Raw genomic sequence first — 55,774 nt, 5'->3', positions numbered from 1 at the left:
TGGGGGGGCCGTCGCCTCGCGTGGTATGCGGTGGTGTGTTTTTGGGGTGTGCTGGCCAATCTGGTCATCGTGGGCAGTTTTTCCTGGTGGCACAGGTCCCTCTGACAGACGCCTGGAACGTGGGACCGCAGCGCACCCCATGCCAATTGCTGAGAAGGTGGGTGGGAAAATGCCGACCATTCGTGTTGCGTCTCGGCGCAGCCAGCTCGCGATGACCCAGACCCGGTGGGTCATGGAACAGCTGCGGGCAGCACACCCGGACATCAACTTTGAGATTGTGCCCGTGGTCACCAAGGGGGATCGGGTGCAGGAAGTCAGCCTTTCGCAAATCGGCGGCAAGGGCCTGTTTGTGTCCGAAATTGAGCAGACCCTGTTGGATGGGCGCGCGGATTTTGCGGTGCACAGCCTGAAGGACGTACCGGCCGAATTGGCTTCCGGTCTGACACTGGCGGCCATGCCTCGGCGCGAAGATCCGTCCGATGCCTGGATATCGCGCACGGGCGTAGACCTCCATGAGCTGCCCACAGGCTCACGCGTCGGCACCTCCAGCCTGCGGCGTGCGGCGCAACTGAAGGAACTGCGGCCCGATTTGTCGATTGAACCCTTGCGTGGCAATATCGATACCCGTCTGCGCCGGTTGCGCGACGGAGATGTGGACGCCATCGTGCTGGCGGCGGCCGGGCTGGCGCGCATGGGGTGGGAGGCGGAGATCACGCTCCGCTTGCCGCCCGACACCTTTATCCCGGCAGTGGGACAAGGGGTGTTGGCTGTGGAGTGCCGTGAAGATGACAGCCGACTCCTGGAACTTCTGCGGTCCATTGCGGATGCGCAGACGGAAGCCGCCGCCACCGCCGAGCGCGCTTTCTTGGCCCGACTGGGCGGAAGTTGCCAGGTTCCCATCGGCGCCTTTGCCTGTCCCAACGGCGACGGGCGGTGGCGGATGGTGGCGATGGTGGCCGGAGCCAGCGGCACTCCCATTATGCGAGGGACCGCCATGGACGCCAATCCCCACAATCTGGGTATCCGGTTGGCGGAGGAGTTGCTGGCGCGCGGTGCTGGCCCTTGGCTCGAAAGCGGGGCAGCCGTGCATGGCTGAGCGCCTCCACCCGCCCGCGTCGCTAGATCCCCAGCCGCTCACCGGCGTCTTGGTTCTGGTTACCCGCCCGCAGAACCAATCCCAGCCCGTCATGGAGATGTTGCGGCGGCTGGGTGCGCGCGCTTGCTCCCAGCCGCTCCTCGACATCGAACCGGCGGCTATCGCCGATGTGCAGGCCATCGGGGCGGCTGTGGACACGTTTGACGCGGTGGTCTTCACCTCGCAGAACGCTGTCGCGGCCGTCAAGGCGGCCATCGCACCAGGCGGGGTGGAGCCTGCAAGATGGCCCACCGTTTACGCGGTCGGGAGCGCGACGGCGCGCGCGGCTGGCCAGTTGGCGGCGCGCGTGGAGGTGCCAAGTGGAGTGCGAAGCGCCCGTGAACTGTTTTCCCAACTGGCCCGCCGCTTGTCGCCCGGCAGTCGAGTATGGTTTCCGCACGGCAGTCTCACTCCCGCGGACGTGTGCGATCCGCTGGTGCGGGCGGGCCATACGGTGGTGGACACGGTGTGTTATCGGACCAAGACGATCCGAGTGCCGCCGGATGCATGGCGCGTTTTCACGGATTGGCACGCCTGTCTTGCCGTGTTTTTATACAGCCCCTCCGCGGCGCGCGCCTTTCTGGAGCAGGCTCCTCCCCGGTTGCTGGGGCAATGTCCGCAGTTGGTCGCCGTGGGGGAGACGACAGCCCGTGCGTGCGCGGAGTGGGGTCGGCCGGTCGATGCGGTGGCACCACACCCGTCGGATGCGGGCATGGTGGAAGCGTTGGTGCAGCTTCGAGCTAAAAGGAATGGGTAGGAGGCCCGCATCCGAATCCAGTGCCGCGGCTGTGGGTATCATCGGAAATTCGTGAGGAGGGAATCGACAATGGAGAGATTTAGGCGTCACCGCCGCCTGCGGACGAGTGCGACCATGCGCCGGTTGGTGCGGGAATACGAATGGTCGCCAGCGGACTTCATCTACCCTGTCTTTGTCCAGGAAGGGCTGTCGGGCCGTCATCCCATACCGGCCATGCCCGGTGTGGACCACCTGGGCCTGGAAGAGTTGCGCCGTGAGGCTCTGGAACTCTCGGAACTGGGCATCCCGGGCCTCATCCTCTTCGGCATCCCGCTCGAAAAGGATGAACAAAGCTCAAGTGCCTACGCGGAGCGCGGGATTGTCCAGGAAGCCGTCCGGGCGGTGAAAGCTGAGAACCCGGACCTGCTGGTGATGACGGACGTCTGCCTCTGCCAGTACAATCCAGCCGGGCACTGCGGAATCGTGCGGGACGGTGAGATTGTCAACGACGAGAGCCTGCACTACATCGCTCGCACGGCCGTGTCCCATGCCGAGGCGGGCGCGGATGTGGTCGCGCCGTCCGACATGATGGACGGACGTGTGGGGGCCATCCGGCGGGCGCTGGATGACGCGGGGCTGACCCAGGTGGCCATCCTGTCCTACGCAGTCAAGTATGCCTCCGCTTTCTACGGCCCCTTTCGCGAGGCGGCCCACTCGGCACCAGCCTTTGGGGACCGGCGCACCTACCAAATGGACGCGGCCAATGCCCGGGAAGCGCTGCGCGAGGCAGCCGCGGACATTGACGAAGGGGCAGACATGCTGATGGTGAAGCCGGCGCTGTCGTATCTCGATGTCGTGACCAGGCTGCGGCAGCGGTTTGATCATCCGGTCGCGACCTACAACGTCAGCGGCGAATACAGCATGGTCAAGGCTGCCGCGCACAACGGCTGGATTGACGAGCGCGCTGTGGTGTCCGAGATGTTGACCTCGTTCAAGCGGGCGGGCGCCGATTTCGTTTTGACCTACCATGCCAAGGATGCTGCCCGCTGGTGGCGGGAGGAGCGTGGCTGAGCGCTCGGGAAGGGGGAGAATAACGTGGCAGGAGTAAAATCGCAAGCCGCTTTTGCCGAGGCCAAGCGATGGATGCCTGGCGGAGTCAACAGTCCCGTGCGTGCGTTCGCTGCTGTCGGCGGAGAGCCGTTTTTCGCAGAGCGCGGCGAGGGCGCGTATCTGTACGACATCGACGGACACCGCTACATCGATTACATTCTGTCCTGGGGGCCGCTGATTCTTGGCCACACGCACCCGGAGGTGGTACAGGCGGTGGTGGATGCGGCGGCCAAGGGGACCAGCTTTGGCATCCCCACCGAGATGGAAACGGAAATGGCCCGGACCGTCCACGAATTGGTGCCGGCCATTGAGGTCGTCCGCATGGTCAACAGCGGCACGGAGGCCACCATGAGCGCCTTGCGCTTGGCGCGCGCCTATACAGGGCGCACCTGTATCGTCAAGTTTGAAGGGTGCTATCACGGGCACGCCGACAGCCTGCTTGTCAAGGCCGGATCGGGCGTGGCGACCTTGGGCTTGCCGGACAGTCCTGGTGTCCCCAGGGCGACCGCGGAGGCCACACTCACCCTGCCGTACAACGACCTGGATGCGGCTCGGGATCTGTTCGCCCGCGAGGGCGAGCGGATTGCGGCAGTCATCGTGGAGGGCGTGGCCGGAAATATGGGCGGGGTTCCGCCCAAGCCGGGCTACCTGGAGGGGCTGCAGAACCTGGTGCACGAGTATGGCGGTCTGTTTATTCTGGATGAGGTCATGACCGGGTTTCGGGTGGCATTGGGCGGCGCCGCCGCCCGCTTTGACCTGCACCCTGACCTCATCACGCTGGGCAAGGTGATAGGCGGGGGGCTGCCGGTCGGCGCCTACGGCGGCAAGCGGGAGATCATGGAGCTTGTGGCTCCGAGCGGTCCGGTGTATCAAGCGGGGACCCTGTCCGGCAATCCACTGGCGATGGCGGCTGGATTGACCACCTTGCGCTGGCTGCGGCGCGCGGCTGCCGAGGGACTGTACCAACGATTGGAGGACTACGGCCGGCAACTGGTCGACTCGTTCGTCGCGGCGGGCCGGGAGCACGGCATTCCGGTGTGGGGGAATGCTATCGGGGCGATGTTCGGGCTGTTCTTCCACTCCGGCCCTGTCACCGATTTCCAATCTGCGAAAGCATCCGACGATGGGCAATACGCCCGTTTCTTTCACGCTCTGTTGCGGGCGGGCGTGTTGCTGCCGCCCTCGCAACTGGAATCGGGGTTTTTGTCGGCTGTGCATGGGGAATCGGAGCTGTCCGCCACCCAAGAGGCCATCCACCAGGCCATGCGCGCTCTCTGACCGGGCGCCGTCGCGTTGTCGGCTTGCCTGCGGTTCAAGGCCAGCGCCTTGACCGTGGGCTTTTTTGCGCTCTGCGCGGGGCGAAGCCGAGCCTGTCTGCTGCACATAATGGTCTGGGCCCGGGCATACGGTGGTAGAGAACGTATGCCAGTCGCAAGGAGGGAACCGGACCGTGAACGAATCGGACCGTACTCCGGGGGTTCACCTTGACATCCAGCAAGAGGTGTTTCTCGACGTGGTCCGCGACGGGGATGTGATTGAGGATGCGACCGTCGCCACTGAGGTCACGTCGTTTGAACGCATCGGGGACGCGTACGTGTTGGAAGGGGCCATTGTGTTCGCCGGTTACATTCAGCGCGGCGAGGCGGACGAAGGTCTACCAGAACAGGAGATGGACGATATCCTCGGGTTCGGGATTGCGGACGGCAGCGTGGAACACGTGCACCATCGGATGCCGTTCACTTTCCGGGTGCCGGTGAGTGGGCAGCCGCGCAGCGTGATGAACGTGACCAGCCGCATTGCCAGATGGAAATTGGAGGTCGTGGGCACCGGCTGGGTACGTGTGGTGGCCGATTTGGCGATCTTCGGGTTGAACGCTGAGGAAGGCTACCACTTTCAGTGCGGGGCACAGGAAGAAGGAGACGCGTGGTTCGGCCAGGCGCCACACTTGGATGCTGGGGCGGATGCGGACTGGGTGGATTCTCCTCAGACTCGTGTGGCGAATGAGCCCAGTGAGGTCCCGGACAGCGCTTCGGCGAACGAGACTCAGAACCAGTCGGCCGAGGAAGAATTTGAGTTGGTCCGCGGGCCAGGCCAATCTGACGACGCGGCGGATGCCATCAGCTGGGCCCGCGGCGGCGCGGACGCACAGGCGCCACAGCCAGAGGGCCAAGGGGAGCCTAAATCCCTTTCCGGAGAGTTGAAGCACTATGACCGAGCCCTTGCGGGCAAGGACGGGGAGTCACAGCCACAGGTCCATGCCGAGGCGGAGCCCGGGCAGGAAGGTGTGCGCGAAGCGGCGTCCGAGCCCTGGGACGCACGGACACAGCGGGAGGAGGAAGGGGATGCGGCTTCGGGCTTGGAGCCGCCGCCGGCGCGGGAATCAGCCAGGGAAGATGGCACGGCGATTGCAGAGTATGAGTTTGAACACCAGCTTTCGGCTGATGAGATGAAGCGCCCCCCGGCCGCTGTGGCAGAGTCGGGATTGCTCGACACGGTGCGGGATTTCACAGACGAAGGCTTGACAGCACCCATAGGTTTGGGACCGCAGATTCGATACGGGAGCCGGCCGGACGACAACAGCCCGCGTGGCGCCGGGGACGGCCGCGCAGCCGCTGCGGCGGACTCGGTTTCCAAAGAGTCGGTCCCAAGCGACGGGGCGGTCACGGAGAGCGATGCCGCCTGGGACGAGGCCCAAGACAAATCCGGGGTCAGCCACATGTGGTCGTTTGTCGACTTCAGTGCACCCGAGCGGACGTACACCATGCGATTTGCGATTGTACTTGAAGAAGAATCCGTGGATGACCTGGCTGAACGGCTGGGTTGCAGCAGGCAGGAGTTGCTGCGAATCAATCGCCTGTCGTCCGGAACCACTCTGTACGCTGGCCAGACACTCCTCATTCCCAGCCGTTGAGGGTGGGCGAGAGACGGGATGCCAATGACACGCACACTGGATCCAGAGTCCGCGGCATGGTGTCTGCGCAGTTTCGCCCTCCCCAAGGCGCGGCTGGCGGCGAATACGGTCGAAGCGAACGGACCTTGCCCGGTGGTTGCAGCCGATGGGCGATACCAGTTGTGGATGGCGGCCAAGGAGGTGGCCGGACTGCGCATGGCAGTGGCCGACTACGCTGCCCGGCATGGGTTCCGCGGCGTCCCGCGCCCCTTGTGCAACCTGTACGATGAACGCCTCGTCCCGGTGGACGAGCGGACGGTGGCCTATATCACGCGGGACTGGGACGCTCCGACTCTCGAAGTCACGCCCAGCGATGTTCGCGATGCCGCCCAAAACCTGGCCCACCTGCATGCGGCCCTGTCCGGCCTGGGCGAGGCGCTGGGACATCCCGCCGTACTGCAGCAGCGCTACGGCACCTGGGCGGCTCGGTTCCGCCGCGGGGTGGACGCGTTGGCGCGTGTCCGCGTGCAGCTGTTGGCCAGCGACACCGTGACCCACAAGCGGTTGCGCTCCGATTGGCTGGCGCGCTGGACGGACCTGGCTGAACGGGCCGTCGAGCGGCTGCCGCGGATGGGGTATGGCGACGTGGCCGAACGGGCCAGGAGGGAGCGGAGCGTGGCCTGGAACGGCTATCGCTTGGCCACCCTGGGGAGGCTTGCCGACGGGCGGATCGTCACGCGCATCGTGGCCAATCCGGTTGCGGACGACGCGCTGTACGACCTGGCGTGTCTGTGCCGGGACATCGCCGAATCCGGACACGCCGATGGCGTCGAAGACGCCTTGGCTGGCTACCATGCCATACGCCCCCTGTCCCCGGAACAGGCGGGGCTGGTACGGGCGTTTGCCGCCTACCCGCACCGGGGGGTTGCGACCGCTTTAGAGTGGCTGGCCGAACCGGGACGCGCGGACGATGAAGCTCTCTCCTGGCGGCGGACGGCTGAGGCCCACCACAATTGCGCCGTGCGCCTGTTGGCGGAGACCAGGTGATGGCTCATGGCGATGGAGGTGAATTGAGTGCCTGCTTGGGTGGATCAGGGGCCGTTGGTGTTGAAGGCTTTTGGGGCGCCGGAGGACCTGTTGACCGAGTACGCCTGGCGCGGGCCGCTGCGGTTACGAGCGGCCCGCGGGGGCGTAAAAATTCGCACAGATTCAGGCTCTTTTTGGCTGCGCCGGGCGCGCGTCGGGCGCGAGCAGCTGCAGGCTGCCCATCTGTGCGCGGAAGCCGTGCACGCCCATGGGTGGCGTCCCGTTCCGCGCTTTGTCCGTACGCTGTACGGCGATCCGTACGTCGTCGATGCTTCGGGACTGTACTATGTGACACCCTGGTTTCCCGGAAGCGTCTGTCGCTTCCGGGAGCGGCGCCAGATGCAGCAGGCGGTGGAAACGCTGGCCGCTTGGCAACGGGCGGCCCTGGGCAGTCTGCCGGTTGCGGATGTGCCGCCAGGCTCCACCCCGAGCGCGTGGACGGATTGCCTCCGGCAGGGGATGGACGAGGTGCGGCGAATGGAGGCGGCCGCAAACGGAGCGGGTGTGTCCCCTTTTCAGCGTCTGGTTGCCAGTGTGGCCGATCAACTGAAGCGGCGGTTGGACGAGGCGGCCGCGCAGTTGCAGCGGATCGAGTTTAGTCGTCTCGAGGAGACTGCCAAAGCGGCCGGTCACGTGTGCCATGGGCGTTTTCACGGGGATGCGTTGTGGAACGACGGCACAGTGGCCGTTGTTGACTACGAACAGGTGCACCCGGGGTTGCCGGAAACCGACCTTGCCAGTTGGATGCAACGCTACCTGCCGCAGCACGATTGGGACGTGGAATGGACCTGCCAATTGGTCGACCAGTACCTGAACGCGCGCAATGTGGCAAATGGCGAGCGGTCGGATGCTGTGCGCGTACTGGCGGCGCTGCTCACGATTCCCATGCCGAGCTTGCAGCTGGTCCGCTGGTACGTCCATGGGGCCCTGCATTGGGACGAAGACGACTATGTGGACGCGCTGGAGGCCGGCCTGGAACGGGAAGAGGGGCGCATCCGCGCCATCCGGGAACTCCTTCGACGGCATGCTCTGGCTTCGACCTCCAGGGGAAAGCGGGAAGAAATCGCGACGGCCGCCGCCGCGCCCATGTCTCCCTCACCGGACCCGGGGGAGACGGTGCACGCCGTCGCGTCGGTTGTCGTCCCGACGGATGAAGGGGTGGTGCCGCCTGCCGAGATGGCTGAAAGTGGCGCGGGCCTTGTCTCCACCGCGGAGTCGGAGCCGGAAGCCACCTTGCAGATTCGCCTCAGCCCGACTCAGCGTGAGCGGCTCCAACAGATCCAGCAGGAGCGTCGGCGGATGCGTGAACATCCCGACCGGGACCGGGGCATCCGCTTGTGGGGGGACGCGCGGTCTCTGGAAGAGTCGACCAAGCCCAACTGATGTGGGCGATGGGGGACGAGTATGCGCGCACCTACGCGGGTGCGCGTTTATTGTGGATGCGTTAAGGCGGCGAGCTGATGAACATGGCGGCGAAAACGATGAACAGCAACAGGAGGACAAACAAGTCCAACGCACTCGGCCAGAGAATGGCGCGCAGGAACAAGAGAAAGATGGCGATGGCCAGAAGCAGTTTGACGAATCGAGCCAGGGCGTAGAAGAAACCCATGCGGCGCCTCCTCCCGGTGCGGCTTTCCGCCGCATGACTGTCTTTATGTATATGCCGGGAGGGGGTAAAAAGGACCTGTCCAGCCGCGCGGTGGTCAGGCGAACGCAGCTTTGATAAGATAATCAAAGTACACTTGGCCGTCTGTCCATATCCTAAGGGAGCGCGGCCGCACATCAACGGAGTGGGGGATGTCCGCTTGCCGCAGTTTTGGAATGGCAATGGTGTATGGCGCGGTTGGCACCTGAAAACGCTGGCCGTCACCGTTCTGGGTCTTCTGGTTCTGCAACTGATTGCCAAATACGCTGTCCATTATCCATTGCTGTACACCGTAGCGTTGGCCGAAATCATCGCTTGCTATTTCGTCGTCCCGCGAGTCAAAAACCGTCCCGTGGCCAATGCCCTTGCCGCCGTCATCGCCCTATTCATCATCAACCTGGTGCTGCAGTTCGAATTGGAATGGTCTGTCCTCGCTCAGGTCGGTTGGCGCGCGACCGCGCTGGAGGACGGATTCGCCTTGTTGATTGGCTTGGTCTGGTCCGTTCTCTATTATCGGCTGAACGCCTGGTCGGAGAAAAAACGGGCGGAGGCTGAGGAACAGCGCCGGCGTGAAGCGCCTCCGGCCGAGAAGGAGCCCGCACCGCCGCAGCGCGGCCATTCGCCTTACACCCGGCGGCGCCAGATGGAGAAGCGGAAGCGAAAACAGCGCCGTCAATAACCTTGACACGGAGAATAAAGGGGTATACAATATAAGGCAAATCTGACCTTGTCGAGCTGTGACGGGAAGGAGTAGGCGTGCCTCCTTCGTGCAGAGAGGACGGCCGCAGGCTGGAAGCCGTCTCGAAGTGCATGCTGAATGTCGTCCCTGAGCTGTCTTCAGACCGGCTGCACCCCGGTATCGGTGTGTGAGGGCTCGTATCCTCTCTGTTCTCTGTCCATGGCAGTTGGGCTGGGTAGAGAGAGGTGCGGGAAATCAGGTGGTACCGCGAAAGCAACCTTTCGTCCTGATGGGCGAAAGGTTTTTCTATTGTATTGTCGATAGGGGAGGGTTGCGCGCCAACGCAGCCGTTCCCGGTCAGGAGGAGAATCATGGCAGAGTCAACACGTGAACCTTTGTCAAAGGTGTACAAGCCGACCGATGTCGAGCTGGACATGTATCGGTTTTGGGAGGAACGCGGGTATTTTCAGCCTGCCGGCGGAACCCCGCGCGGTGCCTTCTCCATCGTCATGCCGCCTCCCAATGTGACGGGGCAGTTGCACCTGGGGCATGCCTGGGACCTCACGCTGCAGGATGTCATCATCCGCTTCCGGCGGATGCAGGGACATGACACTGTGTGGGTGCCGGGTACGGATCATGCCGGCATTGCGACTCAGGCCCGTGTGGAAAAGGCGCTGCAGGAGGAAGAGGGAGTCTCCCGGTACGATTTGGGGAGAGGCGAATTTGTCCAGCGCGTGTGGGCGTGGAAGGAACAGTACGGCAACCGCATCACCAAGCAGGTGCGGCGGCTGGGCGCCTCCTGCGACTGGTCCCGCGAGCGCTTCACCATGGACGAGGGCCTGTCGGCGGCTGTGCGGGAGGTGTTTGTGCGGCTGTATGAGCGGGGGCTGATCTATCGCGGGCAGCGCATCATCAACTGGTGTCCGCGCTGTGCCACCGCCTTGTCCGACATCGAGGTGGAGCACACCGAGGTGCCGGGGCACCTGTATTACGTGCGTTATCCGCTCGCCGACGGGGACGGCGGGATCACCATCGCGACCACGCGACCCGAGACCATGTTTGCCGATGTGGCGGTCGCCGTGCATCCCGACGATGATCGGTACGCGGCCATGGTGGGCAAGCGGCTGACGCTGCCGTTGGTGGGCCGCGAGATCCCGGTGCTGGCCGACGCCTACGTGGACCCCGAGTACGGGACTGGATGCCTGAAGATCACGCCCGCGCACGATCCGAACGACTTTGAAGTCGGCCAGCGCCACGGCTTGGAGGTGCTGCAGTGCATCGGCGCAGACGGCCGCCTGACCGAGCTTGCGGGCCCGTATCAGGGAATGGACAGGGATGAGGCGCGGCGTCGGGTGGTGGAGGACCTCCGGCAGCAGGGGTACCTGGTGCGGGTGGAAGAGATCACGCACGCTGTCGGCCATTGCAGCCGCTGTGACACGGTCGTTGAGCCTCTGCTCTCGATGCAATGGTTTGTCCGCATGCAGCCGCTCGCAGCCCCGGTGCTGCAGGCAGTGGCCGACGGCCGCCTGCAGTTTGTCCCAGAGCGGTTTGAGAAGGTGTTTGTGCACTGGTTGGAGAACGTGCGCGACTGGTGCATATCCCGGCAGCTCTGGTGGGGGCACCGCATCCCCGCTTGGTACTGCGACAATTGCGGGCAGCTCAGCGTGGCCCGGGAAACGGTGCAGGCGTGCCCACACTGCGGTTCACAGCAGGTCCATCAGGAGGAGGACGTCCTCGACACGTGGTTTTCTTCGGCGCTATGGCCGTTCGCGACCCTGGGCTGGCCCGCCGATACGGACGACCTGCGGCGCTATTATCCGAACAGCGTGCTTGTGACCGGTTATGACATCCTGTTTTTCTGGGTGGCGCGCATGGCCTTCATGGGTGTTGAGTTTACCGGGGAAGTTCCGTTCCACAAGGTGGTTTTGCACGGGCTCATCCGTGATTCGCAAGGCCGTAAGATGTCGAAAAGCCTGGGCAATGGGGTGGACCCGTTGGAGGTCATTGATCAGTACGGGGCCGATGCGCTGCGCTTCACATTGACGACCGGATCGTCGCCTGGAAATGATCAGAGATTCTACGACGAACGGGTTCAAGGCAGCCGCAACTTCATCAATAAGGTGTGGAACGCGGCCCGGTTTGTCTGCATGAACCTGCCCCCGGCGGAGCGCCTGCCCGAGTGGGATCCGGCCTCGCTGACCATTGCGGATCGGTGGATTTTGACGCGCTTAGGTGAAGTGGTGAGCGAAGTGACCGACCACCTGGAGCGCTACGATTTAGGTGAGGCGGGCCGCGTTCTGTACGATTTCACATGGGATGAGTTTTGCGATTGGTACATCGAGTTCACGAAACTCTCCCTGTACGGCCAGGACGAAGCGGCCAAGGCGCAGACGCGGGCGGTGTTGGTGACCGTATTGGACACGCTGCTGAGGCTGCTGCACCCGTTTATCCCCTTCGTGACCGAGCGCATTTGGAAAACCCTGCCGGTGGAGGGGGAGGCCTTGATTCGCGCGCAGTGGCCGGAGGCGACGGCATATGTCCGCGATGAGGAAGCGGTGCGTCAGATTCGGGTGGTCATGGAAGCCATTCGGGCCGTGCGCAACATTCGGGCGGATTTGAACGTGTCTCCCGGAAAATCGGTGGCGATGTCCATCCGTTGCCAGGATGCGGGGGCGGAAGCCTTGTTCCAAAGCGTGGAGCCGTATCTTGTTCGTTTTGGCAACCTGAATCGGGTGGAGATTGGCGTGGGCATCGAGTTGCCCGGTCAGGCCATGACAGCGGTCGTCAACGGGGCAGAGATCGCCCTGCCCTTGGCCGACTTGGTGGACTTGGCGGTAGAACGGGAGCGGATGCAGCGCGAGCGCGAGCGCCTGGTGGCCGAGGTGGAGAGGGTTGAGCGGAAGCTGGCCAATGCGCAGTTTGTCGCCAAGGCTCCGCGCCACGTGGTGGAGGCGGAGCGTGAAAAGGGCGCGGAGTACCGAGCCAAGTTGGCGGCAGTGGAAGAGCGGCTCCGACGCCTGGCCAGTTCATGATGGCAAGTGTCTCCCGGACAGCGAGGCGAATACATTATGGCGGAGACCATGACAGATGCGCTGGCGTGGCTGAGGACACTGTCCCGCTTCGGCATGCGGCCGGGGCTCGAGCGGATGCGGCGGGCCCTGGCCGCCCTCGGCCATCCAGAACAGGGCTTGAACTTCATTCACGTCGCCGGGACCAACGGCAAAGGGTCGGTGTGTGCGATGGTCTCGTCGATTCTGTCGCAGAGAATCCGAATCGGGACGTTCACGTCGCCGGCCTTCGACGGGTTTCGCGGTCGCTTTCAGGTCAACCTGCGGCCCATCAATTTGTCTGTCTTTGCCGACCTGGCGGCCCAAGTGCGGCGTGTGGCCGAGCGGGACCTGTCCGACGACCCGCCGACTGAGTTTGAGGTTCTGACGCTGATGGCGTTGTTGTATTTTCAAATGGAGCAGGTGCAAGCCGTGGTCTGGGAAACGGGCCTGGGCGGGCGCTTGGATTCGACCAACGTGGTGCAGCCGCAGGTAACCGTCATCACCAACGTGGGCCACGACCACCAGGATGTGTTGGGCCCCACCCTCGGGGCCATCGCGGCGGAGAAGGCGGGCATCATCAAGCCCGGTGTGCCGTTGCTGACCGGTGTCGGCGATGAGGCCTGGCCTGTGGTGGCGCGCGTGGCGCACCGGGAGGCTGCCCCCTGTTTGCGCTCTGGCATTCACTTTCAGGCGGTGCAAGAGAAGGTTTGCTCGACTGGACAACGTATCCATTACCGCGGAGTGGCACGGGATGTCGACGGTCTGCAGCTTCCTCTGTTTGGCAAGCACCAGGTGGCGAACGCCAGTCTCGCTTTGGCGACTGTGGAGGTATGTGAACAGCAGCGAGTTTGCCCGCGGTTGAGCGACGAAGAGTGGCGAAGCGGCCTTGCGGAGACTTCCTGGCCGGGACGGTTTGAGGTACACTGGCATGGTGGGGTGCCCATTGTGCTGGATGGGGCTCATAACCCAGAGGCGGCGGCCTCGCTGTCCGCGGCGCTGACCGAGTTTGCCAAGGCCATCGATGTGCCGGCCCGGGAATGGTTGATGGTCATCGGGATGTTGCGCGATAAAGACGCGGCCATGATGATGGGGACGATGCTCCCTCACGCTGGGCAGGTCATCGTTTGCCAGCCGCAAACCGCTCGCGCCCTGGAAGCCGAGGAATTGGAGCGGCGGGTACGGGCGATACGGCCAGATATTCGCGTGTGGGTGGAGAGGTCGGTTGCCCAAGCTATCGTAACTGCGTGCAAGAGCGCGCGTCCAATTTGTTGCTGGGGCTCGTTGTATACGGTGGATGAGGCGAGGAAGGCTATCCAGCAGATGCTAGATTGATTTTTTGGATATGAGGACGGTGGGGCCTGTGAACGAAAGGGAGCATGTACACTTTGTCGGCATTGGCGGGTACGGCATGAGCGCGATCGCCGGCGTGATGCTGGACCTCGGCTACCGTGTGTCCGGGTCCGATGTGGCCAGCCAGGAACTCACACAGCGCTTGGCGCAGCGAGGAGCCACGGTGTATCACGGTCATCGTGCCAGCCAAGTCGAGGGTGCGGACATTGTCGTCTACAGCACCGCGCTGTCTGCGGATAACGTCGAGATTCAGGCCGCCCAAGAGCGCAACATCCCCGTCATTCATCGTTCGCAAATGTTGGCCCGTTTGATGCAGGATCGCATTGGCGTGGCCGTAACCGGCGCGCACGGAAAAACGACGACCTCCTCAATGATCGCGTACGTGATGGAAAGGTGCGGGCTGGATCCCACCTTTGTCATCGGTGGGGTCGTGCGGAATATGGGGGGAAACGCCAAAGCGGGCCATGGCCGGTTTGTCGTCGCAGAGGCAGACGAAAGTGACGGCTCCTTTTTGCATTACCGTCCACATATAGCCGTCATTACCAATATTGAGGCCGACCACTTGGAGCATTACGACGGCCAATTTGACAATCTGCTGCGGGCTTACCAGCAGTTCATCACCCAGGTCGATCCGGACGGCCTATGCGTGATCTCCGCCCATGACGTTCACCTTGCCCGTCTGCGCCGCAAGGCGCGTTGCCGCGTGGAGTCGGTTGCTGTGGAACAACAGGGGGAGCCTCTGCCCGAGGCGGATTATGTGGCGAGGGACATCGAGCTGTTGGATAGAGGCAGCCGTTGCCAGGTGTACTGCCGCCAGCAGCACTTAGGCTCTTTGGAGTTGTCGCTGCCCGGTTTGCACAATGTCATGAATGCGTTGGCCGCCATTGCCGTCGCGCGTGCGGCCGGTTTGTCGTTTCCCGACGTGGCCGCCGCGTTGGCGGAGTTTGACGGAGCGAAACGGCGCTTTCAGGTGATAGCGGAGGCCGGAGGCGTCTTGGTGGTGGACGATTATGCCCATCACCCGACCGAGATCGCGGCGACCATCGCCGCTGCCCAATCAACAGGCCGGCGGATTGTCGCTGTGTTTCAACCGCAGCGTTACACACGCACTTATTTTCTGTTCGATGCCTTTGCCCGGGCGTTTCGCGGCGCGGATGAGGTCGTGATTTGCGAAATCTATTCCCCGGCTGGGGAGCAGAAGATTGAAGGTGTCACGGCCGAGCGGTTGGCCGATGCGATACGCGCCCAAAGCAATCCACATGTGCGCTTTCTCAAGACCAAGGACGAAGTGTTGGACTATTTAAGGGAGAGTGTCCGCCCGGGGGACCTGGTGTTGACGATGGGAGCCGGCGACATTTGGCAGGTAGCCTGTCGGCTCGGCGAAGAGCTGACCAACCGCGAAGCTAACGCGATTGTGTGAACAGCAAGCATGGGATTCATCGGATGCGGCACACCTGCAGTAAGGGAGGTTCTGCGCCCACACTGGCGCTGAACCTCCCTTGGTGTTTCGTTTAGCTTCGTTCCCGATTTGGTTTACAGCCGCCAATTTGGTTCCGTCTTTCGCCGCTTGGCTCGCGCGCGGGTAAACCAATAATAGGCGAGCGCCAGGAGAGCCAAGACAAGCGCAGCCTTCAACAGCAGACCTACGAACACCAGCGCGACGCACAAAACTATCATCAGTATGCTCATCCATACCAGAGCACGCAGGAAATTCAATGTTCTCCCTCCCAATCGTGAAGCCGCAGACGCGGCTCGTCTCCAGGAGCCTTAGCGCCAGTATACCACATCGATCAAAACAAGAGGACAAATTGCCAATATTAGTTGGAATCCTCCAATTGAAAGCAGGCGATTCGGCTTCGGCCGGCGAAACTGTAGTTACCATGATTGGCAGGAGGGGCAACATGCTCGACGCGATTCGATGCCGACACCTGGCTATTGCCGGGGCAACTGGGGTGACGGCTGGGCTGGTGAATTGGACCCTCTGTACCAACGCCTGGTCGCAATCGCTGGTCTGGTGCACCTTCTGGGTCGTGTTGTGGATGGCCACAGTCTGGGACCTGTGTTGCATGCGCATTCCGAACTGGCTCACCTTACCTGGCGCGCTGGTGTTGGTTGTGCTGGGTCTTGCCTTGGCCGGGCAGGGGCCGGTTAGACCTTTGCTGGGTCTGGCCGTGTGTGCAGGAGGGCTCTCGGTGCTGGCGTGGCTGACCGGAGGGGTGGGGTGGGGGGATGTGAAGCTATCCCTTTCCATCGGTGCTGTGTTCGGACCCGTGTTGGGCATGATCGCGCTGACGCTGGCGTTTTCCACTGCGGCACTGTGCGGGGGGCTGTTATGGGGATTGGGGCGCCTGCGGGCTGGACAACCGTTTCCTTTTGCCCCCTTTCTGTTGGCTGGGTGCGGGTTGTGCTTCGGGGTGGTGCCGCACCTCGTGTCGTCGTATGTTCCGTTGGCGGGACTGGGAGGGGCGTCATGGGCTTAAAGGCGTGGATTGAATACGCGCTGGCACGGGGCGCCTCCGACCTCCACGTGGGTTCCGGTGTTCCTCCCGCTCTCCGCGTCTCGGGGCGACTCGAATTGATTCCCTCTACGCTGGCGCCTGCAAAGGCCACCCTCGACATGGTGGAGGAGCTTGTGCCAAGCGTGGACAGACGGGCGTGGGCAAGGGGCGACGAGCTGGACTTTTCCTTTAGTCTGGGTGATCTCGTGCGCATCCGCGGGCACTTGTACCGCACCTATCAAGGCTGGAGTCTGGCTTTGCGTCTGCTGCCGGCTCGTGTTCCCAGTTTGGCCGACCTGCATTTGCCGGCCTGGTTCGAGGTGCTGGCCAACCAGCCGGGGCTGGTGGTGGTGACAGGGCCCACGGGAAGCGGCAAGTCCAGCACACTGGCGGCCTTGGTCCACTGTGTGAACCAAGCGTGCCCGTGGCACATTGTAACGATTGAGGACCCGATTGAGTTTGTGCATGACCCCGTGCGGGCACGCATTGATCAACGCGAGGTGGGCACGCACACGCGTGATTTCGCCTCCGGACTGCGGACCGCTCTGCGGCAAGACCCCGATGTGATATTGATTGGCGAACTGCGCGACGCCTCCACCATGGAAATTGCGTTGACTGCCGCGGAAACGGGTCACTTGGTGTTGACGACGATGCATACCGGGGATGCGGTCCAGACGGTTGAACGCATTTTGGGCAGTTTGGACCAGGGACGGGATGTGGTGCGTTGGCAATTGGCTTCGGTCCTGCGGGCGGTTGTCGCGCAGCGGCTGTTGCCGGCGAGAGCGGGTGGATTGATTCCTGTCCTGGAGGTGCTCGTCAACACGCCGGCGGTGACCAATCTCATCCGGACGGGACAGACCCATCAGCTGCGGTCGGTCATGCAGACGGGCCGGGCGCACGGCATGCAGACGTTCGCTGCACACGTCCAGCAGCTGTTGGACAAGCGCCTGATTGAATCAAGTCCGTGTTTGTGAGTGCATAGGATCAAAAGAGAGCCGCAAGATGCCCGTTCTTGGAGCCGTGTCGGAAAGCGGCCGTATGCAGCGGCAGGGAAAGGGTTTCGTCGAACCGGCTCGAAACGGAAAGGGCTGGATTGCATTCATTCTGGACAGCCGCTATACTAGCCACAGTCTCGGCGTTAAATCCGGCAACCTTTCCTGTGCAAGCTTGAGGAGAGGTGATGGAGTGCGTATCCCGAAGTCAAAGGTTCTGTACGTTTCGGCCGCGGTGTTAGCCCTGTTTGGCGGATCGGCCATGACAGCCGACGCGGCTTACAAAACGGTAACCGTTCAGGACAACGGAGAACGCAGGGTGGTACACGGATTTGGATTTGGCACAGTGAGGTCGTTTTTGAGGCGCCAAGGGGTTACATTTACCCCGGATGACAAGGTCGTTCCAGAGCCGGATAGGCCGGTGACCGATGGCATGGAGGTTACGGTGCGGCGGGCCAAGCTTGTCCATCTTGTGGACGGTGGAGTGCCCCGCGACATGCAGACCACGGCGCTGACCGTAGGTCAGTTGCTGCGGCAGAGCGACATTGAGATGGGCAAGCAAGACATCGTCAGCAAGCCGTTGCATGAACCTCTGAATGAAGGGGAATGGGTGCGGATTTATCGCGTCGAGACTCGTACGTCGACCTCTCGAGCATCGATACCGTTTCAGACCGAGCGTCGGATGACAGATCAACTGTACGAGGGCCAGCAGCGAGTGCTGACGCACGGTGTGAAAGGGTTGCAGGAGGTCTTGACAACCCACAAGTTTGTCGACGGGCGTAAGGTCAGCACCAAAGTCACCAAGAAGGTGTTGCGCAGACCAATTCATGAAATCGTCCTGGTCGGCACCCGGGAGCGCCCAATGGTATCCCGGTCCGCTTCCCTGGCGTCTCGCGGAGGGGGAGGGACGCTGCAGTTTGCGCGAAAATTGGTGATGACCGCGACCGCGTATGTGGGTGGAGGCCGGACCGCCGACGGCTCTCTGGCAGAGCCCGGAGTGGCTTCGGTAGATCCGGCGGTTATTCCACTTGGAAGTCGTCTGTATGTGCCCGGTGTCGGCAAGCTGGTGGCGGCCGACACGGGGGGAGCGATACATGGGAACCGGATTGACATCTGTGTATCCACCGAAAGCGAGGCTCTATCTTTCGGGGTTCGACCGGTCACGGTGTATGTGCTGCACTAGCGGAAGGTTCCCCACGGCCGGTTGACGGGCATGGTAGCTTTAGGGCGGCCGTTTGACATCACATGCAGATGGGAGTCGGCGGGATGGCGACCCGCTGGCTCCCTTTCTCTGTCTGCGGCTCTTCGCGTCATACAGCGGCGATGGTTCTCATAGGATGTCCTCAAATGAGCTTGGACAGGACCCCCTGACGGCTCGCCACGAAGGGAGAACCGTGCGACATGGCAATCCATCGCGCCTATTTCGCAGCAGACGGTCAGCGTGATCACGGTCGTTCTCAACCGGTCGTGGTTCGCGTCGGTGACAAACAGTGGGTGATAGGAGACCAGGTGCAGCCGAGGCAAGGTCCCCATGGTCCGCCGCAGAAAGGTGAGGGGCCGGGTTGGGACGCGGCTGCGCGGCAGTCATCCGCACAGGTGGTGGACAACCCTCTTCCGCCTCCAGCCAAGGGAGAGCCGCGCAAAGGGCAGGCGTGGTTCAGATGGTTGGAGTCGTTTTTGGGTCAGTTGGCCGACACAGGACTCGCGAATCCCGCGCGTTCCGGTCTGGCCAGGAGGAACCGGCGCCGCGCCAGGATGGCTGATAGTTTTCGAGGAGGTCTGGTGTTTGGTCTCGCTCTCGGCTGCCTGAGCTTGATTCTCTTCCACCAAATGCGGCCCAACCTGCCTCTGCCCCAGGACGACTCGGTGCAGCCTGCGCCCATCCGCGCCACGGCGGTGAAAATGACCGGGATCCCCTTGCAGGTTCCGGCCGTGCATCTGTCCGTCTTGGAGATCGGAGAATACCGCAGCTACGACGCAGCCGCTGCAGCAAAGGTCAAGTATGGCAAGCGGGGGGATGGGGCCGCCGTTATCGGGACTTCCCCGTATCGTCTTGTGGTGGACGCGGCGGTTCGCAGCAGCAGTCTGCGCGCTCGTGAAGCGCGTTTGCAGCAACAAGGGATCCCCTCGTCGGCGCACACTCTGATTGTGCCAGCGTGTTTGGTGCGAACGGCGAGTACGGCGACGACGGCGGATGTTCACGCGCTTTCGACTTGGCTGGGAGCCGCTGTGAGCGCGGGCAACGCGTTGGTCGCTGTGCTGTCCGACGGCGCGCCGGAGCGGGACGCGTTGGCCGCCTATCGTGTCTCTGTCGATTGCTTGCCCAAGTCGGACGTGTTGGCGGAGAGCGGGCATGCCGATATCCTGACTGAGGCGGAGAAGGCCTTGCGCCAGGCATTCAACGCCATGAAACAAGGCAATGTTCAGGCCGCGATGAGCGACCTTCTCAACTTTTACAGCAGGGTGATTCAGTTGTCGGCGTTCAAGGTGAAGGATTGAAACCTTGTCCTTTGTTTGTTCACGTGTTTCCATCTGTTTTGGGAAGGGATTTGCTGCTTCCTGTCGAAATACGTAGACGGCTGTCCGACAGAACTTCACGAGGAAGGAAGGGTTTCGTTGCGCGGATCGTTGGGCATCGTCGTCTACGTGCTGCTGGGGGCTATTCTTGGTACGGTGGCGGGGCAACTGCTCGCGCACCAGGTGCCCTGGCTGGGAAGGCAGACGGTGGTGCGGATGAATCCGAGCGGGAATTTGTCGTTTCTGAGCTTCTCGCTGGATCTGACGTTCCGTGTCAACTGGCTTACCTTGGTTGGCGTGGTGGCTGCGTTCATGTTTGGACGGCGGCGGAAGTAGGATTCGCCGGCCGATTCACGTCAATTTGTTGAACACTCGCCACATCTACGGACAGTTGGATAGATTTATAATGGAATCGGTTTGGCTACGCTCTCTGTTTCCCCTATTTTATTTTCTGCGTACCGTTTGACCGCCTGCGGCCTGGGATGGGCGCAGGGGACGCACGCAGGATAGGGGGAGGGCGCATGACCAAAAAGGCGCATTCACTCTTGGAGGACACAGATACGCCGCGCGAGCGTTTGCTTCGCTGTGGCGCGCAGGCCCTGCGCAACGACGAACTGTTGGCTATCATTCTGCAAACGGGATCCAGGTCCGTCCCGGTGCAGGAATTGGCGAGACGCGTCATTCAGTCCGTCGGGGGCTTGTACGGTTTACTGGATTGTGAGGTGCAGGAGCTTGTCTCGGTACCGGGTATAGGGACGGCCAAGGCCCTGCAAATCGCAGCTGCGGTCGAGATGGGGCGTCGCATTGTGCGCCGGCCCAGCGCGGACCGGTTGCGCATCCGCAGTGCGGAGGACGCGGCCGAGTATGTTATGGACCGGATGAGGTACCTTAAAAAGGAACACTTCATCACTTTGCACTTGGATACCAAACACTGTGTCATTGCAGAAGAATTGATCTCCATGGGGAGCCTGGATGCTTCTATTGTTCACCCCAGGGAAATCTTCAAATCTGCAGTCAAGCGTAGTGCGTCTGCGATTCTATGTATCCACAACCATCCCAGCGGCGATCCGCAGCCCAGTCCGGAAGACATCGCGGTCACCAGGCGGCTGTGTGAGGCAGGCAGATTGTTAGGCATCGACGTTCTGGACCACATTGTCGTCGGAGATGGCCGGTTTGTCAGTCTGCGCGCGCAAGGATACTGCGGGTGAACGATGGATGAGGGGAATAACAGCCTGTGCGAGAGGAGTTTGGAATCTAGATGTTTGCTGGACGGGACATGGGCGTTGATTTAGGCACCGCGAACACACTGGTATATGTGAAGGGGAAAGGCATCGTCGTACGCGAGCCGTCGGTGGTCGCCATCCGCACGGATACAGGGGCCATTGAGGCTGTGGGTGAGCAAGCCAAGCAGATGATTGGTCGGACGCCCGGCAACATCATCGCCGTGCGGCCAATGAAGGATGGGGTCATCGCCGACTTTCAAACCACAGCGACGATGCTCAGGCACTTCATTCGCCAGGCAATGCGGAACAAGTCCTCATGGTCCGGCAAACCGCGGGTGATGATCAGCGTGCCCTCTGGCATCACGGCGGTGGAAAAACGTGCTGTGGAAGAGGCTGCCATGGAGGCGGGGGCGAAGGACGCTCAGACCATCGAAGAACCCATGGCTGCAGCCATTGGCGCCGGTCTCCCGGTTGGAGAGCCGACGGGGAGTATGGTAGTGGACATCGGCGGCGGCACCACCGAAGTGGCCATTATTTCGTTGGGCGGCATCGTCACCAGCCGTTCGATTCGCGTTGCTGGCGACGAGATGGACGAAGCCATCATGCAATACATCAAGAAAGAATACAACATGATGATTGGGGAGCGCACGGCCGAGGAACTGAAATTGACCATCGGAACCGCGCTGGATATGGGTGAACAGGAGACCCTGGAGATCCGCGGCCGGGACTTGGTGACGGGGCTGCCAAAGACGTTTTCCCTCTCCTCTTCGGAGATCAGCCAGGCCCTGGCGGATACGGTCGGATCGATTGTGGACGCTGTGAAGGTGACGTTGGAAAAGTCTCCGCCGGAGCTGGCTGCGGACATCATGGACCGCGGCATCGTGCTGACCGGCGGTGGAGCGCTGCTGCGCAATCTCGACAAGCTGCTCTCTGATGAGACGGGGATGCCCGTGATCGTGGCGGAAAATCCGTTGGACTGTGTGGCCGTGGGCACGGGGAAGGCCCTGGACAACTACGATGTCTATCGCCGTCGCAACCACCCGGGTCGGCGCGTGTCGAGCCGGGCTTGAGGAAGACGACGCGACGGCTTCCAGATAAGACGCACAATGGGGAGAGGTCCCAGCGCCCGCTTCGTGGATTCGCGCAAGCGGGCGATACCCTGATCAGAAAGTGGGATGCGGGTGTCCCGTCTATTGACTAACCGTAGGCTGTTTATTCTGCTCGCGGGGTTGATCTTGGTCATTGCCATTGCAGGCCTCACGTTGCGAGAGCGTAACCGTGCGGCGTCGTGGCCTGAACGCGTCGTGATGGACGTTCAGAACACGGTGGCTGGGTGGGTGTATCGGCCGGTGAGCAATGCTACCGCTTTTCTGTCTGGTATCCACGCACTGCACCAAATGTATGTAGAAAACGCACAGCTGCAGAATGAACTCAAGGATTACGACGCACTCAAGGCAAAACTGGCCGATGCCGAGGCGGAGAACGAGCGTCTGTGGGAGATGTTGGGTTTTAAGCGTTCCCCTGCGAATCGGTATCACCTGCTGCCGGCTTACGTAATCGGGCGCGACCCTTCGCAATGGAACGCGGTTATCACGATTAACGTGGGCAGCGTGGACGGTGTGAAGGACAACATGCCGGTTGTGGGACCGGATGGGAGCTTGGTTGGGCGTGTCGACACAACCGCGCGCACGAGTTCCAAGGTTATCTTGATTACCGATGCGGAGGTCGGGGGCGGTGTCTCCGCCGAGGTACAAAACGGCACCAAGAAGCCTCCCTTTGGGGTGGTGACAGGTTCTACGGGAAAGACAGGCACGCTGCAGCTCAACTTTCTGTCGCCACTCGCCGATGTGAAGCCGGGGGATACCGTGGTAACCTCCGGGTTGAGCACGATGTATCCACCGGATATCGTGATCGGCCGGGTGCAGTCCGTGAGCGGTGGCGGGCAAGGGCTCACCCAGTCTGCTACTGTCAAGCCCAGCGCAGACCTGCAGTACTTGCGCGACGTGTTCGTGGTTGAATCGGGGGGCCACGCATGAGAAACGGGATCGCCTTTGTCCTGCTGTGGGCGGCCCTTACCCTGCAAGCGACGGTGTTTCAAATCCCGCCCATTGATGTTGTGCAACCGGACCTTGTGATTGTGGTCATGGTGGTTGTCGCCCTCACCCAAGGGCCCAAAGCTGCATTGATTTTAGGGATTTTGGTTGGCCTGTGCCAGGATGTCGTGTACGGGGCGTTCATCGGTCTCAACGCGTTCACCTATGCTGTCATCGGATACTTTGCTGGCACGGTGTTTGCCCAGTTTCTTCACCGCAACGTGGCCATCACGTTTCTCGTGACGATTTTCTTTGCGTTTATCAATGTTTGGATTACGTACGGCATGGAACGGCTGTTTGATGTGACAGGGTACACTGCCCAGGCTGTGCTGCGTCATTCCCTGGCGCAGATGATAATTGACGGGATTACCTTACTCATCCTCTATCCCTTCTTGGTCCGCTTGCTTGTCCCTCGCAAACGGAAACGGTACCCAGAACCTGAGGCAGACGGAGTGTCCTAAGGCATGAGCAGGATTTTGGAACACAATCGCGAATTGACAAGCCGTGTTGGTGCGCAGGGGCAGGGGGGAGTTTCATGGCGACAAACATAACGGAACAGACCAGGATGGGACCCAAGCCGCCGGTTGCCGTCAAGGGCGTGCGCGATGGACTTTTGTTCCTATTGAATGACCGATGCCCATTCGACGAATTGCTGCACCACTTGCACGATCTGCTCACAGGGGTGGGGTCCAGTCTGTTTGATGGACCTGAGGTTTCTGTCTTTGTCGATTATGGTGAACGGGAGTTGACGCGCCCGGAGAGCCAGGCGCTGCTGACGGAGTTTTTGCAAAAGGAAAACTTTATCCTGCGGGAATTTGGAGCGCATACGGTGGCGCGCCGGCTGCTGTTTCGAAACCCGACTGGGGGCATCAAGCAGTCCATCTACAAAGGGACGGTGCGGTCGGGTCAAAGCTTGTTGTTCGATGGTGACGTGGTTGTGGTGGGGGATGTCCATCCCGGCGGTGAAATCGCCGCCACAGGGGACATTTTTGTGTTCGGCCGCTTGCATGGCATTGCGCATGCCGGGGTCGAGGGGGACACCCGGGCTGTGGTAGGGGCGGCGGAATTCGCCCCTTTGCAGGTGCGGATAGCGGATTACATAGGACACGCGCCCCGGGCTGAGGGGAAGCGCCTCCGGACCTTCATGGAACTGGCCTATGTGCATGAGAACGGGATGGCGGTAGGGCGCATGCACTTTCTTCCGTCTTTGCGGCGCTGACATGCTGGCGCAAGACGATGGGGAAGGGGATTCAAGCTGCGCCGAACCCAGCTGGCGTTGCAAGGCCTGATGGGGACGTGGAGCGAAGACTTTTGGGGGGACGCGGATGGGCACTGCAATTGTCATCACGTCGGGCAAAGGGGGCGTGGGCAAGACCACGTCTTCAGCAAACATCGGCACCGCGCTGGCTTTGCTGGGGCGCAGTGTCTGTTTGGTCGACGCGGACATTGGCCTGCGCAACCTGGATGTGGTCATGGGATTGGAGAATCGCATTATCTACGACCTGGTGGATGTGGCGTCCGGGGAATGTCGACTGGAGCAAGCGCTGATTAAAGACAAGCGATTTGAACGGCTGTACCTGCTTCCGGCCTCGCAGACCAAGGACAAAACCGCGCTCTCTGCCGATGCAGTCAAACGGATTGTGAATCAACTCAAAGAGCAACATGATTTTGTCATCATCGATTGTCCCGCAGGCATTGAGCACGGGTTCAAGGTCGCGGTGGCGGGAGCGGACGAGGCAATTGTCGTGACAACCCCGGAGAACGCGGCCGTGCGCGACGCCGACCGGGTCATCGGGTTGCTTGAGGCGGCAGGTCTGCGTCAGCCGAAACTGGTGGTTAACCGCATCCGGCCGAACATGGTCAAGGCCGGGGACATGCTGGACATTGACGAGATTGTGCAGGTATTGGCCATCGACCTGTTGGGGATTGTGCCGGATGATGAGGCCATCATCCGGAACGCCAATAAGGGAGAGCCGACTGTTGTGCGGCCGGATACAAAGGCGTCCATCGCCTATCGGGATATCGCGCGCCGCATCCTTGGCGACTCGGTTCCACTCATGTCCCTTGAGGACGCACCCGGTTTTTGGGGACGGATCCGGCGCTTGATGGGTGGCCGGTCATAAGGACCTGGCGACTGCCCAAGCATACTCGTCCACACTCCGTCATACGAATGTACTGGCACCGCGGTACCATGTGGTGCGGCAGTCGATGTGGAGAGGGGATGGGGTGTATGCTCCGCAGTCGCCAATCGTTACGGTCATGGTGGAATCCCAAGCCGGAAGCCTCCCCTGGTACGGGGCCATCCTCGGTTTCTGGCTCTGAATTTCCTCCCTTGAAAGATAACCCGTGGATGTCGCTGCACGCTCCTCGGGACCATCCATTCGCGGATGGCGGCCCCGATGGCCCGGCGGGTTCGAGCAAGGACAACGCGGCAGCCTATGTGCGCTGGCTGTCCGACGAGAGTTCTCCCTACGGGTTTGCGGATCAGGACGGAACGCTCAAACAGGTGGACAGCCGGACGTGGCAACGCGTCACACCGCGCACTCACAAACGGTTTGTGGCATCAACCACTCAACCGCGCAAGACGAGCGGATTGACCCGGCAGAAAAGTGAAACGACCTGGCTGTTGCAGGGACTCTTGGCGGTTGTCATGATTGGCCTGGGCTGGTACGGCGTTCATGCCAAGTCTCCGTTTGGCCACCAGGTGAAGGCGGCTTTTGAACGGGCGTTTGCCGATGACTACAGCGGTCAGGTCACGGCGGCGTTCGACCGGGTAGCTGAAAAATACCATCTAGACGTGCCGGTTTTCGGGACTGTGGCGCTGCACTATCACGTGCCCATGCAGGGGCGAGTGACGGTCGACTTTTCCGCCCAACACCCGCGGATGGTCATCTCGGGCAAGGCCAATGAAGGGGTATCGGCCGCTGGCTCGGGAACCGTATCGCGATTGGTGAATCAGGGTTCCAGCGGGTACCTTGTCGTCATCGACCACGGTGGCGGTCGGAGCACGTTGTACGACGGCTTGGCGACCGTGACGGTTCACAAGGGGCAGTCGGTCGCCTCCGGACAGCTGATTGGCCGTTTGCGCAACAACGGCCACCCCACCCTCCAATTTGCCTTCCAACAAGATGGGAAATTTGTGAATCCGCATGACTACATCGTCTGGTCGAACGAGGAAGCATGAGGGGCAGCTTGTTAGCTTCCCGCTGGCTCGGCGGACCGACCTGGGGGATCCTGGCGCGCATTCGAGTGCATCCTCTCTTTTTGGCTCTGCTCCTGTTGGCTGTATTCCTCGGTTTGTGGAGGAACATGGTTGTTCTTTTCATCCTCGTGATGCTGCACGAGTTGGGACACGCCATGGTGGCCAATCACCTGGGGTACGAGGTGGAAGAGGTGTCGTTGCTCCCCTTTGGCGGTGTGGCGCGGCTGACCTACGGGCGGCTTGGATTTATTCCCAGAGACGAGGCCTTGATCGCGATTGCCGGGCCTATGGTCAATGTCTTGCTGATCGGCGTTTCCTGTGGCCTGTACGCAGGCGGTCTTTGGTCGGAGGACTTCACGTCTGAGGTCGTGCGCTTGAATCTGTGGCTGGTTGTGTTCAACTTGTTGCCTGGGTTGCCTTTGGATGGGGGACGCATCCTGCGCGCCGCCCGCGCCCGCGAAATTGGATTCGAGCAGGCGACTCAGGAGGTGTACGGTGTGGCCTTTGTTCTCGCGATTGCGCTGCTGATTCTGGGCGGCTTGTCCATGTGGGCAGGTATGCCGCACCTGGGCATGGTCATTTTGGCCGCTTTCCTCTTGATCACGGCATGGAGCGGGATGAGAGACATCCGTGTGGAGACCATTCGCTTTTTGGACGCCAAGCGTCGCAGTGAACGGCGGCAGACACTGGAGATTCGCGCCTTTGCAGCGCCGGCACAAGCCACGGTGCGGGACGTCGTGCGGCGATTCTCTCCGGATCATTACCACATGGTGTACGTCCTTGGTGCCGGTGGGCAGGTGGCGACTATCCTCGAGGAGGATGAGCTGCTTGCGGCCGTGTTTGACGGGCGCTGGTTGGACACGTTGGAAACGTGGATGCAGCGCGTCCCGTGAATGCCGAGAAATCGGGGTCCCTTGATCGCGGACGACAGGTGAACTTGCCAGTTGCGTGGAAGCATGATATGCTAACATGGATTTGTTACTTCAACCGCATGTTGCAGGCAGAGAAATCCCCTGTGGGTGCCTGGACAGCGAGTCTAAGTAAGGAGCGGTTTGGTCATGTACGCGATTGTGGCTACCGGAGGCAAGCAGTATAAGGTTTCCGTGGGGGACGTCGTAACGGTTGAAAAACTGGCGGCCGAGGTCGGTGACTCGGTGACCCTGGACGAGGTTTACCTCGTCAGCGGTGACGGTGGCGTCCGGGTGGGTTCTCCTGTGGTGCCGGGAGCGCGTGTAATTGCCAAGGTGGAGGGGCATGGCCGCGGCGAGAAAATTGTGGTGTTCAAATATAAGCCGAAAAAGAACTATCATAAGAAACAGGGCCATCGTCAGCCGTACACGCGCCTGCGTATAGAGGCCATCGAGGTCTAAGGGGATTCATGATTGTCTGCGATGTGACCGAGGTGAACGGGCGCATTCACCAGTTTCGGTTGCGCGGGCATGCCGGATACGCGGATGTGGGATCGGATATCGTGTGCGCGGCCGTCTCGGCGTTGGTGACAAACGCCATCAACAGCTGCGAGGCGCTGTTGCGTGTGGTGCCGGAGTGTACGGATGATGGGGATGAGTTGTTCTGTCGGCTTCCGTCCCATCGCATCTCCGCCGAGACCGACTTGTTGTTTCGCAGCATGGTGCTCGGTCTTGAGCAGATTTCAGAGCAGTATCCACGTCATGTGCAAGTGCGCATGCATCACGAATAGGGGTGAAGACGATGTTGCAACTAAACCTGCAGCGATTTGCACACAAGAAGGGTGTGTCGAGCACCCGCAACGGTCGTGACAGCATTTCGAAACGGCTGGGCGTCAAGCGCGGAGACGGTCAATTGGTGACGGCCGGCAGCATCTTGGTCCGTCAGCGGGGAACCAAGATCCACCCGGGCGTCAACGTAGGGATTGGCAAGGATGATACGCTGTTTGCGAAGGTGGAGGGTCGAGTCAAGTTTGAGCGTTGGGGCCGTGATCGCAAGCGCGTGAGCGTGTATCCGGTCGCGGTGGAGGAGCCCGTGGTCAGCGAGGCCTGAAGAGAATCCTCGGGCTTGGCATTTATGACATACAGTGGGGAAAAGGGCCTGGCGGTTTCGCCAGGCCTATTTTTCAGGCGGAAGGGTGTTGGCCCGTGGATGGGTGGCCGGATGTCTTTCGGCAGCATCGACACGATGTCTTGAACGGATTGCAGCTGGTGCAAGGGTATCTGCAGTTGGGAAAACCGGATCGGGCGCTGGCCGCTTTGATCGAGTTGTCGGGGTGGCTGCAGGGGGTTTCGCGAGCCCAATCGGTGGCTGCGGACAGCGACTGGGAGTTTGTGTTCGCCGTGGCCACGTGCGCTTCCTTGGAACTGGCGGCCTGTGAGCGGCTGTTTCCGATGGATGAGCCGCTGTTGCGCGAACTCTCCCACCTGTGGCGGGCGTTGCAGCAATCATTGGCCTCCTCGTCTGTGCCTCGTTTGCGCGTACAGGTCTACGGCACGGCCGAGCCGGGCGTCCCGAGTCGCTCCGCAGATGTGGTGCTGATGGGCGATCCGGACGTCGACAGGTGGTGGCTGGGTGTGGCGGATGAGCTGGGCAGAGGTTTGACCCGGGTGAATATCAGAATCCGTCGCGACGGGTGTCACCCATACTAAGGCAAGGATTCTCCATACATAGGGCGCAGACTGGATATGGAGGGATCGCGATGTTTGTCGACGAGGCGCGCATTTATGTCAAGGGGGGCGACGGAGGCAATGGCATTGTCGCATATCGCCGGGAAAAATACGTGCCGCTTGGGGGGCCGGCCGGCGGCGACGGTGGAAACGGCGGCAATGTCGTGTTGATGGTGGACGAAGGCCTGCGCACCCTGATGGACTTTCGCTATCAACGACATTTCAAGGCGGCCAGGGGTGAGAACGGGCGCAACAAAAACCGCCATGGACAGAGCGCCGAGGACCTGGTTGTGAAGGTCCCGCCGGGGACGGTCGTGTACGACGGGGACACGGGGGAGTTCCTCGGGGACCTGGTGCACCACGGCCAGCGCCTGTGCGTCGCCCGCGGTGGGCGGGGAGGCAGGGGGAATACGCGCTTTGCCCATGCCGGCAATTCGGCTCCTGAGATCGCGGAGAAGGGAGAGCCGGGGCAGGAACGTTGGTTGCGGTTGGAGCTGAAGGTTCTGGCCGATGTGGGATTGGTTGGCTATCCGAGCGTCGGCAAGTCCACCTTGCTGTCGGCCGTATCCGCAGCTCGCCCGAAGATCGGGGACTATCCTTTCACCACCCTCTCACCCGAATTGGGCGTCGTGGAGGCACCGGACGGGCGCAGTTTCGTGATGGCGGATTTGCCCGGGTTGATTGAGGGGGCCCACGAAGGCAAAGGGCTGGGACATGACTTTTTGCGCCACATTGAGCGCACGCGGGTGTTGGTGCATGTGATTGACATGGCAGCTGTGGATGGGCGGGACCCTATCCAGGACTACCAGGTCATCAATGAGCAGCTCTACAAGCATGACGCTCGGTTGGCGAGACGCCCGCAGTTGGTGGCCGCCAACAAAATGGATCTGCCGGAGGCTGAAGAACACCTGCAGGCGTTTCGCGACGCATACCCGGATCAGGTGGTGTATCCAATTTCTGGGGCTACTCGTTCCGGCTTGGCCGAGCTGTTGACGGCTGTGGCCGACGCGTTGGAGCAGGCGGAGGCAGTCGACGCCGCGGCTCTGCCTCAGGCGGAAGATACGGATCCGGAGAAGAAGGTCTACCGCTACGAGCCCAAGCACCCGTTCCGCATTTACCGGGAGGGATCTGCCTTTGTCGTCGAATCCGAGGAGCTGGAGAAGTTGGTGCGAATGACCAATTTTGAGCAGTATGATGCGGTGAAAAGGTTCCAACGCATTCTCAAGCGCCGCGGTGTCGACGATGCGCTCCGCCAGCGTGGGGCCAAAGAGGGCGATGTGATAAGGATTGCCGACATGGAATTTGACTTTGTCGAATGACGCGCCCGAGTGGTGGGGGCCGCCGTTCGCGGCCGAAGCGGCCCAGTGGGCAGACACCTGCTGGCCGGATGAGGCCCTGGGGTGGTTCTGTCGGACACGAGAAGGACGGGTGGTCTTTCGCGGCGTCCGGGTGGAGGCGACTCCGTATCACTTTTCAATCCGGCCGTCTGACCTGGTGGACTGGGCTTATCATCTCCATGATGCAGGAGAGTCTGTGCTCGCGTCGTTTCACAATCATCCGATGGGCGGGGAGTCGTTCTCTCGCGCCGATCATCGTTTGGCTCTGTGGGCCCCCTGGCATGTGCTGTGCGTGTCCTCGCCTGGTGGATGGGTCTTTCGCTTTGCCCGTACGACAAAAACGTAAAAGCGTGTGAAATGCATACAATCTTATATATTCCGTTTCGTGTTGCAAACAGGCGGCTGCCGCGGCTTCGCGAATTTCTCTAGCAAGACGCCCGGTCTGGGCGGGAGATGGAGGGATTCGCATGGAGGAAGCGTCAGCCGTCTTTCTGTGCCAACAGATATTGGACGGGGCTTTGGAACAAGGTTGCACGGATGTGCATGTCAGCGTGAGTGGCGGCCGGCTTGAGGTGAAATTCCGATTGGACGGTCTTCTAGTGCCCTACTTGGCGAGCGAATCGCCGGTCGGCCCCGCGTTGGTGCGGCGGATCAAAGCCTTGGCGAACATGGATGTCGCCGAGAGCCGTTTGCCCCAGGACGGCGCCTTTCACTGGGAGGGAAAGGAGACCTGCGACGTTCGCGTCTCGACGCTGCCGCTTATTCATGGTGAATGTATGGTCCTGCGCCTGTTGGCGGGGACGGACAGATACGATTTTCGTCAGCTCGGCATGGATGAGCTTCAGGTACGACAGTTGTCCCACATGCTGAACGGAGCTGGAGGCCTGATGGTGGTGGCGGGGCCAACCGGCTCGGGCAAGACCACCACCTTGTATGCCATCATGCGCTGGCTGGCGGAACGCGGCCGGCACGTAGTCAGTCTGGAAGACCCCGTGGAGAGGCCGATTCCAGAACTCCACCAGTTCCAGATCCGGGAAAAGATCGGCTTCACTTTCGCGAGCGCGCTCAAAGCGGTCCTGCGTCAGGACCCGGACGCGATTGCCATCGGCGAGGTGAGAGACGAGGAGACGGCGCGGGTGATGTTGCGGGCGGCGCTCACAGGACACCTGGTGCTCGCGACCGCGCACGCGGCCGACCTCATCGGAGTGGCCGAGCGGTTGTCGGAGTTTGGCCTGGCGCGATCCTTGATCGCCGATGTGCTCATTGGGGCGGTGGTTCAGACCTGGCTGGACGAAGTGTGCTATCGCTGCCAGGGTCGGGGATGCGAGGCCTGTCGCAGCGGGGTGCTTCGGCGCGTGCCCCGCTTTACGGTACATCGCATGACACAGGCGCTGCGTCATGCGATTGCGTCCGGATCGACTTGGCACGACATGCATGCAAGCCCGCGTGATCAGCGGATACGGGAGGAACCGTTGGAACATGCCGGAACGTGAACACGCACAGGCGCTTACAGGTCCGTCGAAGTCAGAGCGTATAGGGCGGTTGGGAGCGCGGTGGCGACGCTGGCGTCCTGCCGATTCCGTGAGCCTCTGCCGCGACCTGGCGGAACTCTTGGAAGCGGGGCTGCCGTTGCGGGAGGCCATTGCGTGCTTGCAAACTCCAGGTGGGCAGCGGGGACGAGTGTTTGCGTTACAGGTGGCTCGTGAGGCGGTGGAACGGGGAGAACTGCTGAGTGACGCGTGGCGTTCATGGGCGCCGACAGATCTCACCATGATGCTCGAAGTGGGGGCGCAATCCGGCCGTTTGGCCGAGTGTCTCCGGCTGTGGAGTGAGCAGACAGGGAAACGCCGGGAGTGGCAGGCCGCGATGGTCCGGTCTGCGGCGTACCCCGCGCTGTTGATGGTCATGACGCTGGTGCTGCAGCTGTTCATTTTGCGCATGATCCTACCGTCGATGACCAACATGTATCAAATGGCCGGGGCCTCAGCCCCGGAGAGTTACCGCCTGGCGAATCAATTCTTGCACCTGATGCCCGTGTGCTTCCTGTTTGTCCTCGCCGGATTCGTGGCAGCCGTGGGGGCCGTTTGGTGGCTGGACCGTCGGGCGCACAACCCGCTACAGCGGTGGATTCATCGCACGTCCCTGGGGAGGTGGTTCCGCCTGCAGCGGACTGCGACGTTCGCCTCCATGACGGCACAGCTGGTGAGCGCTGGTGTGCCGATATTGGACGCCCTGTCGGTCTTGCAGCAACAAGGGAAACCCCGCTGGTTGGCCGTCGCCTGCAAGACCTTGCGAGTGGAGCTTTTGGCTGGCAACAATCTGGCCTCGGCCTTGACAGGTGCCTGGGATCCGATTCTTTCGTCCTTGATGTCCCTGACGGAGACAACCGGAAACCTCTCGTCTGGACTCGAACGGGCGGCCGTTCTTCTCCGCGCGCGCTGGGTACGCCAAATGGAGGCGGTCATGCGTATCTTGGAGCCGGTTCTGGTAAGTGTGAGCGGCGGGCTCGTGGCGGTGACGATGTTGGCTCTGTTGCTGCCGATGTATGACTTGATGGGGGCCATGTCCAGCCCCGTGCTGGCACCCTGAACACATTCCAAAAAACGGGTGGTGTGCGAACGAATGAAGCGGTTCAATGCGGCGGTAGCGCAATGGCTGTCAGCGCCTCGGTCTTACAAGGATGGGCATCCCCGGCGGGCTGTCGGCGAAGGCGGGTTCACGTTGCTGGAAATGGTAGTGGCCGTCTCCATCCTAGCTGTCATGACGGCCATCGTGGCCCCGCACGTGTTCGGTATCGGCCAGCACGTGCAGGCGGTTGCGCGCTCCGAAAACGAGAAGACGATTGAGGCGGCGCTGAATGAATATTACATGATCTACCACCAGTATCCGAGCGGAGATTCCCAGGCGCAGTTGCAAGCTCTCAAAGACGCTCAACTGCTGGATTCCATCCCGCAAGACCCGGCAGGCGGGCACTACGTGATTACCATTCAGCCGGACGGATCTGCACAGGTGACATACCAGGATGGCGCGGGGAGCGGAACAAATGGTACTGGGCAATGAGGTGTCGCTGCGGATTGCCGGGCGGAAGGTGAGGCTGCGGAATCCCGAAGCAGGATTCAGTCTCTTGGAGGTCTGCGCGGCGGTTGCGCTGGTTGGCCTGTCGCTTTCCGTTTCGTGGTTGGGTGTGGCGCCCGTGCTGGGGGCCCAACAGGTCACGCAAACCGCGCAGTCACTGGTATGGGATTTTCGTGAGACACAGGAACTGAGCCAAGTGGACGGTCCTTATGCCGTCTTGGACCTGCATAAGTATCAACCTCAATATGACATCTGGGTTGGACCGCAGGTCCTCTCGCACAGGGCGTTTCTGGACGGAGTGAATTACAAGGATGGATATCTACAAATGGGCACAGGATGGGTGGCATTCGACTCGGCCGGGGATGCTCATGTAGCGGGTGTAGTGCGCCTGACGGACGGTGTGACAGAAGCTGATGTCCACCTGTATACGGGGGCAGGGTGGGTCAGCATGGGCCCGAACGCGGCAGGTGAAGGGTCGTCATGACTCTGCTCGAGGTGTTGCTGGCCGCCATGTGCTTCCTCTGGGCGGCGGAAGCGGCGGCGGCCGCAGAGGGCCAAGCGTTTTCCGAAATCCAGTTGTCAGACCAGGTCCAAGCTGCCGTGGAGGCGGCCCATGAGGCTGCGGAATTGTACACGGCCGGTGACCCAAGCGTTCCCGCTTCACTCCAAGTGAATGGCTATACATGCCAGCTAGAGGTGCAGAAAGATGTGGAAGATCCATCCTGGATCCGTATTGAAGCGAGTTGTCAAGGGACGGTGCAGAGCATCTGGGTGCGTCGAACGGCTGGTGAGCCGTGAACATGGGTTTTCCTTGCTGGAGGTGACCATGGTCATCGGGCTGTCGGCTGTGTTGACGACGGTGGGGCTGTTTTGGTTGCTCAGTCTGGGCCGACAATGCAGGGCCGGATTGGACGCAATGGCATCGGAAGCCGCCTGGGACAATGCGGCGCGCGTCCTGAGTCAGGACGGCCACGCCAGTTCTCGGGTGCGTGCGACCACAAATACGCTCAGCTTGGATTTGGTAAATGGAGATTCTTACACCTACCTGGTCAATGCGGAGGGCCAGTTGGTTCGTGTGCAAGAGGGGGGAGGGACCAGTGTTCTCGCGGATGGCTTTGCGTCCCTTAACTGTGCTCCCGAGAGGTACGGCTTCTCTGTCAAAGTGACGATGCTGGATGGTCACGAACATACGTTGCACGTATGCACAATTGGGGGTGTCATGCCATGAACGGAGTCGGTCAATCCCAGCGCAGGGTTGTGCTGCCCGATGCGCGCACGGGACTCCGGTCGTTTTCTTTGCGCGGGCACAGCGATGCGGGCAACGTGTTGTTCGCGGCCGTTGGGTTCGCCGCGCTGTCGACCGGTTGGGTGACCGTGCTGATGATGGCGGCCGGTGTGGAGCTGCAGATTCACCGTCAACAAGCGGATCTGCAGGAGGCGTATTGGTTGGCCAGGGGTGCAATGCAATATGTGCTCTCTGACTTTCGCGACGAGGGTCCGCACGTGTGGAATGAGCAGGTGACTGTCCCCAGCGGTCAAGTTCAAATTCAGGTGTTGCATAACAGCACATGGCAGGTGTATGTCAGCGCTCATGTAGACGGGGCGCAGGACGTCGTGGCCGCCGAGTACGATGCGCAGAATGGTCGTTTGACCAATTGGCTGGATGAGAGTCCCCCGCCGTCGGATTGACGAAGACCAGGGCGTGTGCCATTACACGGCTCGGCTGTAACGAGTATGGGAAAACCACGGCGAGAAGGTCCGCAGGGGGAAGGTGCCTGGCCCTAGATCGGTTGTCTTTGTCCGCCGTGGTGGAAGAGATTATACTGAAGCTAGAACGCGTAACGCATTGAACGAGGAAGGACGTCACCATGCAGCATATCAAATCGGTATTGCCATCCGCTCACATGCCGGACGCCTCAGCTTGGGACGTCACTTACTTTCGGCGGGAGATCCCGGAATTGAATACCTGGCGGGTAGACGACAACGCCATATGGCGTCATCGCCACCTCTTGTTGGAATACATCCGACAGCGCGATGTATGCGCAGGTTGCCGGGGGTTCGAGGTCTGCCCGAAGGAAGGGGACATGCAGGGATTTGTTCAGGTGCTGGAACCGTATGGCGGGCAACTGACCGTACGGGTGCGTCGGTGTCAACCTTTTCGCGAGTATCACTTGCGCCTGCGCTTGCAGCGTTACGTGGTCGAGGCGGGGGGATTGCCCCAGGATACGTCGTTTCGGTTTGAGAATTTTCCCCGTGAGCAAAGGCAGAAGTATCCGCGGCTGGTACGGTTTGCAGAACAGTTCGCGGAGACTTATGAGATGGGGAAGCCCAGTCCCGGCGTCTATATATTCGGTCCTCCAGGGGTGGGAAAGACTCATCTCATGTTGGCTGTGCTGAATCGGCTGCAGGAGAGAGGGATTCCCTGCCTTTTCGTGCGTTCGGATTCCATTTTCGATAGAATGCGCCAAATCATTGCCGACAATGGGGATTTGGAATCTCTGTTGCACGCCCTCTCGACAGCCCCGGTTTTAGGAATTGATGAGTTCGCCCAGGAGCGAGCCAACGAGTTCACGTTGGAAAAGTTATTTCGTATCGTTAACCATCGTTTTCATGCCAAACTTCCTACGTGGTTTACCAGCAACTACGCGCCTCCAGACATCTATCGGCGCAACGGGGAGGATTTGCTCGATTCTGTGGGGCCCTTGCGCAGCCGCATCATGCAGATGTCCAAGTTGGCCAAAATGGATGGACCGGATGCGCGCCAGCGAAATTTGCAATCTTTGACCTGAAGCCTTACCGTGTGTCGGACGACGTGTCAGGCGGATGAATCATCCGTTCCGGCAGGCCAATCAGCGCGACTTGTTGGTATGCGATGACGATGTGCGGCTCACTGCGTTGGCGCAGTTCTTCTCGTTTCCGGTCCCGTTCAGCTTCCACCCAGGTTCGTTCCTCCACGTCCAGGTCGGGGAGAAGACTCTCGTAGTACAAATCGATTTGTTCCAGTTCTTGTTGCAGGTTGTGCCGAGCTTCTTCCGCCCAGGAAAGGTCGCTGCGCAGTATTTCGCGATGCAGGGTGTTGTCCAGTCGCCCTAGTGCATCGGAGATAGAGAGGCGCGAGCGCTGCAGCAACCGTCCGGGCTTTGCTGGTTGCATGGGGAGACGGCGCACGAAGTCGTAAAATTCGTCCACAATCTCCCCACGGTCCAAACGAATGGCCATGGAGCGGTAGGCCTGTTGCGTGAGCGCAGCTTGGAACGAAACCATAGCATTGACCATCAGCCATGGAACCATGCACTCGCCCGGTGTGGAGGCATCGTACGTGACACAGGCAAAGCGCCCTCGTTTCGCCAGTGAGTCAAATATTTTATTGAGCCGAAAGCTCCCCAGGGTAATCAATTCGCAGACAGGGGGGCGAAAGAACATCCGCTCCACGTCCGACATGCCGCGTGCCTCGGCGGCCGTCCAAGCTTCCTTGCGCAGGCGCTCATTTTCTCGTCGCGCTGCTGGCTCGGAAAATGCCAGTCGCAAGACGGTAGGTTCGACCGGATGACCGGTTTGTTCTGCCCACAGCCAAAAATAGGGTCTGTCCGTGAGTTCTTTGTCCACGTCCATCGGCAGTTCGTATTCCAAATACGCGTCACTGCGACGGAGTTCTCGTGCACCGACCGCTTGCAGATACGTGTCGCAAAACTGGAATCGTTCTTCGGGAGTTCGCAGTGGGGGATTGGAAATCGCGTGTGGACTCGGTCTGAGACTCGGTTTCAAGCGTGCCACAGGTTCGTGTTCTCCTCCTTGTTCCACTCCCGTAGGACGCGATCGCCAAACGCGTTCAGGCGTTCTTGGAGTTGTGTGTCAGTATCGCTTGTCATGGCAATGTCCATCACCTGACGATCGAAGTCGTCACCCAGCCGATGATCTCCGACGATGTAGTCCAATTCTCCAATAATCATCTCGAACAACCGTATTTTTTCTTGCAGAAGTTGAACCATGTGCGCCTCAATCGTATTCTCGGTAGCCAGGTTGTGGATGTATACCTCTTCAGTCTGTCCCAAACGATGGATGCGGCCGATTCGTTGTTCCAGGCGCATTGGGTTCCAGGGCAAATCAAAGTTGATCATATGGTGGCAAAACTGCAGGTTGATGCCTTCTCCGCCCGACTCCGTGGCCACCAAAACCTGCACTTTCCGGGCAAACAGGTCTTTCATCCAGTCCTTCTTGCCGCGCCCAAAGCCGCCGCGAAAGGGAACCACCGATATCCCCTGGCGCTTGAGCATATACAACAGAAAGTCCTGGGTTGCACGGTACTCTGTGAAGACGACACACTTGTCGTCAATTTCCTTCAGCATATGGAGGACTGTCTCTACTTTTGTATAGGTCTGGATAGACTCTGCCATACGCGTGAGCTGTTGCAGGGTTTGCCGCAACGAATCGTCTTTGCTGCGCTTCATCATTCGTTCCATGGTGACCATGGCGGCGTAGGGAGAACTGCAGATTTCTCGCTGTAGCGTGATCAAGGGAAGAACCGACGCACGCCCCTGGCTGCGCGCCCGGTACTCGGTGCGCAGGAAGGTCTGTACCGCATCGTACAAGGCTCGCTCCGGCGGACTGAGTGTAAGTGGCACCGAGCGCACGTGCCGAGGGGGCAGCGCGGTTGATCCATCCCGGCGCCGGTTGCGAATCAGCACGTTTGCGACCTGCTCTCTCAGTGTCTCAGGTTGTTTGGCGGTGCGCGGAGATTCGACAAATGAGCGCGCAAACTCCCGACTGTTGCCCAGGTGACCAGGTTTCAACAGCGTGATCAGGGTGTGCAATTCATGTAGGTCGTTTTGCATGGGGGTGGCTGTCAGCAGCAGTAAAAACTTGTTCGGAATTTGATTGACGGTCTGCCAATTCCTTGTACGCGGGTTTTTCAGCTTGTGGGCTTCGTCGACGATGACCAAATCCCACGCTTGTCCGAGCACTGCGGTGCGATGGGGCTCACGCTTGGCGGTGTCCAGCGATGCCACGATGATATCGTGTTCCGACCAGGTCCATTCATTTCTCTGCGCGAAACATGGGATTCGAAACTTTTCATTCAATTCTCGCGTCCACTGCAAGACCAAGCTGGCCGGCACCAGGATGAGCGCCTTTTGTACGAGTCCCCGCAGCAGGTATTCTTTGAGGATTAGCCCAGCCTCAATCGTTTTGCCAAGACCCACCTCGTCGGCAAGAATGGCCCGGCCGTGCAGGTCGCGCAGCACTCTGCGGGCGGTTTCCACCTGGTGAGGCAGGGGTGTGAACCCTTGCACGTGCTCCAATGCCAAAAGTTGGTCAAAACCTTCGGCCAAACGGGCTCTGACGGCGTCGGCTTGCAACTGGAACAAGATCCATTCGGAGGCTCGGTGTTCGGTCTCGTGCAGGTGCGACAAAAACTCGGCTAAGTTATGCTCCATTTGTTCGCGGTCGTCTCGAATGGGAGGCGTCCGCACCGCGACGTTCCATCCTGATTCCATAACCCTACCTCCATCGCCGACTGGACAGCCGGCCGTATGGCTTCAGGTGACTAGTATGAACCAGGATGAAAAAAGGATTGCATTGGGCCCGCGCCGACTCCGAGCGCGCCTCGCTCAGCGTGGTGATGCCGCACGCGTATCATTTCCGCTCCCTAGATGCATTAGGTGCTCTTGGCAGTCTGCACAGATGACGCGCCATTGTCCTTCCGTGTGGGCGACCCGGCTGACGCTGGTGTTGCCGAGAGCCGGGATGGGGTGACCAATGTAACCGAGCCACAGGCGGATGAACCCGCCGTGGCTGACGCACAAAACCCGGCCATGGTTCACTTCGCTGACGATGCGGTCCATCATGGAGATAAGGCGTCGCTGCATCTGTTCTTCCGTCTCCCTGGAGGGGGCCCCGTTGGGATACCGTCTTTCCGCCTCGACACGCAGCAAGCCTTCGGCTTCTCCGAGCCCCCGCTCGCGCAGTTCCGGGCTGGTGCGGACGGGCAGCGGCACGTTCTTCGCGAGGATGCGGGCTGTGGTCAGGGCGCGTGTCAGGTCGCTTGAGTACAGGGCTCGAAACGGGATGCCTTGCAGTTGATAGGATAACGCCTCGGCCTGCCGCCGGCCGTTGGCGTTCAATGGGATGTCCAACCATCCTTGCACACGCTGTTCCAGGTTCCAATCCGTTTCCCCGTGACGAACCAGCCAAACTTCCAGCAACTCGGTTCCCTCCCCTGCAGTGGTTCCAGTATAGCAAGTTATTATGGTACAATGTAGCCGATTTTGGCCTTGTGCGCCCCTGGCGCCCGGGAAAGCAGCTTGCCGTGAAAGGCTAGGTGGTCAGAGTGCCGGACACCATATTGCTTGTGCACGGCCCCAACCTCAACCGTCTTGGCCAGCGTCAACCCGAGGTATACGGAAAGGATAGTCTGGCGGACGTGGTCCAGCGCGTCCGCAAGGTGTGCCAACCCTACGGGGTCGAGGTCCTGGATTTTCAATCCAATCATGAAGGGGCAATCATCGATTTTCTCCAAACCCATGGACCACAAGCGAGGGGGATGATCATCAACCCAGGCGCACTGGCTCACTACGGGTATGCGCTGCGGGATTGTCTGGAAGATGTGGGCCGCCCGTTTATTGAAATACATATCTCCAATGTTCATCGACGTGAATCCTTCCGCCACCATCTGGTGCTGGCACCGCTGGCTGCCGGTCAGATTGTCGGTCTGGGCACGATTGGATACGAGTACGCGGCCGCATATCTGTTGCGGTTAACCTCGTCAAAATAAGTTCCCAAGGATGGAGGGTTGGCGATGAACCACCGTCTTGAGGCGCTGAGGGCACAACTTCGGATCCAGGGGCTGGATGCCGCGTTTATTGCCGAACCGAGCAATCGGCGTTACTTGAGCGGGTTCACGGGAACCTCTGGCTATGTTTTGGCTGCACTGTCTGAGCAGTGGTTCTTGACGGATTTTCGCTACGTGGAGCAGGCCAAGGCCCAATGTCCGGACTTTGATGTGGTCAATTACGGCCCGTCCTTGGTCTCAGCGCTGGCCGACCTGTTGCGAAAAGCGGGCGTAAAGTCCCTGGCGTTTGAACAAGATTATCTAACGTATGGAGAGGTGCAACGTTGTCGGGAATTGGAAGAGCGCGTTCCGGGCCTGTCCCTGGTTCCTGTCTCCGATTTGGTCGAATCGCTCAGGATGGTGAAGGATGCGGAGGAGATCGAGCGGATTGAGCAAGCAGCCGCCGTCGCCGACGCGGCCTTTGAATACATCCTGGGCGTCATTCGGCCGGGCGTGAGCGAAAAGGAAGTGGCCCTAGAGCTGGAGCTGTTCATGCGCCGGCAGGGGGCGTCGGGGCCTTCGTTTGAGACGATTGTGGCCTCCGGTTGGCGGTCCGCGCTTCCACACGGAGTGGCCAGTGACAAGGTCATTGAAAATGGCGAGTTTGTCACCTTGGACTTCGGCGCCGTAGTGGATGGCTATTGTTCGGATATCACCCGCACGGTGGTGGTTGGTGAACCGAGCGAGCGGCAGCGAGAGGTTTATGAACACGTGCGACAGGCCAACGAATTGGCGCTGGCCAAGGCTCGTCCGGGTCTGACGGGACGCGATTTGGACGCTGTGGCGCGCGATTATCTGGCTTCGCACGGGCTGGGGGAAGCGTTTGGGCACAGTCTCGGCCATGGGGTGGGGCTGGCGATTCACGAGTCACCGCGCCTGTCCAAGCAGAGCGATGATCGTTTGGCCCGCGGGATGATTGTCACTATTGAACCAGGTGTTTATTTGCCGGGATGGGGTGGTGTGCGCATCGAGGACGACATCGTCTTGACAGATGATGGCTGTCGTCTGCTGACGCACGCTGACAAGGACCTGATGACAGTCGGCAAGTAAACCATGACCATATGCTCGGTACCGAGTGATACAGAGGAGGCCGCGAGATTGATCTCAAGCAATGACTTTCGGACTGGAACGACGATTGAAGTGGACGGGAACATCTACCGTGTGATTGAGTTCATGCACGTCAAGCCTGGCAAGGGCGCGGCGTTTGTGCGCACCAAACTGAAAAACGTGAAGACGGGGGCGGTCAAGGAGCAGACGTTCCGCGCCGGGGAAAAGGTGCCCCGGGCCCGCATCGAAACCCGGGAGATGCAATATTTGTATAACGACGGGGATCAGTACACGTTCATGGATACCGAAACCTATGAGCAGATTCAGATTCAAAAGTCCCAGTTGGAATATGAATTAAACTTCCTGAAGGAGAACATGAACTGCTACGTGGTCCTGCACGAGGGCCAGACCATCGGTATCGATTTGCCCAACACTGTCGAGTTGGAAGTGTCCCGCACAGAACCGGGCATCAAAGGGGACACAGCTCAGGGCGGCAGCAAGCCAGCGACCTTGGAGACGGGGTATACGCTGAGCGTGCCGTTATTCATCAACGAGGGAGACCGAATCATCGTCGATACCCGCAGCGGAGAGTACGTGTCCCGCGCGTAGTGGCATTATCCCCCTGCCAGCGGAATCGTGCAGGGCCACGCCCGATGCGAAACTGGGCGCGGCCCTTGCTGTTCAGAGGACTATTCCTTGGGTTGTCCGCATATCCAAAGGTAGGGGGGGGTGCGGATGTGGCATGTCGTGGATCGAGTTGTCTATGCCATGGCCGGACTACGCGTGATGTCGGGCCTGCTTGAGTTAACTGCGGCCATCCTGATGCTCTACGCCGGCACAGCGGCCAAGGCGCTACAAATCAACGGCGCGTTGGCCTTGGTGGGGCCGTTCATTCTGGTGTCGGTCACCACCTTAGGCGTGGCCGGGCTTGCGGAACGCCTGGCATGGGGGCGCGTGCTCTGGATTGTCATCGGGGTGGCCTGTATTTTATATGGCGCCCGCTCGGGGTGACACGTGTCGCACCGTCCTTGGCGGTGCGCATCGCGGGCACCCTGCCGTCAGGCGCTTCGCTGGCGAAACAGGTTGAACACGAAGAACATGAGCAGCACGAATATGACCAAGAACACAACAATCCAGCGAATGAGGATAGAGACATCCATGCGCGGCATTCCCCCTTCTGCTTCGTTTCCCCTTTTCCGCTTTGGCACTCCCCTTATCAGATGCGCCAGCATGTTACAGTGTGACGACTCCCGGTACCCCGTGCTGCGCCCTCGCTGGCATAAGGGCGTTCGCCCGTCCATATACATGGACTAACCGAGGAGGTGGACGACCGTGGACGCGCACGAGCAGCGTGCACCGAGCGTTGGACACCGCAGTTGGGAGGCGGTGGTCCGGGTGTGTCCGCCGGACATTTTGACGTGCCTCGAAAAATTGGCCGAGTCGGATCGCAATCGGGTTGAAGAACTCCGCTTCCGCTTGGGTCAGCCGTTGCAGGTGTGTGGCGATGGCCTCAACGCCTTCCTGGCCCCGGATGGGCAGTTGACCGATTTGCCTGGCGAGGGTGTGCGGGTGGAGTCCGAACACCTCGCTCGGGTCCTGCAGGTTGTGACTCAATCGTCGTTATACGCCGTGGAGGATGAGCTTCGCCGGGGGTTTGTAACCATGGCTGGAGGCCACCGAGTGGGCGTGGCGGGCCGCACGGTCCTGTATGAATCAGGTACAGTCCGATCCGTTCGCAGCATCAATTCCGTCAACGTTCGGATCGCCAAGGAGCGGATTGGTTGCGCGGACAGCGTCTGGTCCGCCTTAGTGGACAACGAGACGCGGCGTCCGCACAGCACCCTGGTCATCTCTCCTCCGCAGTGTGGCAAGACGACCCTGCTGCGCGACTTGGCGCGGCGCTTCAGCGAAGGGGATGGGCGCTGGATGGCGGGCGTCAAGGTGACCGTGGTCGACGAGCGTTCCGAAATCGCCGGCTGTGTGGACGGCATGCCTCAATTCTCCCTGGGGCCGCGCACGGATATCCTGGACGCTTGCCCCAAGGCGGAAGGGATGCTGATGGCCATTCGCAGCCTCTCCCCGGAGTTGGTGGTGACCGACGAGATTGGCCGGGCTCAGGACACGGACGCCATCCTGGAGGCGACCCATGCGGGGGTGGCTGTCCTGGCCAGCGCCCACGCCCGCAGCCTAGAGGAGTGGTGCGAGCGCCCGTACATGCGGGACCTGTATGCCATGCGCGCGTTTCAGAGGTTTGTGGTGCTCAGCCGGCGGCGCGGCCCGGGGACGGTGGAGGCGATACTTGACGAGAATGGGCGAAAGCTTCCGGTGACACCTTCGGTGGGACGGAGACCGCGTGGATGATCCGCGAGATCGGCGCGGCTTTGGTCTTTGTCGCCTGTGCCGGAATGGGCTTTCGCATTGCTCGGGACTACCGGGACCGTCCGCGTCACCTGCGCTCCCTGACGCACGCGATGTTGCTCTTGCAGGCGGAAATTGAATACAGTGTCACGCCCCTTCCGCAGGCCCTCGCGCGTGTGGCTGAACGCGCCGGGCCGCCGGCCGACGCGCTTTTGGAGCGCACATGCGCCGCTCTCCAGCAGGCAGACGTCAGCGTGGAGGCCGCGTTTGCCGACGGGATTGAATCCTGCCGCAGCCGCATGGCCTTGACGAAGCAGGATTGGTCGGTCCTGCGCGAATTCGGCGCCACGCTGGGGACCTCCGACCGAGCGCACCAGAGCCAACAGTTCGCCGTGGTGCTGGCGCATCTCAACCGGCTGGAACAGGAAGCGCGGGACAGTCAGCGGAGGAACGAGAGGCTGTGGCAGTATCTCGGGGTGCTTTTCGGCCTGCTCATCGTCATCCTGCTGTACTGAGGGAAACGTCTGTTGTGGGGAGGAGCCTTCATGACCCCTGAAATTCGCGCGGTTTTCCAAATTTTTGGAATCGGTTTCCTGGTGGCCATCCTGCACACAATCCTCAAACAAAGCGGAAAGGAAGAGTTTGCCCACTGGACGACCTTGCTCGGGTTTGTCGCCGTGTTCGTGATTGTCATCGGCTATGTGGATCGACTCTACGATGAAATCCAGCGCGTGTTTCTCAGTCAGTAGGTGACCACCTTGCACATTCTGCAGCTTGTGGGGATAGGGCTGGTGGCGACCGTATTGGTGAGCGTGCTGCGCCCGCAGGTTCCGCAGTTTGCCATGCTGATGGGCATCCTCGCCGGAAGCGTGATGCTGCTGGTTGTCGTGCGAAACATGGACGCGGTCGTGGTGGTGTTGACCGACCTGGCGCGCGAGGCCAATGTCGACAAGGGCGTGCTCGCGACGGTGCTCAAGATTATTGGCATCGCCTACATTGTTGAATTCGCGGCCCAAGTTGCGCGCGACGCGCAGGAAGGCGCGCTGGCCAACAAGATTGAATTGGCCGGCAAGGTGGGAATTGTGGTCTTGGCGATCCCGATTGTCACCGATGTTGTGGAGTCGCTGGTGCACCTGCTGCCGTAGCCGGGACAAGGGGGATTGAACGTGGTGACTCGCCGCTTCGCCCAGGTGATGCTCGCACTGGCCGCGATGGTGCTGTTACTGGGTCTCGCGACCTCGGTGAAGCCAGTGGTCGTTCACGCGGACGCAGCGACGGAGGGGAACGCACCGGTGCAGGCAGGGGCATCCGAGCCCTCTTCTTCAGCGCGCCAGATGCTGCAACGGGCCGCTCAGGAACAGCTGGACGACCTGCCGACGGAATCCATCACGAAGTTCTGGACACAGCTCGAACAGGAATACGGGGGGTACCTGCCGGAGGCTTCGGGCACCGGGCTGATTCGGTCCATCCTGGACAACGGCGGGGTCAATTTTCGGGGCTTCACCGCCGGTTTGCTGCATTACTTTTTCCACGAGGTAATGGGGAACCTGCGCATTCTCGGCTCCATCCTCATCCTGGCGGTGTTGGCGGCGGTGCTGGAATCCATGCAGACTGCCTTTGAACGCCAGGTCGTGAGCCAGGTGGCGTACGCGATGATTTTCCTGGTGCTTATGATCCTGGCCATCGGGTCGTTCACGCAGGCGATGGGCTACGCCCAGCACGCGATTCATACCATGACGGATTTTATGCTGGCAACGGTTCCGTTGGCGGTGACCCTCCTGGCGGCGTCGGGGGCACCGGCATCGGCGGCGTTTTTTCACCCCGTGCTCTTGTTTGCCGTGCATTTGATTAGCAATTTGGTGTTCCTGCTGGTGTTTCCCTTGATTTTCTTTGCGGCTGTGTTGGACATCGCCAGCGCCTTGTCGCCTCGTTATCGATTGACGCGTCTGGCGGGACTGTTGCGCACGGTGGGTGTGGGGGTGCTCGGGATGTCGTTGACGGTGTTTCTCGGCATCGCCAGTGTCCAGGGATTAGGGCGGGGGATTGCCGACGGTGTGGCTCTGCGCACAGCCAAGTTTGCGGTCGGAACCTTTGTTCCGGTCATCGGGAAGGCGCTGTCCGATGCGGCGGAGACGGTGGTCAGTGCCTCGCTGCTGGTGAAAAACGCCGTGGGTATCGCCGGTTTGGTCATCGTGGCCTGTATCGCCGTGTTCCCCGCCTTGAAGATTCTGGCTTTGGCCTTCATTTACAACGGCAGCGCCGCCCTCATGCAGCCGCTGGGCGACAATCCGATGATTCAGTGCCTGGGCGCCCTTTCCAAGAGTTTGATTCTCGTGTTTGCCAGCGTGGCGGCGGTGGCCCTGATGTTTTTCATGTTTATCTGCATCCTCTTGGCGGCCGCGAATGTGGCGGTGGTGATGGCATGAACGCGTTAGGCGCGTGGTTGAAGCAGATTGTGCTCGTGGTGATGTTGGCCGTTCTGGCCGATATGCTGCTGCCGACACGGGCCATGCAAAAGTATGTGCGGATGGTGATGGGCCTGGCCATTATCGCTGTCATCCTGGGGCCGCTCACGCCGATGGCCAGGCGAGACTGGGCGGCTCATCTGGCCGATTGGGCCCTCCGGCAGGTCAGCGCTGCATCCCCGGAAGCGGTCTCGCCTGCGAATGGGCTGGATACAAACCGCCTGCAACAGACCCTGGCCGAGCAGCAGGACCAAGTGGCGAAGCAAAACCTTGCCCGGGTTCTGAAGCAAGGGTTGGCCGATGACTTGGGGGTGCAGGCAGATAAGGTGGTGGTATCAGGAACGTCCACAGCCAATGGGCCGCGGGCGTTTGTGACCGTATCTTCCAAGTACGCTGAGCGTGCTTCGGAAATCCGTCAGTTTGTTGCGCGGATGCTGGGCGTATCCGAGGCCGATGTAGAGGTTGTGACCGGCGGGAGGGAACGGTAGTGGACTGGAAGCGATTGTTGGAAAACAAGTGGCTGCTGATCCTCGGTATCGTTGGCGCGGTCTGTCTGCTATTGGGCTCCTTGTGGCCCGCTTCGGTGGCCACAGTGGCCACAATCGGCAAAAGTCAAACGGCAAATGCGACAGCCTCCAACAGCAAGGCCTCTGCGTCCGCTGGATCGGACAGTGTGCAGGGGTTGGATCATCAATTGGCCCAAATGCTCGAGAAAATTGAAGGCATTCATGGGGTTTCAGTGATGGTCACGTTTGCGTCCAACGGGAGCGTGGAAGTGGCCAACAATGTTCGACGTACGACGACAAGCCAAGGCGGCAGCAAAGGTTCGCAATCGACCACCACGGATACGGAGGTCTTTTCTCAGCACAATAGCGACGGCAGTGAGTCGCCGTATGTCATCAGTCGCCAGTCGCCCGTGGTGCGCGGGGTGCTGGTCACGGTGAACGCGGACGACTTCGATGTCGCGAAGGCAGAAATTATTGACGCAATCACGAATGTGTTGGACGTGCCCGCATATAAAATTAGCGTGGAACCGCAAAAGCCGAGTTCATAGAATCGGGGAGGAATGTACAGTGGTGAAACGGCAGACTGTCTGGCTTTCAACGATGATGGTGTTGTCGCTGATGCTGATAGGCTACTACACCATGAACGGATCGCAGAATCAATCGGGCACGAATCAGGAGGATACCATCACCACCACAGCGGGCGACAATGAGAAAAATACAGGCAAGGACACGGGGACTTCCGATTCGACCCACACCTCCAGCGACAACAATGGCAGCCAGACGGCCGCAACCGGCAGCGAAGACTGGTTTATCAGCCAGCAGACACAGGTACAGCAAAACCTAGCGAAGCTGGAGGACACCTACAAGAATATCATCACCAACGCGAAATCTCCCGATTCGCAGGTGGCCCAGGCGCAAGAGGCGATCCAGGTCTTGGAGAATGTACGGGGAGGCATTGAGAACGCCCACGATGCGATTGTCAACGATGGATTCAAAGATTGTGTCATCTATCCCGTCTTTGACAAGCACGGCGACCTGACCAAAGTCAACGTCTACGTAAAGGCGGATAAGCTGTCTGCGGATGAGGCGGTCAAGGTCATGAACATCGTCCATCAACAGCTGAACTTGGACCTGATGGATGTGTCTGTGCAGGTGCCGAAAGCCAACTGATTCCCAAGCCGCAAGGGTGGAAAACCGTGTCCAATTCGAGCCTCTCCCTGCCCCGTTCGTCAGGAGCGGGGCGGACGTCTGTTCGTTCCAAGCGCGGGTGGCACATGCGCCCGCCGGAAACCGTGTGATATACTAGTGCGAGTAATTTGTGGACACGTCCTTTAGGGAGTGAGCATCGCTTGTTGAAGTTCGGAGAGATTCGGGAACTGATCCGCTTGTTCGACGAAACCAGCGTGGTCGAATTGAACCTGGAAGTTGAGGATGTCAGGATACGTCTGAAAAAAGCAGACGCCATCGTCCATAACACTCCGGCTACGGGGATCGCCCCAGCCATCACCGCTGCCGTGGCGCCGGTCAGCCCAGCCAATCCAGGAGCGTTGGCCATGGGTTCCGCCGTGCCCACAGCGAGTCCCCCTGGTGCGGGCGTCCCGCAGGCGGATGCCGCAGCTGACGCCCCGGCCTCTGAGGAGGCGGGGATTCACACGGTCGTCTCGCCGATGGTCGGGACCTTCTACCGCGCGCCGTCGCCTGACGCCGCACCGTTTGTGGAGCGCGGGTCTCAGGTGGATGAAAAGACTGTAGTCTGCATTGTCGAGGCGATGAAGTTGATGAACGAGATTGAAGCCGAGGTCAAGGGCGAGGTTATCGACATCTTGGCAGAAAACGGACAACTTGTCGAATATGGTCAGCCCTTGTTTCGCATCAAAGTGTCGTAAGGAGAGCCAACGATGTTTAAACGGGTGCTCATCGCCAATCGCGGCGAGATTGCTGTTCGTGTAATCCGGGCTTGTCGGGAGTTGGGTATCGAGACGGTCGCCGTGTACTCCGAGGCGGACGCGGACGCGCTGCACGTGCAGTTAGCCGACGAGGCGTATTGCATCGGCCCCACCGCCAGTGCCCAGAGTTACTTACATATTCCCAGCATCATGTCGGTGGCCACCCTGCGCGGGGTGGACGCGATTCATCCCGGTTATGGGTTTTTGGCCGAGAACAGCGACTTTGCACAGGCCTGCGAGGACTGCGGGATTACCTTCATCGGTCCCAGCAGCCACGCCATTGAAACGATGGGAGATAAGGCGGTTGCCAACGCGACCATGAAAGCAGCCGGCGTGCCGACCGTCCCTGGCAGTGATGGATTGATTGGAAGTGTGGAGGAAGCCCTTGCGACGGCCGCGGAAATCGGCTATCCGGTCGTCATCAAAGCCACGGCTGGCGGCGGGGGCAAAGGCATCCGCGTGGTGTGGGACGCAGCGAACCTGCCGCAGGCGGTGGTCACGGCCCAGCGCGAGGCCCAGACGTCGTTTGGCAATCCGGGTGTGTACTTGGAAAAGTACATTGAGCGGATGCGCCACGTGGAAATTCAGATATTGGCGGATCGTCATGGCAATGTGATTCACCTGGGCGAACGCGATTGTTCTGTGCAGCGTCGGATGCAAAAACTGGTGGAAGAGTCCCCGTGCCCGGTGTTGAGCGAGGAAACGCGCCAAAAAATGGGGGCCACCGCCGTGGCGGCGGCGCGCGCGGTCGATTACGTCGGCGCCGGGACGGTCGAGTTCATCTATGCGCCGGACGGGACGTTTTATTTCATGGAGATGAATACGCGTATTCAGGTGGAGCACCCGGTGACGGAATGGGTGACCGGGGTGGATTTGGTGCGCGAACAAATCCTGGTGGCCGCGGGAGAGCCTCTGTCGATTCGACAGGACCAGGTGCGGCTGAACGGGCACGCCATCGAGTGCCGCATCAACGCGGAGGACCCGCTCCGGCAGTTCATGCCTTCGCCCGGGCGGATCACAGAATACCTGGCCCCGGGGGGCATGGGGGTGAGGGTGGACAGCGCCGTCTATCCGGGGTACACGGTATCGCCGCATTACGACTCGATGATTGCAAAATTGATTGTCTGGGCGCCGACGCGCGCGCAGGCCATCGACCGCATGGTGCGGGCGTTGACAGAGTATCGCATTGAGGGCGTGAAAACCACCATCCCCTTTCACCTGAGCTTGATGGCGAATGAAAAATTTCGTCGGGGGGACGTGAGCACAAGGTTCCTGGAAGAGAACACGCTGCTGTGAACGTTGGGACGCGGTTGGACGCACCCGCGGGCTCTGATATACTGCCACTAGAGTGGGATGGGAGGGATGTCTTGCCATGCAAGACATGGAGTTTCAATCCACCGAGTACGGCAAGATCCAGATAGCCGATGAGGTCATCCAGGTGATTGCCGGTCTGGCGGCCACAGAGGTGGAAGGGGTCCTCGACATGACCGGCAGCCTGGCCGGCGGCATCACGGAGTCTTTGCTCGGTCGCAGGAATCTGTCCAAAGGAGTGCGCGTTCACTTCGCGGACGACGATCGCAGCTGCTCGATCGACCTGTCTGTGGTCTTGGAGTTTGGCGTCAACATCCCTGAGACCGGCGCAACCATCCAAGAGCATGTGAAACAGACGGTGGAAGGCATGACTGGCCTTGACGTCGCGGAGGTCAATGTGAACGTCGCGGCGGTGGTGCTGCCGGGTGAAAAGGAACGAGTGCGCGAGTTGCCGGAACCGGAGAAACGCAACCGGGCATAGGCGTGCCATGGCGGCCGTTGCGCCGCGCGGCCCCTGCCGAGGAGGGTCCTTGTGAGCGTACTGGACAGAATTTTACTGGTCGTCTTTTCTCTGGCGGTGTTGTGCGCTGCCGTCGTATTGATTGCCTTCGGAGTCGGTGTGAGCCCTGAATGGCAAAATGTGGTGTATCTGACGCTGACGACGTATCCAGGAAATATCTACACGGTGGTGTTGAGCATCGTATTCGCGCTCATCGCCATCCGTTTCCTGTTTTACCGGCTTGCCAGGCATGAACCCGAATATGTGGTCATTCCCGGCCCCAGCGGGCAAATCCGGATTTCCTTCGATACGATTCGGCAGCTGGCCAATCGGACGGGGCGGGAGATTCGCGGCGTGCAGGAGTTTGATTCGCGTGTGCGGCATGGACAAAACGGGATTTTGCTGGCGGTTCGTGTCCGAGCCTTGCCGGACATGGACCTGTCGGCCATGGGCAGCGACATTCAAACGGCCGTAAAGGATTATGTGGAACGCAATTCCGGGGTTTTGGTTGAACGCATCACGGTCAATATTGTGGAGTTGGCGTCAAGTCCGCAGAAGGTCCAGAGAGCGTAGGTGGAATGGCCATGGACTGGATACGGGGAGCCCTGGTCTGGCTGATCAGCCGAAAGCGCCGATGGCACGGATTGATGGCAGGATGTCTTTTGTGGATCCTGTGGATGCTGTTCGGATTTTGGGCCGTGCTTGGCTTGGTCATCTTGGCTGCGGCTGGCTACGCGGCGGGCAGGGTGATGGAGGAACGCCAATCCTGGAAAGAGATTGTGGACAAGCTGTTGTCGGAGCGCTATGGAGAGTGAAGCAAGTGCACAAAGACGCGTTCGCGCGTCGAGTCGGAGAACGGGGGAGCGACGGTGAGACGACGGGAACTACGCCGCCTGGCCCTGCAGGCGTTGTTTGAACTGGATATGGGAGAACCCGAGGTGGAGTCCGCCCTTGCCCACGTCCTGGGGGAGGTTGAGAACGCGTCGGAGACGGACATTCAGTACCTGCGGCGTCTCGTCAGCGGGACGCGCGCGCGTTTGGCCGACATCGACGCCATACTTGCCGCGCATGTGCAGAACTGGCGGTTGGACCGGATGGCGAGGGTTGACCTGAACATCTTGCGCTTGGCCGTGTATGAACTCCTGGAGGAGATGGATGTCGATGCGGCGACGATTGTCGATGAAGCTGTGGAGTTGGCCAAGCATTTCAGCACGGACGAATCCGGGCGCTTTGTCAACGGCGTATTGGCCAGGTGTCTGCCTTCTCTGCGGGCAAAGGCGTAGGAGGGCTGGCGATGGAGTGGGTGCTGGGCATTGATACAAGTAACTACACCACGTCGCTGGCCGCTGTGGAGTGGGCAGAGGGTCGGCGAATGGTGCAGGCGCGCAACATCTTGCCGGTTCCACACGGAGCGAGGGGGCTTCGTCAATCCGAAGCGCTCTTTTTTCATGTTCAGCGTTTGCCAAAATTGTTCGATCAACTATACGCACAGCTGGTGGAACAGGATAGGCACGTTGTCTGGCGGGGGATTGGGGTGAGTGTGCGGCCGAGGCCATCGTGCCGCTCCTACATGCCGGTCTTTTCAGCAGGCGCGAGCCAGGCGTTCGCGCTCGCAAGGGCCCTGGGTGTGCCGGTGTTGCCGGTGTCCCATCAGGAGAATCACCTGTCGGCGGCCGAGTTCGCGCTTCTGCGCATGGCCCCGGCCGAGACGGCGGAGCGGGAATCCTTGTTCCCGCCTGGGGCTCCGTTCATCGGCATTCACCTGTCGGGAGGCACGTCCGACCTCGTGTTGGCGCGAAGCACGCGTTTTGGCTACCGGATCGATCCGGTCGGGGAAGGCATGGACCTGCACGCGGGTCAATTTGTCGACCGTGTGGGCGTGGCCATGGGACTCCCGTTTCCGGCCGGCCCCCACTTGGAACGTTTGGCCGAGCAGGCCGAGGAGGCCTTCGTTCTGCCCTCCCGGGTGGTGCAGGGGAGAATGAGCTTTTCCGGGCCGTGTTCCGCTGCTCTCCGCGCTCTTGCCGATGGGGCAGCCCCGTCCGCCGTTGCGAAAGGGGTGCAAGTGTGCGTTGCCAACTCGGTGGTGAAGGCTGTCACGTATGCGTACGCTCGGTGCCCCGATGCGTCGGGCGTGCTGATAGCAGGCGGTGTGGCGGGCAACCGGGACATTCAACAGCGCGTCCTGCATCGGCTGCGGATGCAAGCGCCGCAGTTGCCTGTATACTTTGCTCCGTCAGAGTACGCGCGCGATAACGCGGTGGGCTGTGCCCGTTTGGCACGCTGGTTCCTATCCTGGAGAGGCTCCGACTCGTAGATGGCAGGCCCGTCCAGAGTGCGGTATAATGGCCAAGACTATGATTTCGACGATTTCTGACGGGAGGGGCGGGGTCTCTACCATGGCCGATATCCAGAACGTGCCAACTGACAATCAAATCTATGATATCACCATTATCGGAGGCGGCCCAACGGGCTTATTTGCCGCCTTTTACTGCGGCATGCGCGATTTATCCTGCAAGATTATCGACAGCTTGCCGCAGTTAGGTGGCCAACTGGCCATGTTATATCCGGAAAAGTATATTTATGACGTGGCCGGGTTTCCAAAAGTACGGGCGCGAGACCTGGTAGAGCAGCTGAAAGAGCAGGCGGGGCAGTATCATCCGGCCATATGCCTGAACCAGCAGGTGCAAACCTTGCACAAGCGCGAGGACGGCGTGTTTGAGCTCGGGACCAGCGAGGAGGTACACCTCTCGCGCGCGGTCATTATCTGCGGTGGCATTGGATCCTTCACACCGCGGCCGTTGCCGGCGGCGAGCGCGCAGCAGTTCGACGGCCGCGGCGTCTATTACTATATTGACCAGTTGGAGCGCTTCCGGGACCAGCGCGTGCTCGTAGTCGGCGGCGGAGACACCGCGTTGGATTACGCTCTGATGTTGAAACCTGTGGCCCGGAGTGTGACCCTGATTCATCGCCGCGACAGATTTCGCGCCCACGAGGACAGCGTGAAACAGCTTTATGCGTCCGGTGTGCAGGTGAAGACGTTCACAGAGCTCATCGACGTGGACGGGGACGAGCAGGTGCGCGGGGTGACGTTGATTCACAACCAGACGAAAGAGACTGAGCGTCTGGAGTTGGACGCCATCGTCAGTGGACTGGGCTTTTCCGCGTCGCTCGGTCCCATCAAGGATTGGGGCCTGACCATCGAAAAGAACGACATTGTGGTGAACACCCGGATGGAAACCAACATTCCGGGCGTGTACGCAGCAGGAGACATTGTCACCTATCCTGGAAAATTGAAGCTGATTGCGACCGGGTTTGGCGAAGCCCCGGCAGCCGTCAACAACGCGAAGACGTATATCGATCCGGACGCGAGGCTGTTTCCCGGTCACAGCAGCGAGCGAAAGGCGTAGAGGGCCATGGCGGGGCTGGCAATGGCAAGCAGTGCTGTCCCCAATGAGGGTGTGCTGAGTGTTTCGGATTTGACCGCCATCATCAAGGAGCGGCTGGCTGGCGACCTCCGCCTGCGCCTGTGCGCGGTTACCGGAGAACTGTCGAATTTCAAACACCACACCAGTGGACACCTGTACTTCACGCTGAAGGATGAGAAGAGCCGCATCCGCGCGGTGATGTTTTCCCGCTGGGCCCGCTCACTTTCATTCGCTCCCAAGGACGGCATGCGCGTCATTGCTCGCGGCAGCGTGGGTGTGTTTGAACGGGACGGTCAGTACCAACTGTACGTCGAAGACATGCAGCCCGATGGGGTGGGCGCTTTGTACATAGCCTTCACCCAGCTCCGGGATAGGCTGGCGGCGGAAGGGTTGTTTGCCGCCGAGCGCAAACGTCCGCTGCCCCCGTACCCGCGCCGGATTGGAGTGGTCACATCACCTACCGGCGCCGTCTTGCGGGACATCTGTTCAACGCTGCGCCGGCGTTATCCTCTGGCCCGAGTCGTGCTCGCCCCCGCCCGCGTCCAGGGCGAAGGGGCCGCCGAGTCGGTGGTGGAGGCTCTGCGTCGGCTGGAGCGTTTTCACTCTCAGCACAGCCCCATCGATGTGATCATCGTGGCCCGGGGAGGCGGGTCGCTGGAAGAATTGTGGCCTTTCAATGAGGAGATGGTCGCGCGTGCGGTGGCCTCATGCCCGGTCCCGGTGATCTCCGCCGTGGGCCATGAGACCGATTATACGATCTGCGACTTCGCGGCTGATGTCCGCGCGGCTACCCCTACGGCGGCCGCTGAGTTGGCCGCCCCGCATATCGGTGAAATGCGTGCCACGCTGCAGCGCCTTGAGGAGGCAGCCCGACAGGGACTGCTGGCTGGCGTGGAGCGGGCCAGACGTCGGTTGGAGACGGCGGCATCCCACACAGCCTTGCGCCACCCACACAAGGAGTGGGCTCGACGGCGCCAGCTGGTCGATTATCTGGAAGGGGAAGTCACCCGCCAGGTTCACCGTCCGTTGACGCTTGCTGACCGGAGGCTAAGGGAACTTCAGGTGCGCCTGCACAGGGTCCAACTCAGCGGTCGACTTGGCCGCGAGCGGGCGCGTTTGGAGGCGGTCCGTGAACGGGTGCAGGGCTTGCAGCAGCGGCGGATACAAAACCTGACTGGCATGTTGGATACGCGCATCGCCCAGTTGATGGCACTCAACCCGTTGTCCGTTTTGCAACGCGGGTACACACTGGTCTATCGGGGGGAGGATGAACTGGTCACATCCGCGGTTGCCACCAGGCCCGGTGATCGTCTGAACATCCGCTTCGCCGATGGATCGGTTCCGGTGCGGGTCCTCAGAGAGGAGGAAGCAAGTTCGCATGGAGTCATTCGAACCCGTTCAGGGGAATCAGGACGAGCCGAACAAGTCCGACTTGACCTTTGAACAAGCGATTGAACGTCTCGAAGAGATCGTTCGCCTGTTGGAGAACGGGGCGCTCTCCCTATCCGAGTCGATTGAAAGGTACAAAGAGGCGATGCAGCTGGTCCACTCCTGCCGTCGACAACTGGATCAAGCCGAGCTGGAAATTGAACGGTTATTGGAGGATGGACAGACCGTGGGCCATTCCCTTGAGGGAGACGTGGAAGCATGACGGACCGGGCTTTAGGAATCGAGACCTACGTCGAACGCTGGGCTCAGCGTGTGAACGAATACCTGGCCTCCGTTTTCACCGGCGACAATCTGCGGCCCAGGGGCCTATTTGAGGCCATGAACTACAGCCTGTTGGCGGGCGGAAAGCGGCTGCGCCCGATTCTCTGCCTGGCGACCGCCGAGGCGCTGGGAACCGCTCCGGAGTCCGCGCTCCCTGTCGCTGCCGCTGTGGAAATGATTCATTCTTATTCGCTCATTCACGATGATTTGCCTTCGTTGGACAACGATGACTTGCGGCGCGGGCGGCCAACCAACCACAAGGTGTTCGGCGAGGCTATGGCGCTGCTGGCTGGTGACGCTCTTCTGACTTACGCCTTCGAGCAATTGTCCTGTCCCCGGTTAGTCAAGACATTTTCAGCCGATAGCCTCGTCCAGATGATCTATACATTGGCGCACGCGGCCGGCTGTTTCGGCATGGTGGGCG

General features: G+C 60.7%; 67 protein-coding genes and 1 other annotated feature (2 of these 68 only partly in view). Of the genes, 62 read left to right on the top strand and 5 right to left on the bottom strand.

Translation table 11 applies throughout. The features are described 5' to 3' along the window. The 8 genes from ccsA to AK2_RS07650 form a co-directional block, all read left to right on the top strand. Positions 1 to 105: the final stretch of a cytochrome c biogenesis protein CcsA gene (gene ccsA / locus AK2_RS07685; RefSeq protein ID WP_067933038.1), read on the top strand. 711 nt of this gene lie to the left of the window's left edge; only the last 105 of its 816 coding nucleotides appear in the window; its start codon lies off the left edge, out of view; the stop codon is at positions 103 to 105. Positions 106 to 169: 64 nt separating this feature from the next. Further along, positions 170 to 1,096: a hydroxymethylbilane synthase gene (gene hemC, locus AK2_RS07680; RefSeq protein ID WP_067933037.1), complete on the top strand. Its 927-nt coding sequence runs from the start codon at positions 170 to 172 to the stop codon at positions 1,094 to 1,096. Further along, positions 1,089 to 1,892, top strand: a complete 804-nt coding sequence (locus AK2_RS07675) for a uroporphyrinogen-III synthase (protein WP_157076266.1) — start codon at positions 1,089 to 1,091, stop codon at positions 1,890 to 1,892. Before hemC ends, AK2_RS07675 begins: the two co-directional genes overlap by 8 nt. A gap of 69 nt (positions 1,893 to 1,961) precedes the next feature. Next, the gene (gene hemB / locus AK2_RS07670) at positions 1,962 to 2,942 is read left to right on the top strand and encodes a porphobilinogen synthase (protein ID WP_067933033.1); all 981 of its coding nucleotides are present in this window, start codon (positions 1,962 to 1,964) and stop codon (positions 2,940 to 2,942) included. Positions 2,943 to 2,966: 24 nt separating this feature from the next. Beyond that, a complete protein-coding gene (hemL, locus tag AK2_RS07665) occupies positions 2,967 to 4,259 on the top strand; it encodes a glutamate-1-semialdehyde 2,1-aminomutase (RefSeq protein WP_083520966.1) in 1,293 nt (430 codons plus the stop codon). Between the two features lie 172 nt (positions 4,260 to 4,431). After that, the gene (locus tag AK2_RS07660; protein WP_067933031.1) at positions 4,432 to 5,892 is read left to right on the top strand and encodes a LysM peptidoglycan-binding domain-containing protein; all 1,461 of its coding nucleotides are present in this window, start codon (positions 4,432 to 4,434) and stop codon (positions 5,890 to 5,892) included. A 24-nt stretch (positions 5,893 to 5,916) separates the two neighbouring features. After that, a complete protein-coding gene (locus tag AK2_RS07655; protein ID WP_067933029.1) occupies positions 5,917 to 6,918 on the top strand; it encodes a protein kinase family protein in 1,002 nt (333 codons plus the stop codon). A 27-nt stretch (positions 6,919 to 6,945) separates the two neighbouring features. Next, positions 6,946 to 8,340, top strand: a complete 1,395-nt coding sequence (locus tag AK2_RS07650; protein ID WP_067933027.1) for a protein kinase family protein — start codon at positions 6,946 to 6,948, stop codon at positions 8,338 to 8,340. A 61-nt stretch (positions 8,341 to 8,401) separates the two neighbouring features. On the opposite strand, the gene AK2_RS17115 is transcribed toward AK2_RS07650, so the two are convergent. Further along, positions 8,402 to 8,566 carry a hypothetical protein gene (locus AK2_RS17115; RefSeq protein ID WP_169794209.1) on the bottom strand — a complete coding sequence of 55 codons (165 nt, stop codon included), beginning with the start codon at positions 8,564 to 8,566 and terminating at the stop codon, positions 8,402 to 8,404. Positions 8,567 to 8,762: 196 nt separating this feature from the next. On the opposite strand from AK2_RS17115, the gene AK2_RS07645 reads away from it, so the two are divergent. The 4 genes from AK2_RS07645 to murC all read left to right on the top strand — a co-directional run bounded on the left by AK2_RS07645 (position 8,763) and on the right by murC (position 15,101). Continuing rightward, positions 8,763 to 9,281 (top strand): hypothetical protein, encoded by a 519-nt coding sequence (locus AK2_RS07645; protein WP_067933025.1) that lies wholly within the window; start codon positions 8,763 to 8,765, stop codon positions 9,279 to 9,281. A 371-nt stretch (positions 9,282 to 9,652) separates the two neighbouring features. After that, positions 9,653 to 12,313 (top strand): valine--tRNA ligase, encoded by a 2,661-nt coding sequence (locus AK2_RS07640; protein WP_067933023.1) that lies wholly within the window; start codon positions 9,653 to 9,655, stop codon positions 12,311 to 12,313. Positions 12,314 to 12,349: 36 nt separating this feature from the next. Next, on the top strand, positions 12,350 to 13,663 hold the full coding sequence (locus AK2_RS07635; RefSeq protein WP_067933021.1) for a bifunctional folylpolyglutamate synthase/dihydrofolate synthase: 1,314 nt from the start codon (positions 12,350 to 12,352) through the stop codon (positions 13,661 to 13,663). A 28-nt stretch (positions 13,664 to 13,691) separates the two neighbouring features. Further along, positions 13,692 to 15,101 (top strand): UDP-N-acetylmuramate--L-alanine ligase, encoded by a 1,410-nt coding sequence (murC, locus tag AK2_RS07630; protein ID WP_067933019.1) that lies wholly within the window; start codon positions 13,692 to 13,694, stop codon positions 15,099 to 15,101. 113 nt (positions 15,102 to 15,214) lie between these two features. Here the strand turns inward: murC and AK2_RS07625 are convergent, their stop codons facing one another. Continuing rightward, complete coding sequence (locus AK2_RS07625) at positions 15,215 to 15,397, bottom strand: hypothetical protein (protein ID WP_067933017.1); 183 nt, start codon at positions 15,395 to 15,397, stop codon at positions 15,215 to 15,217. 185 nt (positions 15,398 to 15,582) lie between these two features. On the opposite strand from AK2_RS07625, the gene AK2_RS07620 reads away from it, so the two are divergent. The 27 genes from AK2_RS07620 (at position 15,583) to zapE (ending at position 36,043) form a co-directional block, all read left to right on the top strand. Beyond that, the gene (locus AK2_RS07620; protein ID WP_067933015.1) at positions 15,583 to 16,161 is read left to right on the top strand and encodes a prepilin peptidase; all 579 of its coding nucleotides are present in this window, start codon (positions 15,583 to 15,585) and stop codon (positions 16,159 to 16,161) included. Then, the gene (locus AK2_RS07615) at positions 16,152 to 17,153 is read left to right on the top strand and encodes a type IV pilus twitching motility protein PilT (RefSeq protein ID WP_067933013.1); all 1,002 of its coding nucleotides are present in this window, start codon (positions 16,152 to 16,154) and stop codon (positions 17,151 to 17,153) included. Before AK2_RS07620 ends, AK2_RS07615 begins: the two co-directional genes overlap by 10 nt. Positions 17,154 to 17,364: 211 nt before the next feature. After that, complete coding sequence (locus AK2_RS07610; protein WP_067933011.1) at positions 17,365 to 18,354, top strand: resuscitation-promoting factor; 990 nt, start codon at positions 17,365 to 17,367, stop codon at positions 18,352 to 18,354. A 218-nt stretch (positions 18,355 to 18,572) separates the two neighbouring features. Then, a complete protein-coding gene (locus AK2_RS07605; protein WP_067933009.1) occupies positions 18,573 to 19,670 on the top strand; it encodes a hypothetical protein in 1,098 nt (365 codons plus the stop codon). A 117-nt stretch (positions 19,671 to 19,787) separates the two neighbouring features. After that, positions 19,788 to 20,024 carry a DUF4321 domain-containing protein gene (locus AK2_RS07600; RefSeq protein ID WP_067933007.1) on the top strand — a complete coding sequence of 79 codons (237 nt, stop codon included), beginning with the start codon at positions 19,788 to 19,790 and terminating at the stop codon, positions 20,022 to 20,024. A gap of 185 nt (positions 20,025 to 20,209) precedes the next feature. Continuing rightward, the gene (gene radC / locus AK2_RS07595) at positions 20,210 to 20,896 is read left to right on the top strand and encodes a RadC family protein (RefSeq protein WP_067933005.1); all 687 of its coding nucleotides are present in this window, start codon (positions 20,210 to 20,212) and stop codon (positions 20,894 to 20,896) included. Positions 20,897 to 20,946: 50 nt separating this feature from the next. Continuing rightward, positions 20,947 to 21,981, top strand: coding sequence for a rod shape-determining protein (locus AK2_RS07590; protein WP_067933004.1), 1,035 nt, complete (start codon positions 20,947 to 20,949; stop codon positions 21,979 to 21,981). A 123-nt stretch (positions 21,982 to 22,104) separates the two neighbouring features. Further along, the gene (mreC, locus tag AK2_RS07585) at positions 22,105 to 22,947 is read left to right on the top strand and encodes a rod shape-determining protein MreC (protein ID WP_245632818.1); all 843 of its coding nucleotides are present in this window, start codon (positions 22,105 to 22,107) and stop codon (positions 22,945 to 22,947) included. Continuing rightward, entirely contained in the window at positions 22,944 to 23,465 is a 522-nt protein-coding gene (gene mreD, locus AK2_RS07580) for a rod shape-determining protein MreD (RefSeq protein WP_067933000.1), read from the top strand. The genes mreC and mreD overlap by 4 nt, the downstream gene beginning before the upstream one ends. A gap of 74 nt (positions 23,466 to 23,539) precedes the next feature. Next, the gene (locus AK2_RS07575; RefSeq protein ID WP_083520962.1) at positions 23,540 to 24,223 is read left to right on the top strand and encodes a septum site-determining protein MinC; all 684 of its coding nucleotides are present in this window, start codon (positions 23,540 to 23,542) and stop codon (positions 24,221 to 24,223) included. Between the two features lie 106 nt (positions 24,224 to 24,329). Next, entirely contained in the window at positions 24,330 to 25,127 is a 798-nt protein-coding gene (gene minD / locus AK2_RS07570; RefSeq protein WP_067932998.1) for a septum site-determining protein MinD, read from the top strand. A 227-nt stretch (positions 25,128 to 25,354) separates the two neighbouring features. Further along, positions 25,355 to 26,188: a M23 family metallopeptidase gene (locus tag AK2_RS07565; RefSeq protein WP_067932996.1), complete on the top strand. Its 834-nt coding sequence runs from the start codon at positions 25,355 to 25,357 to the stop codon at positions 26,186 to 26,188. Positions 26,189 to 26,196: 8 nt separating this feature from the next. Further along, positions 26,197 to 27,099, top strand: a complete 903-nt coding sequence (locus AK2_RS07560; RefSeq protein ID WP_245632817.1) for a M50 family metallopeptidase — start codon at positions 26,197 to 26,199, stop codon at positions 27,097 to 27,099. An 82-nt stretch (positions 27,100 to 27,181) separates the two neighbouring features. Further along, positions 27,182 to 27,254, top strand: a sequence feature (ribosomal protein L21 leader region). Positions 27,255 to 27,264: 10 nt separating this feature from the next. Beyond that, positions 27,265 to 27,576, top strand: a complete 312-nt coding sequence (gene rplU, locus AK2_RS07555) for a 50S ribosomal protein L21 (RefSeq protein ID WP_067932992.1) — start codon at positions 27,265 to 27,267, stop codon at positions 27,574 to 27,576. An 8-nt stretch (positions 27,577 to 27,584) separates the two neighbouring features. Continuing rightward, positions 27,585 to 27,905 (top strand): ribosomal-processing cysteine protease Prp, encoded by a 321-nt coding sequence (locus AK2_RS07550; protein WP_067932990.1) that lies wholly within the window; start codon positions 27,585 to 27,587, stop codon positions 27,903 to 27,905. Between the two features lie 11 nt (positions 27,906 to 27,916). After that, on the top strand, positions 27,917 to 28,225 hold the full coding sequence (rpmA, locus tag AK2_RS07545) for a 50S ribosomal protein L27 (protein WP_067926605.1): 309 nt from the start codon (positions 27,917 to 27,919) through the stop codon (positions 28,223 to 28,225). 95 nt (positions 28,226 to 28,320) lie between these two features. Beyond that, on the top strand, positions 28,321 to 28,824 hold the full coding sequence (locus AK2_RS07540; RefSeq protein ID WP_067932989.1) for a Spo0B domain-containing protein: 504 nt from the start codon (positions 28,321 to 28,323) through the stop codon (positions 28,822 to 28,824). Positions 28,825 to 28,874: 50 nt separating this feature from the next. Continuing rightward, entirely contained in the window at positions 28,875 to 30,161 is a 1,287-nt protein-coding gene (gene obgE, locus AK2_RS07535) for a GTPase ObgE (RefSeq protein ID WP_067932986.1), read from the top strand. After that, the gene (locus tag AK2_RS07530) at positions 30,151 to 30,525 is read left to right on the top strand and encodes a Mov34/MPN/PAD-1 family protein (protein ID WP_169794749.1); all 375 of its coding nucleotides are present in this window, start codon (positions 30,151 to 30,153) and stop codon (positions 30,523 to 30,525) included. Before obgE ends, AK2_RS07530 begins: the two co-directional genes overlap by 11 nt. Positions 30,526 to 30,646: 121 nt before the next feature. After that, positions 30,647 to 31,672 carry a GspE/PulE family protein gene (locus tag AK2_RS07525; RefSeq protein ID WP_067932984.1) on the top strand — a complete coding sequence of 342 codons (1,026 nt, stop codon included), beginning with the start codon at positions 30,647 to 30,649 and terminating at the stop codon, positions 31,670 to 31,672. Further along, entirely contained in the window at positions 31,659 to 32,768 is a 1,110-nt protein-coding gene (locus tag AK2_RS07520) for a type II secretion system F family protein (protein WP_067932982.1), read from the top strand. The genes AK2_RS07525 and AK2_RS07520 overlap by 14 nt, the downstream gene beginning before the upstream one ends. 33 nt (positions 32,769 to 32,801) lie before the next feature. After that, entirely contained in the window at positions 32,802 to 33,239 is a 438-nt protein-coding gene (locus AK2_RS07515) for a competence type IV pilus major pilin ComGC (RefSeq protein WP_067932980.1), read from the top strand. Continuing rightward, complete coding sequence (locus AK2_RS07510; protein WP_169794748.1) at positions 33,202 to 33,738, top strand: pilus assembly FimT family protein; 537 nt, start codon at positions 33,202 to 33,204, stop codon at positions 33,736 to 33,738. The genes AK2_RS07515 and AK2_RS07510 overlap by 38 nt, the downstream gene beginning before the upstream one ends. After that, the gene (locus AK2_RS17110) at positions 33,735 to 34,052 is read left to right on the top strand and encodes a hypothetical protein (protein ID WP_067932976.1); all 318 of its coding nucleotides are present in this window, start codon (positions 33,735 to 33,737) and stop codon (positions 34,050 to 34,052) included. Before AK2_RS07510 ends, AK2_RS17110 begins: the two co-directional genes overlap by 4 nt. Beyond that, a complete protein-coding gene (locus AK2_RS07500; protein ID WP_067932974.1) occupies positions 34,042 to 34,482 on the top strand; it encodes a type II secretion system protein in 441 nt (146 codons plus the stop codon). Before AK2_RS17110 ends, AK2_RS07500 begins: the two co-directional genes overlap by 11 nt. Then, positions 34,479 to 34,943 (top strand): hypothetical protein, encoded by a 465-nt coding sequence (locus tag AK2_RS07495; protein WP_067932973.1) that lies wholly within the window; start codon positions 34,479 to 34,481, stop codon positions 34,941 to 34,943. Before AK2_RS07500 ends, AK2_RS07495 begins: the two co-directional genes overlap by 4 nt. A 179-nt stretch (positions 34,944 to 35,122) precedes the next feature. After that, positions 35,123 to 36,043 carry an AFG1/ZapE family ATPase gene (zapE, locus tag AK2_RS07490; RefSeq protein ID WP_067932964.1) on the top strand — a complete coding sequence of 307 codons (921 nt, stop codon included), beginning with the start codon at positions 35,123 to 35,125 and terminating at the stop codon, positions 36,041 to 36,043. A gap of 4 nt (positions 36,044 to 36,047) precedes the next feature. Here the strand turns inward: zapE and AK2_RS07485 are convergent, their stop codons facing one another. From AK2_RS07485 to AK2_RS07475, 3 genes are all read right to left on the bottom strand, one after another. Next, on the bottom strand, positions 36,048 to 37,028 hold the full coding sequence (locus AK2_RS07485) for a YqhG family protein (RefSeq protein ID WP_067932962.1): 981 nt from the start codon (positions 37,026 to 37,028) through the stop codon (positions 36,048 to 36,050). Beyond that, positions 37,016 to 38,746, bottom strand: coding sequence for a DEAD/DEAH box helicase (locus AK2_RS07480; RefSeq protein ID WP_083520957.1), 1,731 nt, complete (start codon positions 38,744 to 38,746; stop codon positions 37,016 to 37,018). Before AK2_RS07480 ends, AK2_RS07485 begins: the two co-directional genes overlap by 13 nt. 114 nt (positions 38,747 to 38,860) lie before the next feature. Then, the gene (locus AK2_RS07475) at positions 38,861 to 39,454 is read right to left on the bottom strand and encodes a histidine phosphatase family protein (protein ID WP_067932959.1); all 594 of its coding nucleotides are present in this window, start codon (positions 39,452 to 39,454) and stop codon (positions 38,861 to 38,863) included. 125 nt (positions 39,455 to 39,579) lie between these two features. Between AK2_RS07475 and AK2_RS07470 the strand changes: the two genes are divergently transcribed. The 23 genes from AK2_RS07470 to AK2_RS07360 all read left to right on the top strand — a co-directional run. Continuing rightward, positions 39,580 to 40,023 carry a type II 3-dehydroquinate dehydratase gene (locus AK2_RS07470; protein ID WP_067932957.1) on the top strand — a complete coding sequence of 148 codons (444 nt, stop codon included), beginning with the start codon at positions 39,580 to 39,582 and terminating at the stop codon, positions 40,021 to 40,023. Between the two features lie 24 nt (positions 40,024 to 40,047). Next, on the top strand, positions 40,048 to 41,130 hold the full coding sequence (locus tag AK2_RS07465; RefSeq protein ID WP_067932955.1) for a M24 family metallopeptidase: 1,083 nt from the start codon (positions 40,048 to 40,050) through the stop codon (positions 41,128 to 41,130). Between the two features lie 48 nt (positions 41,131 to 41,178). Next, on the top strand, positions 41,179 to 41,736 hold the full coding sequence (efp, locus tag AK2_RS07460) for an elongation factor P (protein ID WP_067932953.1): 558 nt from the start codon (positions 41,179 to 41,181) through the stop codon (positions 41,734 to 41,736). Between the two features lie 126 nt (positions 41,737 to 41,862). Further along, complete coding sequence (locus AK2_RS07455; protein ID WP_067932951.1) at positions 41,863 to 42,138, top strand: YqhV family protein; 276 nt, start codon at positions 41,863 to 41,865, stop codon at positions 42,136 to 42,138. 321 nt (positions 42,139 to 42,459) lie between these two features. Continuing rightward, positions 42,460 to 43,488, top strand: coding sequence for a stage III sporulation protein AA (gene spoIIIAA / locus AK2_RS07450; protein ID WP_067932948.1), 1,029 nt, complete (start codon positions 42,460 to 42,462; stop codon positions 43,486 to 43,488). Continuing rightward, a complete protein-coding gene (gene spoIIIAB / locus AK2_RS07445) occupies positions 43,485 to 44,000 on the top strand; it encodes a stage III sporulation protein SpoIIIAB (protein WP_067932947.1) in 516 nt (171 codons plus the stop codon). The genes spoIIIAA and spoIIIAB overlap by 4 nt, the downstream gene beginning before the upstream one ends. Positions 44,001 to 44,030: 30 nt before the next feature. Further along, a complete protein-coding gene (gene spoIIIAC / locus AK2_RS07440; RefSeq protein WP_026961103.1) occupies positions 44,031 to 44,234 on the top strand; it encodes a stage III sporulation protein AC in 204 nt (67 codons plus the stop codon). Next, the gene (gene spoIIIAD / locus AK2_RS07435; RefSeq protein WP_369406124.1) at positions 44,235 to 44,630 is read left to right on the top strand and encodes a stage III sporulation protein AD; all 396 of its coding nucleotides are present in this window, start codon (positions 44,235 to 44,237) and stop codon (positions 44,628 to 44,630) included. 21 nt (positions 44,631 to 44,651) lie between these two features. After that, positions 44,652 to 45,911 carry a stage III sporulation protein AE gene (gene spoIIIAE, locus AK2_RS07430; protein ID WP_245632816.1) on the top strand — a complete coding sequence of 420 codons (1,260 nt, stop codon included), beginning with the start codon at positions 44,652 to 44,654 and terminating at the stop codon, positions 45,909 to 45,911. Then, on the top strand, positions 45,908 to 46,438 hold the full coding sequence (spoIIIAF, locus tag AK2_RS07425) for a stage III sporulation protein AF (RefSeq protein WP_067932945.1): 531 nt from the start codon (positions 45,908 to 45,910) through the stop codon (positions 46,436 to 46,438). The genes spoIIIAE and spoIIIAF overlap by 4 nt, the downstream gene beginning before the upstream one ends. Beyond that, a complete protein-coding gene (locus AK2_RS07420; RefSeq protein WP_067932943.1) occupies positions 46,438 to 47,004 on the top strand; it encodes a SpoIIIAG-related protein in 567 nt (188 codons plus the stop codon). The genes spoIIIAF and AK2_RS07420 overlap by 1 nt, the downstream gene beginning before the upstream one ends. Before the next feature lie 19 nt (positions 47,005 to 47,023). After that, complete coding sequence (locus AK2_RS07415; RefSeq protein ID WP_067932940.1) at positions 47,024 to 47,626, top strand: SpoIIIAH-like family protein; 603 nt, start codon at positions 47,024 to 47,026, stop codon at positions 47,624 to 47,626. Positions 47,627 to 47,805: 179 nt separating this feature from the next. Next, on the top strand, positions 47,806 to 48,342 hold the full coding sequence (accB, locus tag AK2_RS07410) for an acetyl-CoA carboxylase biotin carboxyl carrier protein (protein ID WP_067932938.1): 537 nt from the start codon (positions 47,806 to 47,808) through the stop codon (positions 48,340 to 48,342). 12 nt (positions 48,343 to 48,354) lie between these two features. Next, a complete protein-coding gene (accC, locus tag AK2_RS07405) occupies positions 48,355 to 49,698 on the top strand; it encodes an acetyl-CoA carboxylase biotin carboxylase subunit (RefSeq protein WP_067932936.1) in 1,344 nt (447 codons plus the stop codon). Between the two features lie 76 nt (positions 49,699 to 49,774). Continuing rightward, complete coding sequence (locus AK2_RS07400) at positions 49,775 to 50,194, top strand: Asp23/Gls24 family envelope stress response protein (protein WP_067932934.1); 420 nt, start codon at positions 49,775 to 49,777, stop codon at positions 50,192 to 50,194. A 51-nt stretch (positions 50,195 to 50,245) separates the two neighbouring features. Continuing rightward, complete coding sequence (gene amaP, locus AK2_RS07395; RefSeq protein WP_169794747.1) at positions 50,246 to 50,785, top strand: alkaline shock response membrane anchor protein AmaP; 540 nt, start codon at positions 50,246 to 50,248, stop codon at positions 50,783 to 50,785. A gap of 11 nt (positions 50,786 to 50,796) precedes the next feature. Next, complete coding sequence (locus AK2_RS07390; protein WP_067932932.1) at positions 50,797 to 51,027, top strand: DUF2273 domain-containing protein; 231 nt, start codon at positions 50,797 to 50,799, stop codon at positions 51,025 to 51,027. Between the two features lie 54 nt (positions 51,028 to 51,081). After that, positions 51,082 to 51,495 carry a transcription antitermination factor NusB gene (gene nusB, locus AK2_RS07385; protein ID WP_067932930.1) on the top strand — a complete coding sequence of 138 codons (414 nt, stop codon included), beginning with the start codon at positions 51,082 to 51,084 and terminating at the stop codon, positions 51,493 to 51,495. A gap of 11 nt (positions 51,496 to 51,506) precedes the next feature. After that, entirely contained in the window at positions 51,507 to 52,529 is a 1,023-nt protein-coding gene (locus AK2_RS07380; RefSeq protein ID WP_083520954.1) for a tRNA (adenosine(37)-N6)-threonylcarbamoyltransferase complex transferase subunit TsaD, read from the top strand. Between the two features lie 82 nt (positions 52,530 to 52,611). After that, positions 52,612 to 53,622: an NAD(P)/FAD-dependent oxidoreductase gene (locus tag AK2_RS07375; protein WP_067932927.1), complete on the top strand. Its 1,011-nt coding sequence runs from the start codon at positions 52,612 to 52,614 to the stop codon at positions 53,620 to 53,622. 21 nt (positions 53,623 to 53,643) lie between these two features. After that, positions 53,644 to 55,083 (top strand): exodeoxyribonuclease VII large subunit, encoded by a 1,440-nt coding sequence (gene xseA, locus AK2_RS07370; RefSeq protein ID WP_157076262.1) that lies wholly within the window; start codon positions 53,644 to 53,646, stop codon positions 55,081 to 55,083. After that, a complete protein-coding gene (gene xseB / locus AK2_RS07365) occupies positions 55,019 to 55,291 on the top strand; it encodes an exodeoxyribonuclease VII small subunit (RefSeq protein ID WP_067932923.1) in 273 nt (90 codons plus the stop codon). The genes xseA and xseB overlap by 65 nt, the downstream gene beginning before the upstream one ends. Further along, positions 55,288 to 55,774, top strand: partial view of a polyprenyl synthetase family protein gene (locus tag AK2_RS07360; protein WP_157076261.1) — the 5' portion only. 428 nt of this gene lie beyond the right edge of the window; only the first 487 of its 915 coding nucleotides appear in the window; the start codon lies at positions 55,288 to 55,290; its stop codon lies beyond the right edge, outside the window. Before xseB ends, AK2_RS07360 begins: the two co-directional genes overlap by 4 nt.

The sequence above is a fragment of the Alicyclobacillus kakegawensis NBRC 103104 genome (assembly GCF_001552655.1).
Taxonomy (GTDB): Bacteria; Bacillota; Bacilli; order Alicyclobacillales; family Alicyclobacillaceae; genus Alicyclobacillus_G; species Alicyclobacillus_G kakegawensis.
Note: the sequence above shows the minus strand (reverse complement) of the source record. Positions and strands in the feature narration are given on the sequence as shown.

Coding starts and splice junctions, on each gene's coding strand:
- hemC (WP_067933037.1), top strand. CDS start 170: ATGCCGACCATTCGTGTTGCGTCTCGGCGCAGCCAGCTCGCGATGACC.
- AK2_RS07675 (WP_157076266.1), top strand. CDS start 1,089: ATGGCTGAGCGCCTCCACCCGCCCGCGTCGCTAGATCCCCAGCCGCTC.
- hemB (WP_067933033.1), top strand. CDS start 1,962: ATGGAGAGATTTAGGCGTCACCGCCGCCTGCGGACGAGTGCGACCATG.
- AK2_RS07655 (WP_067933029.1), top strand. CDS start 5,917: ATGACACGCACACTGGATCCAGAGTCCGCGGCATGGTGTCTGCGCAGT.
- AK2_RS17115 (WP_169794209.1), bottom strand. CDS start 8,566: ATGGGTTTCTTCTACGCCCTGGCTCGATTCGTCAAACTGCTTCTGGCC.
- AK2_RS07640 (WP_067933023.1), top strand. CDS start 9,653: ATGGCAGAGTCAACACGTGAACCTTTGTCAAAGGTGTACAAGCCGACC.
- AK2_RS07635 (WP_067933021.1), top strand. CDS start 12,350: ATGGCGGAGACCATGACAGATGCGCTGGCGTGGCTGAGGACACTGTCC.
- AK2_RS07620 (WP_067933015.1), top strand. CDS start 15,583: ATGCTCGACGCGATTCGATGCCGACACCTGGCTATTGCCGGGGCAACT.
- AK2_RS07615 (WP_067933013.1), top strand. CDS start 16,152: ATGGGCTTAAAGGCGTGGATTGAATACGCGCTGGCACGGGGCGCCTCC.
- AK2_RS07605 (WP_067933009.1), top strand. CDS start 18,573: ATGGCAATCCATCGCGCCTATTTCGCAGCAGACGGTCAGCGTGATCAC.
- radC (WP_067933005.1), top strand. CDS start 20,210: ATGACCAAAAAGGCGCATTCACTCTTGGAGGACACAGATACGCCGCGC.
- AK2_RS07590 (WP_067933004.1), top strand. CDS start 20,947: ATGTTTGCTGGACGGGACATGGGCGTTGATTTAGGCACCGCGAACACA.
- mreD (WP_067933000.1), top strand. CDS start 22,944: ATGAGAAACGGGATCGCCTTTGTCCTGCTGTGGGCGGCCCTTACCCTG.
- AK2_RS07575 (WP_083520962.1), top strand. CDS start 23,540: ATGGCGACAAACATAACGGAACAGACCAGGATGGGACCCAAGCCGCCG.
- minD (WP_067932998.1), top strand. CDS start 24,330: ATGGGCACTGCAATTGTCATCACGTCGGGCAAAGGGGGCGTGGGCAAG.
- AK2_RS07565 (WP_067932996.1), top strand. CDS start 25,355: ATGTCGCTGCACGCTCCTCGGGACCATCCATTCGCGGATGGCGGCCCC.
- rplU (WP_067932992.1), top strand. CDS start 27,265: ATGTACGCGATTGTGGCTACCGGAGGCAAGCAGTATAAGGTTTCCGTG.
- AK2_RS07550 (WP_067932990.1), top strand. CDS start 27,585: ATGATTGTCTGCGATGTGACCGAGGTGAACGGGCGCATTCACCAGTTT.
- rpmA (WP_067926605.1), top strand. CDS start 27,917: ATGTTGCAACTAAACCTGCAGCGATTTGCACACAAGAAGGGTGTGTCG.
- obgE (WP_067932986.1), top strand. CDS start 28,875: ATGTTTGTCGACGAGGCGCGCATTTATGTCAAGGGGGGCGACGGAGGC.
- AK2_RS07525 (WP_067932984.1), top strand. CDS start 30,647: ATGGAGGAAGCGTCAGCCGTCTTTCTGTGCCAACAGATATTGGACGGG.
- AK2_RS07520 (WP_067932982.1), top strand. CDS start 31,659: ATGCCGGAACGTGAACACGCACAGGCGCTTACAGGTCCGTCGAAGTCA.
- AK2_RS07515 (WP_067932980.1), top strand. CDS start 32,802: ATGAAGCGGTTCAATGCGGCGGTAGCGCAATGGCTGTCAGCGCCTCGG.
- AK2_RS07510 (WP_169794748.1), top strand. CDS start 33,202: ATGGCGCGGGGAGCGGAACAAATGGTACTGGGCAATGAGGTGTCGCTG.
- AK2_RS17110 (WP_067932976.1), top strand. CDS start 33,735: ATGACTCTGCTCGAGGTGTTGCTGGCCGCCATGTGCTTCCTCTGGGCG.
- AK2_RS07495 (WP_067932973.1), top strand. CDS start 34,479: ATGAACGGAGTCGGTCAATCCCAGCGCAGGGTTGTGCTGCCCGATGCG.
- zapE (WP_067932964.1), top strand. CDS start 35,123: ATGCAGCATATCAAATCGGTATTGCCATCCGCTCACATGCCGGACGCC.
- AK2_RS07480 (WP_083520957.1), bottom strand. CDS start 38,746: ATGGAATCAGGATGGAACGTCGCGGTGCGGACGCCTCCCATTCGAGAC.
- AK2_RS07465 (WP_067932955.1), top strand. CDS start 40,048: ATGAACCACCGTCTTGAGGCGCTGAGGGCACAACTTCGGATCCAGGGG.
- AK2_RS07455 (WP_067932951.1), top strand. CDS start 41,863: ATGTGGCATGTCGTGGATCGAGTTGTCTATGCCATGGCCGGACTACGC.
- spoIIIAB (WP_067932947.1), top strand. CDS start 43,485: ATGATCCGCGAGATCGGCGCGGCTTTGGTCTTTGTCGCCTGTGCCGGA.
- spoIIIAC (WP_026961103.1), top strand. CDS start 44,031: ATGACCCCTGAAATTCGCGCGGTTTTCCAAATTTTTGGAATCGGTTTC.
- spoIIIAF (WP_067932945.1), top strand. CDS start 45,908: ATGAACGCGTTAGGCGCGTGGTTGAAGCAGATTGTGCTCGTGGTGATG.
- accC (WP_067932936.1), top strand. CDS start 48,355: ATGTTTAAACGGGTGCTCATCGCCAATCGCGGCGAGATTGCTGTTCGT.
- AK2_RS07400 (WP_067932934.1), top strand. CDS start 49,775: ATGCAAGACATGGAGTTTCAATCCACCGAGTACGGCAAGATCCAGATA.
- AK2_RS07390 (WP_067932932.1), top strand. CDS start 50,797: ATGGACTGGATACGGGGAGCCCTGGTCTGGCTGATCAGCCGAAAGCGC.
- AK2_RS07380 (WP_083520954.1), top strand. CDS start 51,507: ATGGAGTGGGTGCTGGGCATTGATACAAGTAACTACACCACGTCGCTG.
- AK2_RS07375 (WP_067932927.1), top strand. CDS start 52,612: ATGGCCGATATCCAGAACGTGCCAACTGACAATCAAATCTATGATATC.
- xseA (WP_157076262.1), top strand. CDS start 53,644: ATGGCAAGCAGTGCTGTCCCCAATGAGGGTGTGCTGAGTGTTTCGGAT.
- xseB (WP_067932923.1), top strand. CDS start 55,019: ATGGAGTCATTCGAACCCGTTCAGGGGAATCAGGACGAGCCGAACAAG.